We start from the raw sequence: 54971 nt of genomic DNA on the forward strand, positions 1-54971 counted from the left end.
TCACGCACAAACAACGCCTTCGCCTCCGGCATCTGATCAACCATCTTCAATCCGGCATTACGCAACCAGCGCACCGGCAACGGATCCGCCTGGAACAAACGCTCGAAGCCTTCCATCGCCGCCATCAACGCCAGATTGTGCGGCATGCGCCGACGCTCGTAACGGCTCAGCACCTTCACGTCCGCCAAGCGTTCGCCACGTTCAGCCGCTTGCAATAGCACTTCGGCGAGCACGGCGGCATCGAGAAAACCGAGGTTCACGCCCTGCCCGGCCAACGGGTGAATGGTGTGCGCCGCGTCGCCGATCAGCGCGAGGCCTTCGGCGACATAACGCTTCGCATGGCGCTGACGCAACGGCACGCAAAGACGCGGGTCCGCGCTGAGTACTGTCCCCAAACGCCCCTCAAAGGCCCGTTCCAGTTCGCGGCAGAAACCTTCGTCATCCAGCGCCATCAAGCGTTCGGCTTCGCTCGGCGTGGTCGACCAGACAATCGAGCACCAATCCTGTTGACCGTCCCGCTCCAGCGGCAGGAACGCCAGCGGACCATGATCGGTAAACCGCTGCCAGGCCGTCATTTGGTGAGGTTGTGAGCTGCGTACGCTGGTGACGATGGCGTGGTGCAGATAATCCCACTCGCGCGTGGCCACACCGGTCAGACGCCGCACCGACGAGTTGGCACCGTCCGCCGCAATCACCAACGGCGCCCGCAACGTGCGGCCATCGGCCAGGGTCAGCAGCCAGTCGTCGCCGGAGCGGCGCATCTGCTCCAGACGCGCATTGGCCAGCATCCCCAGGTCGCAGTCGTGCAAGCGGTCGAGCAAGGCGTCTTGAACCACACGGTTCTCGACGATATGACCCAGGACATCGGCGTGCACACTGGGCGCGCGGAAGTGGATCTGCCCGGTGCCGCTGCCGTCCCAGACGTGCATGTCCGTGTAGGGGCTGCTTCGCCGGCTGGCGATGCCATCCCAGGCCCCCAGTCGCTCGAGAATCCGCTGGCTGGCGGCCGACAAGGCGCTCACGCGCGGTTCGAACGGCGCCTGCGCGTCAAAGGGTTTGACGCTCATCGGGCTGCCGTCCAGCAGCAGGACTTCCAGCCCGCTGTCCTGCAACGCCAGCGCCAAGGCGCTGCCGACCATTCCGGCCCCGACAATCAGCAGATCTGCGCGCATGTCCATGCTTTAAGCCTGTCTCGCTTGCGGCTTGAGCCGCACGTAAAGGGTTTTCTGGACCCGCGCCACCAAGGTGCCCGCGCCGTCGTGGATATCGACCTGCAGTTGCGGCAGGTATTTTTCGCCGTTCGCCGTTTGCTGGCGGATCTCTTCCAGCAAGGTTTCGTCGACCCTGAAGTTAGCGAACACCGGGCCTTTGCCCGGCGAGATGAAATCGATGTCCGCCGCTTTGTCCCAAACGATGTAGTGGCGCCCGAGATTTTCCATCAGCATCAGCATGTAGAACGGGTCGACCATCGAATACAGACTGCCACCGAACTGAGTGCCGACGTAATTGCGGTTGTACCAGCTCAATCCCATGGACACCTTGATGTCCCGAAAATCATCGCTGATGTGCTGCACACGAACCCCCGCGCCAAGATACGGCGGGTAGAAGGTCATGAACCAACGCATCAATCGTGCTTTGCCGAACGTGCTCGACAGCCATTTAAACATCGGGGCGTGTACCCAGACCCATGGCCTGTCGGGCGAACCAGCGCTTGGCCGGCGGCAGCAGATCGAGGCCGAGCAGACCTATGTTCCGGCCCAGCGAAACCAGCGGTTGGGTGCTGCCGAACAATCGCGTGACCTGATCGGAAAAACCCACGGTCAGGTTTTGATCCATCCGCTGGTGCTCGCGGTAAGCCTGCAAGGTCGCAAAGTCGCCGGGCGCTTTCTCGCTCGCCAGCAGCGCATCCGCCAACGCCTGCGCATCACGCAGGGACAGGTTGAAACCCTGGCCGGCAATCGGGTGCAAGCTGTGGGCGGCGTTGCCGAGAATTGCCAGATGCGGTCGCACCTGCTCTTCGGCTTCAATCAGCGTGAGGGGATAAAGATGCCGCGCGCCGACCTGTTTCAAGGTGCCGAGGCGATAACCGAACACGCCCTGCAATTCACTGAGGAAACTGCGTTCATCGAGGGCCGCAAGCCGTTGCGCGTCCATACCCAAACGGGTCCAGACCAGAGCGCAGCGGTTTTCCGGTAGCGGCAACAACGCCATTGGGCCGTCGTCGGTAAAACGTTCGAAAGCCATGCCGTTATGCGCTTCGCTCGGGGTGATGTTGGCGATCAGCGCACTCTGGTTGTACGGGCGTTTTTTGATGCCGATCCCCAACTGCTCGCGCAGGCCGGAGCGGCCGCCATCAGCCAGCACTGCGAGATCGCATTCCAGGACGGTTTCATCATTGAGCGTCAGGCGATAGCCGTCGGTCAGCGGTTCCAGGCGCGTGACTTCCGCCGGGCAGCGCCAGGTGACCACATCCTTGTCCAGACCCTGCCAGAGGCATTGGCCAAGCCATGCGTTTTCCACCACATAGCCCAGCGCCGGCACGCCCTCCTCCATCGCCGACAGCCGCGCGGTGGAAAAACGACCACGGTCGGAGACGTGGATCTGCTTGATCGGCTCGGCGCGACGGGAGATTTCCTGCCAGACACCCAACCGTTGATAAATCTGTTTGGCGCCGTAGGACAGCGCGGAAGAACGGGCGTCGTAGCTCGGCTGATAGGCGTCGCCGGGGGCAAACGGCTCGATCAGCACGATCTTCCAGCCGCGCGCCTTGGCCCCGGCCTGTAGCGCCAATGCCAGGCTCGCACCGACAAGACCGCCACCGATAATTGCCAGATTGACTCGACTCATGCCGCTTGTGTCCGTGCTTGAGCCATCAAGGCCTCGATCTCGGCGACCGTTTTCGGTACGCCGCTGGTCAGGATTTCACAGCCGGTTTTGGTCACCACTACGTCGTCCTCGATGCGCACGCCGATGCCGCGCCATTTCTTCGCTACGTTCTGGTTGTCCGGGGCAATGTAGATGCCCGGTTCCACGGTCAGCGCCATGCCGACTTCCAGCACGCGCCATTCGCCGCCGACCTTGTACTCGCCGACGTCATGCACATCCATGCCGAGCCAGTGGCCGGCGCGGTGCATGTAAAACGCCTTGTAGGCTTCGCTGGCGATCAGTTCGTCGACATCGCCCTGCAGAATGCCCAACTTTATCAGACCGGTGGTAATCACCCGGACCGTGGCTTCGTGCGCCTGATTCCAATGCTTGTTCGGGGCGATTTCGGCGAATGCCGCTTCTTGCGAAGCCAGCACCAGTTCGTAGATCGCCTTCTGTTCCGCGGAATACTTGCCGTTGACCGGCCAGGTGCGCGTGATGTCGCTGGCGTAGCAGTCTATCTCGCAACCGGCGTCGATCAGCACCAGATCGCCATCCTTGAGTACCGCGTCATTCTGCTGGTAATGCAGAATGCAGCTGTTGCGCCCCGCCGCGACGATCGAACCATAAGCCGGCATCTTCGCCCCACCCTTGCGAAACTCGTAATCGAGCTCGGCTTCAAGGCTGAACTCATGCAACCCGGCCCGACTGGCTTGCATCGCACGGATATGCGCCTGAGCAGAAATCCGCGCGGCTTCGCGCATCACCTTCACTTCTGCCGCCGATTTATACAGGCGCATGTCGTGCAGCAGATGATCCAGCGCAACGAATTCGTTCGGCGGCTGGGCACCGAGGTGCGCCTTGGAACGAATCACGTTGATCCAGTCCATCAGGTGGCGGTCGAATTCCGCGTTGCTGCCCATGGCCGAATACACCCGGTCGCGGCCTTCAATCAGACCCGGCAGGATGTCGTCGATGTCAGTGATCGGGAAAGCGTCGTCGGCGCCGAAGTCGCGGATCGCGCCTTCCTGGCCGGCGCGAAGACCGTCCCAGAGCTCTCGCTCGGCGTTGCGTTCACGGCAGAACAGCAGGTATTCGCCATGTAAACGCCCCGGCATCAGTACAAGGACGGCTTGAGGCTCGGGAAAACCGCTGAGGTACTGGAAGTCGCTGTCTTGGCGGTAAATGTGCTCGACGTCGCGATTGCGGATGGCTACCGCGGCGGCGGGCAAAATGGCGATGCTGTTGGGTTCCATCTGCGCCATCAAGGCCTTGCGGCGACGGCTGTATTCCGATTTCGGGATATGAATCATGGGCAGATGGCTTTTCCTGGCTCGCTATTAATGCAACGACGGTTTGGCGGCAGCCGGCACGTCCGGCTTTTTGGTTTCGGAAAACAGCAGCAACGGCGCGACACGCAGGTACTCCATGACTTCCATGTAGTCGCTTTCGCCGTCGTCGGATTCTTCCAGCGCGTCTTGCACCTGAGCGATGGCCGCCAGATCCTGCAAAACTTCGGTGGCCTCGGTGCTCAGCATGCTGCTGTCACGGCAGTTCAGGCCGAACCCGCTGAGGAAGCCCTGGCACCATTGGCCCAGTGCGGCGGCACGGTCAGCCAGCGGTTCGTCGTCCGTCGGCAGCAGCAGAACGACGGTCACGTCGTCGCCAGTGAGCTCGCCCTTGACCATCTGTTGCAGGCCGATCAAGGCATTGCGAACGTTGTCTTGCGGCTCGCCTTCGAGCAGCTCGGCGGCATCAACCAGCCAGCCTTCGGCATCGAAGCCGGCACCGGCGCAACTGCGACCGAGCAGCAGGCCATGCAGTTCGGCAGGCGAGACGTTGTGACCGCTGGAAGTCAGCAGGGCGGCGAAGGCTTGGTACGGGGAATTCTGAATGGGCATGGGCAGCTAGGCGCCAGACGGCGCTATGTCTAGAATGAAGGCCTGTATCCTACATCGACTACCCCTGTAGGAGCGAGCTTGCTCGCGATGGTCGCCAACGATAACGCTGGGCCGCTGATACCCCGCGGCGTTCTCGGGTGCATCGCGAGCAAGCTCGCTCCTACAGTCCAACACCATCAGACATTTCAGTGGACATAATGGAAGACACCGACCTGCAAGCGCTGATGGCCAGACTCGAACTGCTAATTAATCGGGTCGAGCAACTTAAGAGTCAAAACGGACTCCTATTAGCTCAGGAAAAGACCTGGCGCGAGGAACGCGCTCACCTCATTGAAAAAAACGAAATCGCCCGGCGTAAGGTCGAGTCGATGATTTCGCGCCTCAAGGCCCTGGAGCAAGACTCATGAGTTCAAGCAATAGCGTTACCGTGCAGATCCTCGACAAAGAATATTCGATCATCTGCCCCCAGGAAGAGCGTAGCAATCTGGTGAGCGCTGCCCGTTACCTGGACGGCAAGATGCGCGAAATCCGCAGCAGCGGCAAAGTCATTGGTGCCGACCGCATCGCCGTGATGGCCGCGCTGAACATCACGCACGACCTTCTGCACAAGGAAGAACGCCCGGATGTGCAGGCCAGCGGCTCGACCCGCGAGCAGGTACGCGACCTGCTGGACCGCGTCGATCTGGTGCTTGCCACCGACCCGGACGTCACCAAGGGCTGATTCGCCGGACCGCTTGAGTTATACTCGCAGCACTCCCTGGGGTGCTTGCCAGTTGACCACGTCCCTGAGCCGATTCGCACTACCCTGGAGGCTGCACGTTGGGCTGGTGTGCATGTCCGCTAGACGGAAAGCCTTAAAGCCTACTGCATCTTCCACCTTGAACTTTCGGGTTCAAGGGCTAAGTCAGCAGCGGTTCATCCGGGGAGCCTGATTCCAGTCCGATGCCGGTTCAAATACCGACATCGGCTTTTTTACGGGTACGCTTTGTGTACCTGCCCTTCTGAAGCCCGAGTCCATGACCGAACCTGCGCTGCTGCCCCGCCCGCAACTTCGACGCATGCTGCGCAAGGCCCGCCGCGCACTGACACCCAGTCAGCAGCGCCAGGCCGCTCGCGGGCTGTACAAACAATTGGCCCAGCAGCCGTTGTTTCGACGCGCAAAACATATCTCTCTTTACCTGCCCACCGACGGTGAAATCGACCCGCGCCTGTTGCTGCGCGCCGCGCAACGTCGCGGCAAGGCGACGTACTTGCCGGTGCTCAGCGCCTGGCCACGGACCAAAATGGTGTTTCAGCGCATTCGCCCCGGCGAAAAACTCAAACCCAATCGTTTTCGTATTCTCGAACCCAGGCACAACCTCGCCCGACAACGCAAAGTCTGGGCGCTCGATCTGGTGCTGTTGCCCTTGGTGGGATTCGACGATGTCGGCGGCCGACTCGGCATGGGCGGTGGTTTCTATGACCGGAGCCTGGCGTACCTGGCGCGACGGAAAAACTGGCGCAAGCCGACCCTGTTGGGGCTGGCCCATGAATGTCAGAAGGTCGAACGATTGGCTCAAGCGAGCTGGGATGTGCCGTTGCAAGGAACGGTGACGGACAAGGCCTGGTATTACGCAGGCTAGACGCCACTGGAATCAGCGGCGTCGAAAAGACAGATTCAGCGCTTGAAGGCCGGCGGCTGTTGTTGCTGCGCGATTTCAATCGGCGCATCGGTCTTGTTGTTCCACAGGCTTTGGGCATAGCCAGTGGTCACGACGCCAAGGCCGAACAAAATAACCAATATCCATAGTAAATCCGGTTTGCGTTTCATCGATTGCCCCCCAAAGGCACATCATCACGATGACAGCAGCGGTTTCCGTTGTAGGTGTAGGCCGTGCAGCAGCGTCAAGCTGAGAAGGCCGGCATTTTGCGGCAACGTGAACAGACACGCAAACGCTGGCGTCAACCGACTGTCGGTTTGTCATAAAATTACCCGACCACTTGCCCACCTGATTCGCAAGGAGCAAAAACCATGGCCTATTGGCTGATGAAATCCGAGCCCGACGAGCTCTCGATCAAAGGTTTGGAGAAGCTTGGCAAAGCGCGCTGGGACGGGGTTCGCAACTACCAGGCGCGGAATTTTCTAAGGGCGATGGCGGTCGGTGACGAGTTCTTCTTCTATCACTCAAGCTGCCCGGAGCCCGGGATTGCCGGCATTGGGAAGATCGTCGAAGCGGCCTATCCGGACCCGACCGCACTGGAGACGGAGAGTCATTACTACGATCCAAAAGCCAGCGCCGAGAAAAACGCCTGGAGCGCGATTGATGTCGCGCATGTCGAGACGTTTTCAAAGGTGTTGAAGCTGGATTATCTGAAGCAGCAGACGGCGCTGGCGGAGATGCCGCTGGTGCAGAAAGGCTCCCGGCTGTCGGTGATGCCGGTTACCGCGGAGCAATGGGCAGCGGTGATTGCGTTACGGCACTGAGCCATGCGGTGACTGCAAGAATGCTTTCGCGAGAAAGCCCGCTCCCACATTAGACCGCGATCAAATGTGGGAGCGGGCTTGCTCGCGAAGAGGCCCGCCCGGACAACGAGGAACTTACTGAATGATCAGGTTGTTGAACAACAGATCCTCAACCACCGGCTTGCCGGTTTCATCGTTCATGATTTGCTGAGTCTGTTTCAAGGCTTCCTGACGTAGCTTTTCCTTTCCCTCGATGCTGTTCATCGCCTCGGTGGTTTGCTGGGTGAACAACGCCACCAGTTGATTGCGAATCAACGGCTCATTCGCCTTCACCAGTTTGGCCGCCTCATCACCGGTGACCCGCAGCGCCACGTCAGCCTTGAAGACCTTCAACTTCTGCGTGCCATCCAACCCGTAGTTACCCACGAATGGAGGGCTTAGGGTGAGGTAGCTGACTTTCGGGGCCTCACCTTCTTTGGCTTCTTCAGCCACTGCTGCCACAGGCAGAGACAGGGCCAGCAACAACATGATCCACGCTTTCACAATTCGCTCCTTATCCGGTTTGCGGCCTAGCATAACGACCCGCCGCGCAAGCACAAGCTTATGGCTGACTATCAGGGCGGGGCATGCTCGTTGACCCGTCGACTCACACACCTACACTTATCGGCCATCACTCCCAAAGGAATAGCCCTGATGAAAGCCGTGCTGTGCAAAGCCTTCGGCCCTGCCGAATCGCTGGTGCTGGAAGACGTCGCCAGTCCTGTCGCGAAGAAGAATGAAATCCTGCTGGACGTGCACGCCGCCGGGGTGAACTTCCCGGACACGCTGATCATTGAGGGCAAATACCAGTTCAAGCCGCCCTTCCCGTTTTCCCCGGGTGGTGAAGCGGCCGGCGTCGTCAGCGCTGTGGGTGAAAAGGTCAGCCACCTGAAGGTCGGTGATCGGGTCATGGCCCTGACCGGCTGGGGCAGTTTTGCCGAACAGGTCGCCGTTCCGGGTTACAACGTGCTGCCGATCCCGCCCTCCATGGACTTCAACACCGCCGCCGCTTTCAGCATGACTTATGGCACGTCCATGCACGCGCTCAAGCAACGGGGCAACCTGCAACCGGGTGAAACCCTGTTGGTGCTTGGCGCCTCCGGCGGTGTCGGCCTGGCCGCCGTGGAAATCGGCAAAGCCATGGGCGCCCGCGTGATCGCCGCCGCCAGCAGCGCCGAAAAACTCGCCGTGGCCAAAGCTGCCGGCGCCGATGAACTGATCAACTACAGCGAAACCAGTCTCAAGGACGAAATCAAACGCCTGACCGACGGCCAAGGCGCGGACGTGATCTACGACCCGGTCGGCGGCGACCTGTTTGACCAGGCCATCCGCGCCATCGCCTGGAATGGCCGGTTGCTGGTGGTTGGTTTTGCCAGCGGACGCATTCCCGAACTTCCAGCGAATCTCGCATTGCTTAAAGGTGCAGCTGTGGTCGGCGTGTTCTGGGGTTCGTTTGCCCAGCGCCAGCCTCAGGAAAATGCGGCAAACTTCCAGCAGCTGTTTGGCTGGTTCGCCGAAGGCAAATTAAAACCGTTAGTGTCGCAGGTGTATTCGCTGAGCAACGCGGCACAGGCGATCAATGATCTTGGCCAGCGCAAGGCGGTTGGAAAAGTAGTGGTGCAGGTTCGCTGAATCTCCGCAGGACGCAAAAAGGCCAGAACAACTGATGAAGTTGTTCTGGCTTTTTCGAATGCGTGACAGGAAGACAGACAGCCCTCCATACTTTTCGTTAAAGCAACTCGCGAATTTCCTCAGGAAGAAAATGCACATACCGCGTCGCCTGATGCGTATTACAACGTCGAACAATTGAAGGCACGCTCTTGTTCAGTTTGGCGATGAGTGCCAGACGCTTCTCATTCGGCAGTTGCGTTGGCGAAAGTGAGTGGGTCAGATAGCTGCGGGTCCAATTGAAAACGGGCAAATCCACCCACGAATAATGCGCAATCTGCAACGCTGACTTGGCGACGTCACCACACTTCAACTCTTTCAATTGTTCATTGGCATGGATGGGCAGTTTGTCGTCCAACCTGAAAACCATCGGCGCGACCACCTGGATGTCCGCAGGCCGCTCGCGGGAAATCTCCCATGGTTTGTATCGCCATTGGCTCACTGCGGTTCGGGAGGCTTCGACAAGTTCGGGGTGAGCGTCCTTTGAAGCTTCTACTTTGCTGACCGATCCGTCGGCGTGGGCGGTAAAGCTGACGCGCAGCATGCCCGTTACACCCTCTCGGTAAAGTGCCACTGGATAGATCGGCTTGGGATTGTTTTCCGGAATCAGAAACACCTCTCCGGCCCTGACTTCGATAGACAAAACCAAAAAAAGCACACAAACAATCCACCGCATAACCCCACCCCTCCGCGACTGAAAAGCCAGACCTGGCAACAGCGCAAAGGTTAAAGCTCGATCACTTTTTACATAACGCCACGACTTCCCCTTTAGATGCAGGACGTTTCCCAAAGCCGCGCCCTACTCAGGACAGAACCGCGTCATAAAGGATCGTCAGGCAACAATTCCCACACCGCCCTTCGTTTGTACCTGAGCGACATGTTCATAAAGGAACTTCCGTGGCAACCGTGGCCTGACCGGCATGGTGTTCATGGCCTTGGTGACCGTGGCGACGCTGGTGTATTGGCTCAACCCGGCGGGCAACCCGACTGTCGACATGGCGTTCCTCGCACCAACCTTGTGGCACAAGCAGATCGCCAGTCAGACCCGCGAAGCAATCGCCTGATCGGCCTTTGATTTGCATCGTTTGAGTCGCGCCTCCAGATTCCGGTCTGGCATGGCGTGGCTACGCAGGGCGTTGGCGGTCTGCTCGACATAATCGCGAGTGGTGCCGTAACGCCCGCAAGCGTTTTCGAACACGTGGCTCAGCACGTGATCCGGCAAGTTGCCAGCATAGCTGGGCAAGTGTCGCTCCAATACGAATCCCAACGCCTGAACCTGGCTGCCATCTTCGAGACGGCAGTTGAGCCAGTGTGGGCGATAAGACGGGAATGGCATTTCGCGTTGCCACAGTGCGTAGAGAGACGCTTCGAGTTGTTCTTCCGACAAACGATAAGCGAAGCCGCTGCAGGAACCTCCGCGATCCAGACCAAACACCAGCCCCGGCACTTCCGGCGTGCCGCGATGTTCGTGGGACCACAAATACAATCCGCGATGGTAGCCATGCACTCGGCCGCGAACCCGTTCCACCGCCGGGCATTCAGGACGCCAGATCAGTGAGCCATACGCGAACAGCCAGACTGGCCCACCCTTGTGGCGCGCCATGGTCGATTGCATCGAGCTGAGCAATTGTTCGTGCGTAAGCTGCGGCCCCAGATCGAGCCGCGGAGGGTAAGCCAGATTCAAAAAAGCAGATTCAATGGCGCTCATGGCGAATAGCGTCAGCTCCCCGCAGGTAGTGAATTACTTAATAGAACGCACCGCTGTAACAATAAGGCACATATGTTTTAAGGCAATTTGAGTGCTATGGCACAGTTTTAGATAATTGCCCGGATACATATAACCTAGCGGAATTTATAAAATTCTATAAATACCGATCAGCTATATAGAGAGTTATATATAAGGAACTGTAGGAGCGAGCTTGCTCGCGATGGGCGTCAACGATAACGCGGGCTGCCTGAGTGCCCGAGGTTTCTGGGCCTCCATCGCGAGCAAGCTCGCTCCTACAGGGGGCAGCGTCATCATCTAGGCGCGTACGCAAACACATCCGCGCGCATCTGATGAGCATCCATACCGGCTTCGACCAACGCATCCAACGTGCCGTAGACCATCGCCGGAGAACCGCTGGCATACACATGCAAGGCTTTCAGATCCGTGAAATCCTCACTCACCGCCTCGTGCAACATGCCGCGTCGCCCCTGCCAGCCACACTGATCGCTGACGACTTTATGCAGAAACAGATTGGGCAGTTTCAGCCATTCATCCCAATGCTCGATTTCATAAAAGTCTTCAGGACGACGCACGCCCCAGTACAGATGCACCGGATGCTTGAAGCCCGAAGCCCGGCAATGTTCGATCAGGCTGTGGATCTGGCCCATGCCCGTACCCGCAGCGATCAACACCAACGGCCCGTCCGGCAATTCCGCCAGGTGGGTATCGCCAAACGGCAGTTCGACCCGCACCATCGGATTGCGCTTAAGTTGATCGATCAGGCTTAGCGCACTGCTTTCGCGCGCCAGTACATGAATTTGCAGATCACGCCCCGCATGCGGTGCCGAGGCCAGGGAGAAGGCAGATTTCTCGCCGTTTTCACGCTCGATCATCAGGTACTGACCGGCGTGATAGCGCGGTGGCTTGCCCGCCGGCGCTCGCAGGCTCACGCGCCAGGTATCGCCGCCGACGTCCCTGCACTCAATGACCTGACACGACACACTGCGCACCGGCAATTCTCCCAGCGCAAGCACGCCATCCCACAGCACGATGCAGTCTTCCAGCGGCTCTGCTATGCAAGTGTAGAACTCGCCATGGTCACGCACATGGCCGGCCTGCTCGACCCGTCCTTCCACCAGCAGCGCGGCGCACACGTGGCAATTGCCATTGCGGCAGCTTTGCGGGCATTCATAGCCCAGGCGCCGTGCGCCATCGAGAATCCGCTCGCCGGGCAGAATCTCAAGCACTGCTCCGGACGGCTGCAAGGTTACACGCATCAATCTATTCCTAACTGATTCCAGATGGCATCGATCCGTTGGGTCACGGCATCATCCTTGACGATCACCCGGCCCCACTCGCGCGTGGTTTCGCCGGGCCATTTATGCGTGGCGTCGAGCCCCATTTTCGAACCCAGGCCCGAGACCGGCGAGGCGAAATCGAGGTAATCGATCGGCGTGTTGTCGATCATCACCGTGTCGCGCTTGGGGTCCATGCGCGTGGTGATGGCCCAGACCACGTCGTTCCAGTCCCGGGCGTTGATATCGTCGTCAGTGACAATAACGAACTTGGTGTACATGAACTGTCGCAAAAACGACCAGACACCGAGCATTACCCGCTTGGCGTGGCCCGGATACGACTTCTTCATGGTCACGATGGCCATGCGGTACGAGCAACCTTCGGGTGGCAGGTAGAAGTCGGTGATCTCCGGAAACTGCTTCTGCAGGATCGGCACAAACACTTCGTTCAGCGCGACGCCGAGAATCGCCGGCTCATCCGGTGGGCGGCCGGTGTAGGTGCTGTGGTAGATCGGTTTGATCCGATGGGTAATTCGCTCGACGGTAAATACCGGGAAGCTGTCGACTTCGTTGTAGTAACCAGTGTGGTCGCCGTACGGACCTTCGTCGGCCATTTCGCCCGGATGGATCACTCCTTCGAGGATGATTTCGGCGGTGGCCGGCACTTGCAGGTCGTTGCCTCGGCACTTCACCAGTTCGGTGCGGTTACCGCGCAGCAGGCCGGCGAACGCATATTCGGAGAGGCTGTCCGGCACCGGCGTCACGGCACCAAGAATGGTCGCCGGGTCAGCGCCGAGCGCCACGGACACCGGGAACGGCTGGCCGGGATGCTTTTCGCACCATTCGCGGAAATCCAGCGCACCGCCGCGATGACTCAGCCAGCGCATGATGACCTTGTTGCGGCCGATTACTTGCTGACGGTAGATGCCGAGGTTCTGGCGGTCCTTGTTCGGACCTTTGGTCACGGTCAGCCCCCAAGTGATCAGCGGGCCGACATCGCCGGGCCAGCAGGTCTGCACCGGCAGCATCGCAAGGTCGACGTCGTCGCCTTCGATGACCACTTCCTGGCAGACCGCGTCTTTGACGACCTTGGGCGCCATGGCGATGATCTTGCGGAAGATCGGCAGCTTGGACCAGGCGTCCTTCAATCCTTTCGGTGGCTCGGGCTCCTTGAGGAACGCCAGCAGCTTGCCGATCTCACGCAGTTCGCTGACCGCTTCTGCGCCCATGCCCATGGCGACCCGCTCTGGAGTGCCGAAGAGGTTGCCGAGCACCGGGATGTCGTAGCCGGTCGGCTTTTCGAACAACAACGCCGGGCCTTTGGCCCGTAGCGTGCGGTCGCAGACTTCCGTCATCTCCAGCACTGGAGAGACGGGAATCTGGATACGTTTCAACTCTCCGCGCTGCTCAAGCTGCTGCACGAAATCCCGAAGGTCCTTGAATTTCATTGAAGATGCCACCCCGAAAATAGGCGTACATCCTACCTGCTCTGACGCGCGAACAGCAGCCCGTCCGCGCGCCCAGCGATCAATTGTGGGTTGTACTCAGCAGTAGCGGAGTAAACAAAGGGCTCAGCCGGGCGCTGCCGGCATCCGATAGATGCCCCTCGTCCCTGTACTGCGAACGCCCATTGACCTCGATGTGGCAGACCTGCTCCCCACACATCAGCGGCGTCGGATCTATCACATGCACGCCAAGGTCGGCGGCACTCATCGAGTCAAACAGATCGTCGAGAAAACGCTCACGTTCCAGGTGCTCCTGGAGCGGACGACCCTGCCCCTCAGTCGACCGCCCGATCCGGGCGAGGCTCGTCAACCGGGCGACGGAGCCCTTGCGCTGCTGCGGCACTTCCTTGAACAACCAGACTTGCGCACCCGCCTCCCTGATCGCCGCCACCCGCGCCTTCAGCGCAGCAGCCATGCGCGCTTCGGCCTGGGGCGTATCGTCATGCTGTTTGAGCAACACGGTTTTATCGCCGTCCTCGCGACCGTAGACGTAAAGGGTCCAGTTGCCTGCCAGCACCACATCTTTGATCTGCAAGCGGCGAACCTGCTCCATAGTCTGCTGGTTGAAGTCTTTGCATCGCTGGCGCGGGTCTTCGCTAAGAATCGGCGGGCAGGCACTCATGCTGTAAAGCCACACCGGGCGCCCCTCGCGGTTGGCGCTGTTTTCCACCGCCGGCATCAGCGCCGCGGCGTGGCTGTCTCCCCAGACCATTCGGGTCGGTGGAACCTCCCGGTTTCGACCCAGCAGACAGGCCTTGTCGATTTTTTTGTCTGAAGTCACCAACATGCATTTCATCTGCCCGGCGCGCCATTCCCGAGCCTGGGCATATTCGTGCGCTTTGCCGGTGAGGCGTTGAGGGAAGCCATCCGAAGAACGCACGATCGAACCCGTCACCGCCAGGACGCCCATCGCCAGCAAGCCAGCCGCCAACACGGGTTTGCGCCCAGCCAGCAGACGTTTTTCACGAAACGGAAGCTCGACTAAGCGCCAGCTCAACCATGCCAGGCCCAGCGCCAGCAGCATCCAGCCAGCCGCTTCCCAGGGCTGGATGCCGTCGATGGAAATGGCGTTGGCATAGACGTAGACCGGCCAGTGCCACAAATACAACGAATAGGAGAGCAAGCCGATCCAAACCAGCGCTCGCACACTCAGCAAATGCCCGACCCAGGTCGAGCCCTGCGCCCCGGACCAGATCAGCGCGGTGGCACCCAGCACCGGCAGCGCAGCCGCCCAGCCCGGGAACACCGTAGCCCTGTCAAAGGTGAACACCGCCACCAGAACAGCCGCTAACCCCGCCATCGCTACCATCTGATAAAGCCACGGCTTCACGGCGTGTTTCGGTGCCGGCACGACGGCGAGCATCGCACCGCACAACAACTCCCAGGCGCGTGTCGGCAGCGAGAAGAAAGCGAAGTCCGGTTTGCGCTCGACATAGGCAATATTCAGCCCGAACGATATCAACAGCACGGCAAACAGCACCCAGCGCCAATGCCGGACATACCGCATCAACACCACCATCAACAGCGGAAAGAAGATGTAGTACTGCTCTTCTACGGCCAGGGACCAGGTATGAAGCAACGGTTTCAGCTCCGAAGCAGGCTGAAAGTAACCGTCTTCGCGCATGAACAGAATGTTCGATATGAATAGCGACTGATAACGGACCGTCCTACCCAGCTCGGAGAAATCCTTGTCCGTCAGCAGCAACCAGCCCAGCGCCAGCGTCGCCAAGATCACCACGCTCAAGGCCGGAATGATCCGACGTGCACGCCGAGCCCAGAAATCGACGAAGCTGAAACGCTGCGCGCTGATCTCGCGGAACAGAATGCTGGTGATCAGGAATCCGGAAATGACGAAGAAAACATCGACACCGACGAAACCACCGCTGAACGTGCTGAAGCCAAAGTGAAACAGCACGACTGGAATTACGGCGAGAGCCCGCAATCCGTCGATGTCACGGCGATTGCCAAATGTGTGCATAGGGTACCTTGTCGCTTCGGATACAAACCGGCGCCAGTCTACAACAACGTATTCATCCCGATACAAAATGTCAGGGCGCAAAAAAAGAGCGCCCGTTCCGGGGCGCCCATTTTTTGCAGCGGACTGCGTGTTACTTGCGTTTCATCGACAGGAAGAACTCGTCGTTGGTCTTGGTCGTTTTCAGCTTGTCGACCAGGAACTCGATGGCGGCGATTTCATCCATTGGGTGCAGCAGCTTGCGCAGGATCCACATGCGCTGCAACTCGTCGTCGGCGGTCAGCAACTCTTCGCGGCGGGTGCCGGAACGGTTGATGTTGATGGCCGGGAACACGCGTTTTTCAGCGATACGACGATCCAGAGGCAGTTCCATGTTGCCCGTGCCTTTGAATTCTTCGTAGATCACTTCGTCCATCTTCGAGCCGGTTTCAACCAGCGCGGTGGCGATGATGGTCAGCGAACCGCCTTCTTCGATGTTCCGTGCGGCGCCGAAGAAACGTTTCGGTTTCTCCAGGGCGTGGGCATCGACACCACCGGTGAGCACTTTGCCAGAGCTCGGGATCACGGTGTTGTAGGCGCGAGCCAGACGAGTGATGGAGTCGAGCAGGATCACCACGTCTTTCTTGTGTTCGACCAGGCGTTTGGCCTTCTCGATTACCATTTCGGCAACCTGCACGTGGCGGGTCGGCGGCTCGTCGAACGTCGAGGCAACCACTTCGCCGCGAACGGTTCGCTGCATTTCGGTCACTTCTTCCGGACGCTCGTCGATCAGCAATACGATCAGATGAACTTCAGGGTTGTTACGCGCGATGTTGGCAGCAATGTTCTGCAACATGATCGTCTTACCGGCTTTCGGCGGTGCAACGATCAGACCGCGCTGGCCTTTACCGATCGGGGCGCACAGGTCGATGACTCGACCGGTCAGGTCTTCGGTGGAACCGTTGCCGGCTTCCATCTTCATGCGCACAGTCGGGAACAGCGGGGTCAGGTTCTCGAAGAGAATCTTGTTTTTCGCGTTCTCGGGACGATCGTAGTTGATCGTGTCAACCTTGAGCAGCGCGAAATAACGCTCGCCTTCCTTGGGAGGGCGGATCTTGCCAACGATGGTGTCACCGGTGCGCAAGTTGAAGCGGCGGATCTGGCTCGGCGAGACGTAGATATCGTCCGGACCGGCGAGATAGGAAGCATCAGCGGAGCGCAGGAAGCCGAAGCCGTCCTGGAGAATCTCCAGCACGCCATCACCGGAGATTTCCTCGCCGCTTTTAGCGTGCTTTTTGAGCAGGGAGAAAATCACGTCCTGCTTGCGCGAACGGGCCATATTTTCTATGCCCATCTGTTCGGCCAATTCGAGCAGTTCGGTAATCGGCTTTTGCTTGAGTTCAGTCAGATTCATATAGGAATGACGTAATCATTTATGGAGGGGGGAAATTAAGCTTTTGGCTTAATGAGGCCGCGCCGCAGAGAAGGCGACAGGATCGCGTACTTATTCGAAAAGGAGTGCGTCGGCGACGGCTAGCAGGGGGCAGTGGAGAAACCACTGCGGGGCCGAATGTACCACCTGAGTTTCGGAGCGTCTAGCCCTCAATAACGAAAAAGCCCCGCAATCTGCGGGGCCTTTTTTGGACACTTTACAGCGACGCTTAGATGTTGGCGTCGAGGAAAGCCGCCAGTTGCGACTTCGACAGTGCGCCGACCTTGGTCGCTTCAACGTTGCCGTTCTTGAACAGCATCAGGGTCGGGATACCACGCACGCCATGCTTGGCCGGGGTTTCCTGGTTTTCGTCGATGTTCAGTTTGGCAACGGTCAGCTTGCCTTTGTAGGTTTCAGCAATCTCGTCCAGAACAGGAGCGATCATTTTGCAAGGGCCGCACCATTCAGCCCAGTAGTCGACCAGTACAGCGCCTTCGGCCTTGAGTACGTCGGCCTCGAAGCTAGCGTCGCTAACGTGTTTGATAAGATCGCTGCTCATGGAAGTCTCCAGGTTGTAAGCAAAAAAACGTGGCCCATCATAGCCGCCCTTCCTTCGTTCAGGAAGGTGCAGATGATTGAGTCTCGCTATGGTGGTGCATGAGTTTGGGTATAGCTCAATTCAAGTCTCGCAGGGCTACCGTTCGTAAAATGCACCATGCGGGTGCGCGCCGTCGTCGGCGGTTTCGGGCTCAAACAGTGCACACGCCCCACAAATCCAGTGCCCTACCCGGCAAATAGCTTCTTGGCATGGCCCGTGCTCTGTCGATCCGCAGAAATCATTCCTCGTCGATCCGGAGATTTGCCATGCCCGCTCCCACAGTGGTCCGGTGTTCACAGATCAACTGTGGGAGCGGGCTTGCTCGCGAAGGGGCCATATGCCGCGCCGCAAAATGTCCCCGCGCCAAAAGATCGCAGCCCTCTGAAGCTCCTGCGCGTTGGCGTCAGCCTTTGATCGTGGCACGATGTCGAGGTTATCGACCGAGACCCCCTGACCATGCCGCAATCCCAAGCCAAGAATCTGTCCCTGATCGCCGCAATCGACCTGGGCTCCAACAGCTTTCATATGGTCGTGGCCAAGGCCCAGAACGGCGAAATCCGTATTCTCGAGCGTCTCGGGGAGAAGGTTCAGCTGGCCGCTGGCATCGACGACGAGCGCCACCTCAACGAAGAATCCATGCAGCGCGGGCTCGATTGTCTGAAGCGCTTTGCCCAACTGATCAACGGTATGCCGCCCGGCGCCGTGCGAATCGTGGGCACCAACGCCCTGCGCGAAGCCCGCAACCGCGCCGAATTCATCCACCGCGCCGAAGAAATTCTCGGCCACCCGGTGGAAGTGATCTCCGGTCGTGAAGAAGCGCGCCTGATCTACCTCGGCGTGTCTCACACCCTCGCCGACACCCCGGGCAAGCGCCTGGTGGCCGACATCGGCGGCGGCAGTACCGAATTCATCATCGGCCAGCGCTTTGAACCGCTGCTGCGCGAAAGCCTGCAAATGGGCTGCGTCAGTTTCACCCAGCGCTATTTCAAGGACGGCAAGATCACCCCGGCCCGCTACGCCCAGGCGTACACGGCAGCACGGCTGGAGATCATGAGCATCGAACACGCCCTGCACCGCCTGACCTGGGATGAAGCCATCGGCTCCTCGGGCACCATCCGCGCCATCGGCCTGGCGCTGAAGGCCGGCGGTCACGGCACTGGCGAGGTCAACGCCCTGGGCCTTGCCTGGCTCAAGCGCAAGCTGATCAAACTCGGCGACGTCGAGAAAATCGACTTCGAGGGCATCAAGCCTGATCGCCGGGCGATTTTCCCGGCCGGCCTGGCGATTCTCGAAGCGATCTTCGATGCCCTCGAACTGCAACGCATGGACCACTGTGAAGGCGCCCTGCGCGAAGGTGTGCTCTATGACCTGCTGGGCCGCCATCATCACGAAGACGTCCGCGAGCGCACCCTGAGTTCGCTGATGGAGCGTTATCACGTCGATCTGGAACAAGCGGCACGGGTCGAGCGCAAAGCACTGCATGCCTTCGATCAGGTGGCCGAGGATTGGGACCTGGATGACGGCGTCTGGCGCGAACTGCTGGGCTGGGCCGCCAAGGTTCATGAAGTAGGCCTGGACATCGCCCACTATCAGTATCACAAACACGGCTCCTACCTGATCGAGCATTCGGACCTGGCCGGGTTCTCCCGCGAAGACCAACTGATGCTCGCGCTACTGGTGCGTGGTCACCGTCGCAATATTCCCCGCGACCGGTTTGCCGATTTCGGCGACGACGGCATCAAGCTGATTCGCCTGTGCGTGCTGCTGCGCTTTGCGATCCTGTTCCATCACATCCGCGGCACCCAGGAAATGCCTCAGGTGGTACTGCACGCCAACGGTGACAGCCTGGATGTAATGTTCCCGGAACACTGGCTGGACGAAAACCAGCTGACCCAGGCCGACTTCGCCCTGGAAGCGGAATGGCTGACTCGGGTTGGATTTACCCTGAACGTCCGCTAAACCCTGTGGCTAGGGAGCTTGCTCCCGCTAGGCCGCGAAGTGGCCCCAGAAGAAGGCCTGCTGCGCAGTCCAGCGGGAGCAAGCTCCCTCGCCACAGGTTACTCAGGCGGGATAAAAAAATGGCGATCCGCAGGGATCGCCATTTTTTTTATGCCACGCGAGTGTTAACGCACAGCCAGAATCGGACTGCCCAACCGCTCCAGCAACGTTGCCTGCGCACTGCGCGGGTTTTGGTTGCCAGTCGGCGTGTTGCGGATGTAACGACCGTCCGCCTGCAGACTCCAGCTGTGAGTATTGTCGGTCAGGTACAGCTCCAGCTCCTTCTTGACCCGCATGATCAGCTTCTTGCCTTCCACCGGGAAGCAAGTCTCGACGCGCTTGTCGAGGTTTCGCTCCATCCAGTCGGCACTGGACAGGAACATCTGCTCATCACCGCCGTTGAGGAAGTAGAAGACCCGGGTGTGTTCCAGGAAGCGACCGATGATCGAGCGCACGTGGATGTTGTGCGAAACACCGGCGATACCCGGACGCAGGCAGCACATGCCACGCACCACCAGATCGATGCGCACGCCGGACTGGCTGGCCTTGTACAGCGCACGGATGACCTTCGGATCGGTCAACGAGTTGAACTTGGCAATGATGTGCGCCGGCTTGCCGTCGAGGGCGAATTGCGTCTCCCGGGCAATCATGTCGAGCATGCCCTTCTTCAACGTGAACGGCGCGTGCAGCAGCTTCTTCATGCGCAGGGTTTTACCCATGCCGATCAACTGGCTGAACAGTTTGCCGACGTCTTCGCACAAGGCGTCGTCCGAGGTCAGCAGGCTGTAGTCGGTGTACAGACGGGCGTTGGCCGCGTGGTAGTTACCCGTACCCAAGTGGGCGTAACGGACAATCTCGCCAGCCTCGCGACGCAGGATCAGCATCATCTTGGCGTGGGTCTTGAAGCCGACCACACCGTAAATCACCACCGCACCGGCCGCTTGCAGACGGCTGGCCAGTTGCAGGTTGGACTCTTCATCAAACCGCGCGCGCAATTCGATCACCGCGGTGACTTCCTTGCCGTTGCGCGCGGCATCGACCAGCGCATCAACGATTTCCGAGTTGGCGCCGGAACGGTACAGCGTCTGACGAACCGCCAATACATGCGGATCCTTTGCAGCCTGGCGCAGCAGGTCGACCACCGGAGTGAACGACTCGAACGGGTGCAGCAGCAGGATGTCCTGCTTGCTGATCACGCTGAAAATGTTCTCGCTGTTCTGCAGCAGTTTCGGGATCTGCGGCGTGAACGGCAGGTATTGCAGCTCGCGCTGACTGTCGAGGCCGGTGATGCTGAACAGGCGGGTCAGGTTGACCGGACCGTTGACCTGGTACAGCTCGGTTTCGTGCAGGTTGAACTGCTTGAGCAAGTAGTCGGACAGCTGTTTCGGGCAGGTATCGGCGACTTCCAGACGCACCGCGTCACCGTAGCGACGGGAGAACAACTCGCCGCGCAGGGCGCGAGCCAGGTCTTCTACATCTTCGGTGTCGACGGACAGGTCGGCGTTTCGGGTCAGTCGGAACTGGTAGCAGCCCTTGACCTTCATGCCCTGGAACAGGTCATCGGCGTGCGCGTGGATCATCGAGGACAGGAATACATAGTTGTCGCCAGGGCCGCCGACTTCTTCCGGCACCTTGATGACTCGCGGCAACAGACGCGGAGCCGGGATGATCGCCAGACCGGAATCGCGACCAAAGGCGTCGATGCCTTCGAGCTCGACGATGAAGTTCAGACTCTTGTTCACCAGCAACGGGAACGGGTGCGTCGGGTCGAGGCCGATCGGGGTGATGATCGGCGCGATCTCGTCGCGGAAATAACGGCGGACCCAAGTCTTGAGCTTGGTGGTCCAGTAACGGCGACGGATGAAGCGAACCTGATGTTTCTCCAGCTCCGGCAACAGAATGTCATTAAGGATCGCGTACTGGCGATCAACGTGACCGTGCACCAGTTCGCTGATCCGGGCCAGGGCCTGATGCGGTTGCAGACCATCGGCACCCGCCTGTTCACGGGCAAAGGTGATCTGCTTCTTGAGGCCGGCCACGCGAATCTCGAAGAACTCGTCCAGGTTGCTGGAGAAAATCAGCAGAAACTTCAGCCGTTCCAGCAACGGGTAGGACTCGTCCAGTGCCTGTTCCAGCACACGGATGTTGAACTGCAGTTGCGAGAGCTCGCGATGGATGTACAGACTGCTGTCATCCAGGCCGGGAATGGTAATCGCTGGCGCCGCGGACGCGGTTTCGGCCACCACCGCGGGCGGAGCAGGCTCCAGCTCCACCGGGGTTTCGGCGATTTGCTCGACCACAGGTTGAGCCTCTTTGACGGCAACTTCAGTGAGTCCTTCGGTATTCATGGAATGTTCCTGGGAGGGCTATTGTTGCTCTCGTAACAGTTGAGCAGCACGAACGGCAAAGTAAGTCAGGATGCCATCAGCGCCTGCACGTTTAAAAGCGGTCAGGGATTCGAGGATAACCCCTTCGCTCAACCAGCCATTCTGGATCGCCGCCATGTGCATGGCGTATTCCCCGCTGACCTGATAAACAAAGGTCGGTACTTTGAATTCTTCTTTGACCCGGTAAAGGATGTCCAGATACGGCATGCCTGGCTTGACCATGACCATGTCCGCGCCTTCTGACAAGTCCGCCGCCACTTCGTGCAGGGCTTCATTGCTGTTGGCCGGGTCCATCTGATAGGAGGCCTTGTTGGCTTTGCCCAGGTTCAGCGCCGAACCCACCGCATCGCGGAACGGCCCGTAATAGGCGCTGGCGTACTTCGCCGAGTAGGCCATGATCCGAACGTTGACGTGATCGGCCAGTTCAAGGGCTTCGCGGATTGCCTGGATGCGACCGTCCATCATGTCCGACGGGGCCACCACCTGAGCGCCGGCTTCGGCGTGGGACAGGGCTTGCTTGACCAGCGCATCGACGGTGATGTCGTTCTGCACATAGCCTTTTTCGTCGAGAATACCGTCCTGACCGTGGGTGGTGAACGGGTCCAGCGCGACGTCGGTGATCACGCCCAGTTCAGGGAACTGCGCACGCAGGGCGCGGGTGGCGCGCTGGGCAATGCCGTCGGGATTCCAGGCTTCGGCGGCGTCCAGCGATTTGAGTTCGGGCGGTGTGACCGGGAACAGCGCTACGGCCGGAATCCCCAGCTCGACCCACTTGGCCGCTTCTTCCAGCAACAGATCGATGGTCAGGCGTTCAACGCCGGGCATCGAGGCCACCGCTTCACGGCGGTTTTCACCGTCCAGCACGAACACCGGCAGGATCAGGTCATCGACGGTCAGGACGTTTTCACGAACCAGTCGACGCGAGAAATCATCACGTCGATTACGACGCAGGCGGGTTCCAGGAAACAAACGGTTGGCGGGGGTAAAGCTCACGGCAGACTCCTGAGCCCGCGCTGGCGGGCGAGCGTGACAGTTATAAGCGGCCATTATGACCGTGGTATTACAATTATGTGCACCCCGCGACACGTAGTCGCATTCCATTGTCCTTGTAGGAAATGTTCACGTCGAGACACATTTGGACACTTTCATGAATGTGCCCGAAGGGTTAGGCTGCGCGTTCATTTCGCCAGCACCCAGACAATGCTCCAACAATTTCTGCATGACTTCGGCTACTTTGCCCTGTTTCTCGGCACGTTCTTCGAAGGCGAAACCATTCTGGTGCTCGCGGGCTTCCTCGCGTTCCGTGGATACATGGACATCAACATGGTGGTGGTCGTGGCGTTTTGCGGCAGTTATGCCGGCGACCAGCTGTGGTACTTCCTGGGACGCAAGCACGGCCGCAAGTTGCTGGCGCGCAAGCCTCGCTGGCAGATGATGGGCGACCGGGCACTGGAACACATTCGCCGACACCCGGACATCTGGGTGCTGAGCTTCCGTTTTGTCTACGGTTTGCGCACGGTGATGCCGGTGGCGATCGGCCTTTCAGGTTATCCGCCAGGACGTTATTTGTTGCTCAACGGGATTGGTGCCGCGATCTGGGCGACCGCACTGGCCGCCGCCGCCTATCACTTCGGCGCGGTGCTCGAAGGCATGATGGGTAGCATCAAGAAGTACGAGCTATGGGTGCTTGGCGCCCTTCTGGTGCTGGGGGTGGTGCTGTGGCTGCGCCGGCGTTTCAAGAATGCGCGCCTGGCGAAGCAGGTCTACGCCGACGAGCAGGCCTTGAAAGCCGAACAGGCCAAGGCCGCCGAGGTCAAGACGCCCACCGAGTGAAACGGTTTCTGCAACAGTAGAGACCGATCCCGCTGAGCAGGCTGTAACTCAGCAGGCCGACCCAGCCCGCCGCGCTGGCCGGCCACAGCCCGAGCATCGGCGCCAGCCACACCAATGGCACATTCGATGCCAGCCGCAGCAGCTCCAGCTTCAGCGCCCACGGGCGATTCTCCAGGGCCACGCCCAACGTAAACAAACCCAATGCCACAGCACTCCAACCGAGCACCAACGCGGCGGTCGGCAGATGCGGCTCGAAGTTCATCAAGTAGCTGCCCAGCGCGATGTAGACGCAGAACTGCAACACGACGTAAATCTGCTGACGCCCGTCCAGCGGTACTTCGAATTTGCGGAACTGGCTCAGGTCCGGCTTGTTCATCGGGTACTTCGCCGCCACGTCGGCCGGCCGCCAACCGGTGCGCATGAACCAGATCCGCAGCTTGTCCCACGTGCTTTCAGCCCGTCGCGCGTCATCCCAGAGCTGCGCGTAAAACTGCACGTTTGCCCACAACGGATTCCAGCTCGCCAGCGGCGTGGTCACACCAAAAATCACCGGTTCGTTGTCGTCCTCTTCCTGGAACGAGCCAAATAGACGGTCCCAAATAATGAACACCCCGCCGTAGTTGCGATCCATGTAGAGAGCGTTCTGTGCATGGTGGGCCCGATGATTGGATGGCGTGACGAAGAACCACTCGAACCAGCCAAGCTTGGGAATGTGCCGCGTATGCACCCAGAATTGATACAGCAGGTTAAGCGCCGCGACGCTGATGAACACCAGCAGCGGCACGCCGAGCACCGCCATCGGCAGGTAGAAAATCCAGCTCAGCAGAAACCCGGTACTGGTTTGGCGCAACGCCGTGGAGAGGTTGTAATCCTCGCTCTGGTGATGCACCGAATGTGCGGCCCAGAGGATGTTGCGTTCGTGGCCCATGCGATGCAGCCAGTAGTAACAAAAGTCGTAGAGGACAAAGGCGAACACCCAGACCCAAACGCTGTCAGCCGAGAGCTCCAACAGCGCCAGATGCTTGAGGGCAAACGCATAGGTCACCAGCCCCACGCCCTTGGTCAGCAGGCCGGTAGTGGTCGACAACACGCCGGTACTGATGCTGTTGATCGCGTCGGCCACCCGATAGTTGCTCACCCCGCGCCAACGGTCGGCCAGCAGTTCGACGGCAATCAGCACAAAGAAGAACGGCACCGCATACAGAATGAAGTCCATGACGCGCCCTAATCGGAATCTTGAGGACAGATGCTAGGTGTAGCCGCGAATTAACCCTATGGCAACGAGTGACAAATTAGTGGACATTTAACGCCATGAATCTGGAGAAAAACCCATGAGCAAAAAAATTGCAGTGATCCTTTCCGGCTGTGGCGTCTACGACGGCGCCGAGATCCACGAAAGTGTGATCACCCTGCTGCGCCTCGACCAGCGTGGCGCTCAGGTGCAGTGCTTTGCCCCCAACATCGCGCAGTTGCATGTGATCAACCACCTGACCGGTGAAGAGATGTCCGAGTCACGCAATGTGCTGGTGGAATCGGCGCGGATCGCTCGGGGCAACATCAAGGACATTCGCGAGGCCGACGTCGAAGACTTCGACGCACTGATCGTGCCGGGTGGTTTTGGGGCGGCGAAGAACCTGTCGAACTTCGCCATCGAAGGCGCCGGCTGCACGGTCCAGCCGGAAGTCCTGGCGTTGGCTGAGGCGTTTGCCGAAGCGGGTAAACCGGTCGGGCTGATCTGCATCTCGCCGGCGCTGGCCGCGAAGATCTATGGGCCGGGTGTCAAGTGCACCATCGGCAACGATGCCGAAACCGCAGCGGCCATGAACAAAATGGGCGCGACCCATGCGGACTGCGAGGTAACTGACATCGTTGAGGACAAGGCGCGCAAGTTGGTGAGCACCCCGGCGTACATGCTGGCGCAATCGATCAGCGAAGCCGCGTCAGGCATCAACAAACTGGTCGACCGCGTGCTCGAACTCACCCATGAAAACGACGCCTGACACGGATCACTGTAGGAGCGAGCTTGTTCGCGAAGGTCGTAAACGATGACGCGTCAAGTCTGACTCCCCGCGTCATTCTCGGGTTTCTCGCGAGCAAGCTCGCTCCTACAGTTTGCGCGTCAGCCGCGTAAGAATCCGGTCCAGCGCATTGGCAAACGCCTGCTTCTCACGCTCGCCAAACGGCGCCGGCCCGCCGCTCATTTGCCCCTGATCACGCAAGTCGGTGAACAGGTTACGCACCGCCAGCCGGTCACCCATGTTCTGCGCGTCGAACTCCTTTCCTCGGGGGTCCAGTGCTGCCACGCCCTTCTTCACCAAACGGTCAGCCAGCGGCACGTCGCTGCAAATCACCAGTTCACCCGGCACTGCGTGTTCCACCAGATAATCGTCAGCCGCATCCGGGCCACTCGGCACCACGATCAGCTTTACCAGCGCCAGCCCGGGCTTGATCTGCGGCTGCCCCGCCACCAGCACCACTTCGAACTGGCGTTTGAGGGCGAACTTCACCACCAGGTCCTTGGCCGCCCGCGGGCAGGCGTCGGCATCGATCCAGACACGCATAATTTTTTCTCCGTTAAAAGCTTCGCGGGCAAGCCCGCTCCCACAGGTTCAGCGATAACCTTGTGGGAGCGGGCTTGCCGGCGAATATGAGCGCAGCGAATGCTTTAAGAAACTTGCACCCGCCGCTTCTCCGCCATCCAGCTGCGCCCATACAACACAGTAATCGCAATGATCGCCACCGCCTGAGCACTCAGCGAATACGCATCAGCGTGGATACCCAGCCAATCGAACTCAAAGAACGGCACCGGCCGCGTGCCGAAGATACCGGCTTCCTGCAATGCCTTCACGCCATGACCGGCAAACACCACCGACAGCGCGCACAACAAGCCGGCGTTGATACTGAAGAACAACGACAGCGGCAGCTTCGCCGAGCCACGCAGGATCACCCACGCCAGACCCACCAACAGCACCAGCGCCGTGGCACCACCGGCGAGCACAGCGTTGTGACCCGCAGGCCCGGCCTGTAGCCACAGGGTCTCGTAGAACAGAATCACTTCAAACAGCTCGCGATACACCGAGAAAAACGCCAGCGTCGCAAAGCCAAAACGCCCACCGCCGCCCACCAGGCTGCTCTTGATGTAATCCTGCCAGGCCGCTGCGTGGCGACGGTCGTGCATCCACACGCCGAGCCACAAGACCATGACGGCGGCGAACAATGCTGTTGCGCCTTCGAGCAATTCACGCTGCGAACCGCTGACATCGATCACGTAGGCCGCCAGCGCCCATGTTGCCAGACCGGCCACCAGCGCCAGCCCCCAACCGACGTTGACGCTGCGCACCGCCGATTGCTGGCCGGTATTGCGCAGGAACGCGAGGATCGCCGCCAGCACCAGGATCGCTTCCAGACCTTCGCGCAGCAGAATCAGCAGACCGGAGATGTAGCTCAGTGACCAGCTCAGACCGTCACTGCCAAGCAGGCCGGCAGACTCCTTCAGCTTGGCTTTGGCGACATCCAGCCGTTTCTGAACCTCGGCCACCGGCAAACCGTCCTGCAACGACTGACGGTAAGCCATCAGGGATTTTTCAGTGTCTTTGCGCACGTTGGCGTCGACGTTATCCAGAGAGCTTTCGACCAGTTCGAAGCCTTCAAGGTAGGCCGCTACCGACAGGTCATACGCCTGATCGTGATCGCCGGCGCGATAGGCCGCGACGCTCTTGTCCAGGGTTGCAGCGGTGTAGTCGAGGAGTTGCGCGGGACCACGCTTGACCTGCGGCGGTTGCGCGCGCCGGGCGCGGAAGGTTGCTGCCGCCTGCGGGCCTTCGGCGGCCAGCACTTCGGCCGGGGTCTGACGAGCGAGGTCGGCGATGTTGTAGGTTTTCTCGGATTTTGCCGCGGCCGGATCGGCGCTGAAGCTGGCGATGTAAGTGGCCAGATCCCAACGCTGACGGTCGTCCAACTGATCGGCGAAGGCCGGCATGTCGGTGCCTTCGACCCCCAGCCCCAGCGTGCTGTAGATCGCGAAAAGGCTCAAGTGATCGAGGCGCGCGGCGTCTCGCAGATTGGCCGGCGGCGGCGTCAGACCGACACCGGCCGGGCCATCACCGGCACCAGCATCGCCATGGCAGACCGAACAATGCTGGGCGTACAACGGCGCACCGCGAGTCGGATCCGGCGTGATGATCGGCGCCTGGCTGACTTCATAGGCCACGGCCAGCTTCGCGCCGAGTTGGCGTGCCTGACGGGCGACATCCGAACCGTCCTGACGCGCAGCGATAGCGTCACGCAACGTGCTGACGCCTTGCTCCAACCCGGCTTTTTCCGGTTTCTCCGGCATCGCCGCGATCAAGCCCTGCAGCACCTTGATGAATTCCAGCTGTTCACGGTATTCAGACGCGTCGACGACCTTGCCCCCTTGCACTGTCTGCGGGTAGTCCGCGCCAACGTAATCAAGCAAATGCAGCGCTTGCGGCGCGCCTTCCACAGTGTCGGCCAGCAAATTGGAACTGCACAAGGCAAACAGTGTCAACACCAGCCAGGCCAGTAAACGGGACGGGGCAGTCATGAATGAATCTCAATTGGAAATAAGAAGTAACACATTGTTCACTTCGAATGAGTTTCACTCAAGCTTTGTTGTATGAAACGCGCTTCGCTCGCCGATTTTGCGCTTTCGCCGGATGATGGCACCCTCAAGAAAAACGCAATTAAAAAGCCATTACACTGCCACTATCCCTGTTTATAATGCCGCGCCTGCCATTGAGCGACATGGCATTGAAGCTCCTCCGTTCAGGAGGAATTGGCAGGACGACAGTCTGCGCCGATAGGTCTTAACAGCCCGACCAGCAAGCGCGGCTGCTTACACTCAGGGAAGAAGTATCTATGGCCTCCCGCGCCTTAACCTTGATCGCGCTCAGCGCTGTCACTTTGCTCTCCGGCTGTTCGGCATTCCGCAACTACGACTCGGAACTCGCACAAACCAATCAGCAGCTGGCTTCCGGCAATGTCGACGCCGCGCTGACCCTGCTGGAAAAGAACAACACCGGAGAAGACAAAGACCTGCTCTATTACTTCGAGAAGGGTGAACTGCTGCGCGCCAAGGGCGACCTGTCCGGCAGTCAGAACGCCTGGAGCAGCGCCGATGCGGTGGTCGGCAAGTGGGAAGACGCGGTCAAACTGGATACCGGCAAGTACCTCGCTCAGTTCGGCAGTTTCCTGGTGAACGACAAGGTCCGTCGCTACGAAGGCTACGACTACGAAAAAGTCATGCTGACCACGCAGATGGCTCTGAACCTGCTGGCCGTCAACGATTTCGACGGCGCACGCACCGCGATCAAGAAAACCCACGAACGTGAAGCGGTGATCGCTGACCTGCGCGATAAGGAATACCTCAAGAGCGAAGAGGAAGCCGAGAAAGAAGGCATCAAGACCGAATACAAAGACCTGCAGGGTTACCCGGTCGCCAGCCTCGATGCGCCAGAAGTCGTCGGCCTGAAAAACAGCTACCAGAGTGCGTTCAGCCATTACCTGGCCGGCTTCGCCTACGAAGCCCTGGGTGAAAAAGACCTGGCCGCGCCAGGTTATCGCAAAGCGGCCGAACTGCGCCCGAACACCCCGCTGCTGGAACAGGCGCTGAAGGACCTCGACAAGAAAAGTGCCAAGGACGAGGACAGCGATATCCTGATCGTCGTGCAAAGCGGCCTGGCACCTGCCCGGGATTCGATCCGCGTGCCCCTGCCTCTGCCTATCAGCGGCAATGTGGTGATCACCCCGCTGTCGTTCCCGATCATCAAGCCGGATACCTCCACCGCCACGCTCGCCCAGATCGGCGTGGACGGTCAGCAGCTCAACCTGACGCAACTCAACAGCATTACCGCCATGTCCCGCCGCGCGCTGCGTGACGACATGCCGGGGATCATTGTGCGCACCACCGTTCGCGCAGTGACCCGTGGCGTGGCGCAGAAGAAGATCAATGAAACCAATCCGCTCGCGGGCCTGGCGGTCGGTATCACTTCAGCCGTGCTCGAAGGTGCCGATACCCGTACGTGGCGCACCCTGCCGGACAACACCCAGGTGGTGCGCCTGCGCCTGAAGAAAGGCGAGCACCAGGTCACGCTGCCAAGTGCGGTCGGTGGTTCGGTGGTCAAGATCACCGTGGATCAACGCTATCAGGTCATCAGCCTGCGTACCGTGGGCAACCAGGTATTTGCCAGCGGCCTGGCGGCTCACGTCATCCCGAGCGCCAGCCCGACGGCCGTGGCCAGCCTCAAACAACCTTAAGAACGGAGTCTTTGCATGCGCTTCAAACTCATTGCTGTCGTCGTCCTGGCCTTGCTGGCCGGTTGCGCCACACCGCCCCCACCGGAGCCAGGCAGCGCCGCCAGCAAAGTCGTGGCCATGGGCAAGCTGAAGAACATCGTGGTAGGCGCCATGCGCGTCGCCCGGGAAAACGGTTTCATGACGGTCAATGTGCAGCTGAGCAACACCAGCTTCAACAACAAGACTTTCTACTACCGCTTTGCCTGGCTCGGCCCTGAAGGCTTCCCGATTGCCGAGGAAGAAACCTGGAAAAGCCAGATGATGTACGGCGAGCAGACCCGTTTCATTCAGGCCATCGCGCCAACCGCCAAGGCCGTGGATTTCCGCCTCGAAATCAAAACGCCTTAACACCCTATTCGTTCAGTTTTAGAGAGCATTCCCATGTTTGCACGCTTTACCTTCATCGCCGTTATCGCCCTTCTGGCCAGCGGTTGCGCCAATACTTCGCCAACCCTGGGCAGTAAAAACATCAGCTACGGCGACACCAAGGCCGTGGAAACCGTCACCAACGAGTTCGGCTCCACCGACTTGCAGATGATTGCCGAGTCCATGACCCGCTCCCTCGCCCAATCCGGCATTCTGCAAGGCCGTCCGGTGGTCCAGGTCTACGACGTGAAGAACAAGACCAGCGAGTACATCGATACCCGCGAAATCACCACCAGCATCAAGACCCAATTGATGAAGTCCGGCACCGCCCGCTTCGCCAGCGACAACACCGCGATGCAGAGCCAGGTCGATCAGCTCAAGCTGCAAAACCAGAGCGGCCTTTACAAGAAAGCCACCGTGGCCAAGACCGGCAACATGATCGCCGCCAAATACCGCCTTGAAGGTTCGATCAGCTCGATCGTCAAGCGCAGCAGCGACTACAAGGACGTCTTCTACAAATTCAGCCTGCAATTGATCGACGTTGAAAGCGGTCTGGCCGAGTGGATGGACGAGAAAGAGATCCGCAAGACCACGGAGCGTTAATCAATGCGCGCATGGATTGGCATGATGGCCCTGGCTTGCGCGTTCAGCGTGCAAGCGGCCCCGAAAGTCGCGGTGACAGACTTGGCGTATCAGGAGCGAGTGGAGCAATACATCCACATCGTTTCCGCCAAGAACAATTATCGCGAGGGTTACTACAGCGCCAGTGGTTCCTCGAGCTACAACGAAATCGAGGCCACTTACAGCTACATCGAGCAAGGTGAGTTGCGTAAATTCACCGGCGACATCAAGGGCGAGATACTGCGCACCGGAATGTTTCAGTTGGTGCAAGGCACGCCGTACACCGCCTCGTCCAAAGGTGACGTCTATGACGTGATCAAGCGGATCAAAGCGGGCAACTTCAAGGGTGCCGACTACGTACTGTTCGGTACCGTGTCGGACATTGATTTCACGCGCGACGTGACCGAGCTGGCCAACACCGACAGCCATTCGGCAGTGCTGGGCCTGACCCTGGTGGCGGACTTCAGCCTGATCAACACCCGGACTTACGAAATCACCTCGGCGTTCACGGCGATGGGCGAAGGTCAGGACACCAAACTGGTGAATGGCCGGGACATCAAGGTTTCGTTGAACCGGCCACGGGTGGTTCGTGACGTGTCCAAGGCGCTGGGCGAAGACGTGGCCGCGCAGTTGAGCCAGCAGCTGAGTGGCGCTGGTTATGAGCAGCCGGGGCAAGCTCCGCTGCGCAACAACCTGCCACGGGATACGGCGCCGGTGATTCTGCACTGACCCAAGAGTTTGCTCTAACCCTATGGTGAACTGCTGTTGTGGTGAGGGGATTTATCCCCGTTGGACTGCGTAGCAGTCCCATCTTCTGGGGCCGTTTCGCGACCCAACGGGGATAAATCCCCTCGCCACAAAGGCCCTCTCCACGAGGGCATCCGCATCACAAATGAAAAATGGCGACCTCGTGAGGTCGCCTTTTTTGTGCCTGACCGGTTTACACCGCAGCTTTACGCAACGTCGCCATGAACGCCGCGGCGCCAATGAACAATCCGGCAAAGGTTCGGTTCATGCGTTTTTGCTGCTTGGGCGTGCGCAACAAACGCAGCACCTTGGACGCCAACCCGGTGTAACCGGCCATGACAATCAGATCAACGCAGACCATGGTCACGCCGATGATCAGGTACTGAGCCAGCAGCGGCGCATGGGGGTCGATGAATTGCGGCAATACCGCGAGCATGAACACCAGCGCCTTGGGGTTGCTGATATTGACCAGGAAACCGCGGAACACCAGGGCCATCGGCTTGCCGATCTGACGTACGGCCGCGTCGTCGCTCATGTCGCTTGGCAACGCACGCCATTGCCTGATCGCGAGGTAAACCAGATACGCCACGCCGAACCATTTGATCGCATAAAAAGCGGTGGCCGACGCCGTGAGGATCGCGCCAACACCGGCACCGACAATCGCGATCTGCACTGCCAGGCCCAGTTGCAGGCCCAGGGCATTCCAGTAACCGCGCCAGAAACCGTATTGCAGACCGCTGGACATCGACGCAATGGCGCCGGCACCGGGAGACAGGCTGATCACCCAGCAGGCGGCAAAAAACGCCAGCCATGTTTGAAGCTCCATCGCACACCTCGATTCAGACTCGTGTCAGACGTCTAAGCTAATGCGGCTTGGGGGCGATGACCATCGATTTTTTTGCAGGATGTTGGGGCTGCCGACAAGTGTTTACGGCTTGAGGGCTCATCGTCTGAAAGTCCGCTATCGCGAGCAAGCTCGCTCCCACAGGGATCTGGGCTGATCACAAATCTGCAATCCAACCCAAAAACCTGTGGGAGCGAGCTTGCTCGCGATAGCGGACTTTCAGGCAATAGAAGGTTTACTTTTCAAACCCGCCGGACGGGAACATATCCGTGCCGCGCCAGCGTCGAACCGACCGCTGGAAGAACAGGCTGTTAGGCACCTGCACCATGGCGCTGCCCGTACCCAACTCTTCAGCTTCAACCAACGTGGTGTAAAGCAGATTGATCGCCACCACCCGGCCTTTGACGCCAGGCTTGTCAGTGGTATCCACCAACTCGACGACGTCGCCAATGCGGAACGGGCCGACGGTAAAGATCAGAATTGCGCAGAGCAGATTGGAGAGCACGCTCCACATGGCGAAAAACGCCACCGCGGCCACCGCAACGAAACCGGACAACGCCGTCCAGAGCACCGTGGCCGAAACGCCCAGGCGTTCCAGCACGAAAATCAGCGCACTGCCCATGATCAGCCAGCGCAGACCGCCACGCAGCGGCATCAGCAGTTGTGGTGGAAACGGGTAGCGCTCGCCCAGGCGAGTCAGGCATCTGGCAACGAAGCGTTGTGTGAAATAACCCGCCAGCAAGATCAGCAGGATTTGCACGACGAGCCAGATGGGTTCCACCCACACAGGTGACAGCGACAACTTGAACGCCTCCATCAGGACAGCGCCTCCAGCTCCGCCTGCATGCTTTCAAGCAATTCCAGTGCTTCCATCCAGGCTTCTTCCAGCTCGGCTTCACGCACCTTCAGCCTGGCCTGTTCGGCCAGCAGATCACGCAGATCGTTCTTGCGCGCCGGTTCGTAAATGTCGCTGTCACCAAGGCTGGTATCGATTTTCGCCAGTTTCTCATGCAGCTTGCCCAGCTCGGCTTCGAGCTTGTCGGCCTCGCGCTTGTGCGGCGCCAGTTGCTGACGCAACGCGGCGGCGGCCTGCCGCTGGGCCTTTTTGTCGGTCTTGTCCGGATTGACCGGCGTATTGCTGACCGGGGCATTGCGCTGACGATAGTCGACCAGCCAACGGGCGTAGTCTTCCAGGTCACCGTCAAACTCCTCGACCTTGCCGTCCGCCACCAGATAGAAATTGTCAGTGGTGCTTTTGAGCAAATGGCGATCGTGAGAGACCACCAGCACCGCACCACTGAACTCCTGCAGGGCCATGGTCAGCGCCAGGCGCATTTCCAGGTCGAGGTGGTTGGTCGGTTCGTCGAGCAGCAGCAGGTTCGGCCGCTCCCAGGCGATCAACGCCAGGGCCAGGCGAGCCTTCTCACCGCCAGAGAAATTCAGCACTGGCTCATCGATGCGAGCGCCGCGGAAGTCGAAGCCGCCGAGGAAGTCGCGCAGGGTCTGTTCGCGCTCGGTCGGCGCCAGGCGCTGCAAGTGCAGCAACGGGCTGGCCTTCGAGTCCAGGGAATCCAGCTGATGCTGGGCGAAGTAACCGACGACGGTGTTTTCACCACGGGTCAGTCGACCGGCCAGCGGTGAAAGTTCACCGGCGAGGTTTTTGATCAGGGTCGATTTGCCGGCACCGTTGGGGCCGAGCAAACCGATGCGCGCGCCGGGCGTCAGTTGCAGCTTGACCTTCTCCAGCACGGTTTTGTCGCCGTAGCCCAAACGGGCATCCGACAGGTCGATTAACGGGCTGGAAATCTTCGTCGATTCGCGGAAGACGAAGTCGAACGGCGAATCGACGTGTGCTGCGGACAACTCTTCCATCCGCTCCAGCGCCTTGATCCGGCTCTGGGCCTGACGGGCCTTGGTGGCCTGGGCCTTGAAGCGGGCGATGTAGCTCTCCATGTGCGCACGTTGCACCTGCTGCTTCTCGTAGGCTTGCTGTTGCTGGGCCAGACGTTCGGCACGGGCGCGTTCGAAAGCGCTGTAACCACCGCGATACAGGGTGATCTTGCGTTGATCGACGTGGGCCACGTGATCGACTACGGCATCGAGGAAATCCCGGTCGTGGGAAATCAGCAGCAAGGTGCCGGGGTAACTTTTGAGCCACTCTTCGAGCCAGATGATGGCGTCGAGGTCCAAGTGGTTGGTCGGTTCGTCGAGCAGCAACAGGTCCGATGGACACATCAACGCCTGGGCCAGGTTCAGACGCATCCGCCAGCCGCCGGAGAAATCGCCTACCTGGCGATCCATCTGCTCGTTGGTGAACCCGAGGCCGGCCAACAACTTGCGGGCGCGGGCATCGGCGGTGTAACCGTCGGCGCTGTCGAGCTCCGAGTGCAGGCGGGCCTGAGCGGCGCCGTCATGGGCCGCTTCGGCGGCGGCGAGGTCGCGTTGCACCTCACGCAGGCGCAGGTCGCCATCGAGCACGTAGTCGACCGCCAAGCGTTCGAGCGTCTCGATTTCCTGACGCATGTGAGCGATGCGCCAGTCGGCCGGCAGGAAGCAGTCACCCGAGTCCGGGTGCAGCTCGCCCCGGATCAAGGCGAACAGGCTCGATTTGCCGGCGCCGTTGGCACCGATGAGGCCGGCTTTGTGGCCGGCGTGCAGGGTCAGCTCGGCGTCTTCTAGCAGACGTTGCGGGCCACGCTGTAAAGTCAGGTTCTGAAGTCGAATCATAATGGCGGCGGAGTCTACCAGCTTCGCTCGCAACTGGCGCGAGTAGCACTATGTCCTCTGACCTGTGGAGCTTTTCCGTAATCACTTACTCCCGTCGCGGCGTTGAACGCGCGTGCCTGCACTTGCAGTCGACGGGTGTAAACGTGTGCCTGCTGCTGTGCGGGCTGTGGCTGGCAGAACGTGGCGTTACCTGCAACGAACAACGTTTGCAGCAGCTTCGCGATGTAGCCGGACCTTGGGACGCGGATGTCGTGCAACCGTTGCGCGCCTTGCGCCTGCAATGGAAAGCCGCCGCTAGCGAGGATGCCGATCTGAATAGTTTGCGCGAACACGTGAAGACACTGGAAATGGAAGCCGAACGGCATCTGTTAATGCGACTGGAGCGATCGGCACAGAGCTGGCCGCAAGATGAAACAACCGATTTAACGGCCTGGCTGGAGGGCGTGGCGGCCGGTGCCGCCCACCTGGACCGCGACGCGCTGCATCAGCTGCGCGTCGCGGCAACCGGCACTTAGGAAGCGCTGGTTGGGGTGGAGCTGGAGCTCGACGGTGCAATCGGCGTTGGCGCCGTGGTGGCTGTCGAGGTGGAGGCTGCTGGTGCAGGAGCGGCCGAAGCGGATGGCGCTGGCGTCGCTGGCTTGGCAACAGCGGCCGGTTTTTTCACGGCTGGTTTTGCGGCTGGCCTGGCGGCTGGTTTTGCAGCCGGTTTGGCAGCAGCAGGTTTGGTTGCAGCGGTTTTGGCGGCGGCTGGCCTGGCAGCGGTTTTTGCCGCAACCGGTTTTGCCGCAGGCTTGGCAGCAGTTTTCGCAGCGGCGGTTTTAGCTGCTGGTTTTGCGGCCGGTTTGGCAGTTGCAGTTTTCGCCGCAGCCGGTTTGGCAGCAGCAGTTCTTGCAGCCGGTTTAGCGGCCGCAGTTTTGGCAGCGGCTGGCTTGGCGGCAGGTTTGGCAGCTGCAGTTTTCGCAGCCGGTTTTGCAGCGCTGGCAGCGACTGGTTTTTTCACCGCCGGTTTTGCTGCTGGCTTGGCTGCAGCTTTCACCGGAGCCTTGGCGGCAGGTTTGGCAGCGGCTTTCCTGGCAGGGGCCGCAGCAGGCTTGGCCGAACGCAGGGACAACGCCTTGCCGACAGCCTCTTGTACACGACCGACGCCCTGGGCCAGTTTCAGGCTTTCTTGAGCATCGCGCTTGAGTTGCAGAATGTAGGAGCGGGTCTCGGACTGACGATCCTTGAGGGCATCGAGCACGTCTTCGAGTTGCTTCACTCCATCCTTCGCCTTGGCTTGTGCCTTGGCTTTGCCGGCCGCCGCAGCGTCCTGCAATTTGGTGCGGGATTTATGCAATTTCTCCTGCGCTTTTCCGCGCTGCTTTTCCAGTTTGGCGAGCAGTTTTTCAGCATCAGCCAAGGCTTGGGAACAAGCGGTTTCCAAATGCTCGAGCAGGCTGCCCGAGAGTTGTTGGAGTAAGTGCAACGGGGTATTTACAGGCTTCTTGGTGGCCGACATGGTTTACCTCCTGGCTGACGTGGGTGCGGCTCATAGTAGCCCTCTGCTGATACCGCCGCTAGGGCATGTTGACAGTATCGAAAGCGCTGCGTTGCAACGGATCGAAAATCTTCCGGGCTTGCGCAAAACAAGTTCACTGTCGTACGCGTTCACACTGGCATAATCTGCGGCATCTCAGGTCGGAGAGTGCCGATGTCGCGCTACCTTTTTTTATTGCTGTGCGTGTTTTTTTCCGTGGCCCAGGCCGCCGAAAAAACCAACGAAAATGAAGCTCACGATCTCGCGTACAGCTTGGGCGCAAGCCTCGGTGAACGTTTGCGTCAGGAGGTTCCCGGCCTGCAACTTCAGGCACTGGTCGAAGGTTTGCAGCAAGCCTATCGAGGCAAACCCCTCGCTCTGAAAGATGAACAGATCGAACAGATTCTCACCGAGCATGAAGCACAGGTTGCCTTGCAACAGAGCACGCCGCAGAGCGAAATCGCCCTCGAAAAAGAGCAACGTTTTCTCGCGCAAGAAAAAGCCAAACCCGGTGTTCGTGAATTGGCCGATGGTGTATTGCTGACGGAGCTGGCGCCGGGTACCGGTGCGAAAGCCGGCCCGAATGGCAAAGTCCAGGTCCTGTACATCGGTCGCCTCCCTGACGGCACCGTGTTCGATCAGAACAGCCAGCCGCAGTGGTTCAGTCTCGACAGTGTGATCAGCGGGTGGCGCAGCGCCCTGCAAAACATGCCGGTCGGTGCGAAATGGCGACTGGTTATTCCATCGGCCCAAGCCTACGGCGCCGACGGTGCCGGCGACTTGATCGAGCCGTTCACGCCGCTGGTATTCGAAGTCGAATTGCGCGGCGTCACCGGCTGAACAGCACAAACGAAAAACGGCGCGCATAGCGCACCGTTTTTTTGAGGGTGTTGCCGGAAGAGCTTCAGGCTTGAACCGAATCCTCTTCCTTGTGAGCGGTGTGCAGCACTTCGATCAGGCAGTCTTCCAGTTCGAAGCGTTCGTGCAACAGGCCGCCCAGTTCCTTGAATTTCTCTGCCACGCACTTGCCGGCATCGCACAGGTCATTGAACGCGAGCAGCTTCTCGGTGATGACGTCGATCCGCGGGTAGATCGTCTCGGCCAACTCAAGGCCGCGGGTGTCGCCAAACGCTTTGGCTTCGCCCGTCAGCTGTTCGTAGATCTCGAAGTGCCCGGCAGACACGTAATCGACCAGCACGCCGCAGAACTCCTGCAATGGCTTGCGATTCTCGCCCAGAGCCTCAGGCTTGGCGCCGAGAGCATCATAGGCCCGAACCAGTTCGTGACGCTCCTGCAACCAGCGATCGATCAGCAGATGCACTCCACCCCAGCGTTCCTGAGCATTCTGACAACTTTCGAGCATGGTGATCTCTCTTCCCTTGTGGGTCATGCTGCCCTACACCTGTCGCACACTTGAAGATCAAGGATCGGCCAGGCAGAGCGTCATTCGAGCAACATAATTCCAATGACACGTGCGGGCCAGATTATGCCCGCGCGACTGTGGCTTCAAGGTACGCAGGAGATAAAGTTCATACAAGTGTTTAATCGCCCACCAGCGCGGGGTGCGACGACTCACCGCTGAGCGGTCGATGGCAGGCGATGCGGACAAGGCGCAGCAACTGGTAAATACTCAGAATCGTCATGGCGACAAAGAACAGCAAACTCCACTCCGGGAGGCTCAGGTCGAACAGCGTCCAGGAAATCTGTGCACAGTCGGCCGTGCCGTTGAACATTTGCTGCACAACGTAAACCCAGGGGTTGCTTGCGAACAGACCGGCCAGATCGGGTGAACACGTGGACAGCTGTTGCAGCGGATCGCCTTGCAATAGTACCTGGCGCCATGCGGTCACTGTTCCTGCCAGACTGCACAGCAAAGCCAGCAGCCAATACAGGAAAGATCCAAAACGGGCGGGCCCATGCACCGAAGCCATCAGGCAGACGCCCGTGAGCATCGCCAGACAAATCCGCTGCAACAGGCACATGCCGCACGGCTGGAGGCCGACCGCATATTCCAGGTAGTAGGAAACGCCCAAGGCCAGGGCGCCGGCAACGAAAACCATGAAAAACAAGGAGCGTGAGCAGGCCAGCGACATGGCTTTTCCGTACCAATAGAGACAAGTGGTTACGGTAGAGGAAAGCGCGCCAGCCTTACAAGACAGGGCAGCAGAGAGACTTCAACAGAAGTGTAGGGAATTCCCGACAGCATCTGGAGGATCAGACGTAGTCCTCTGTAGGAATCTGCCTTCGAAGCATTACGAAGGTAAGAAAACGTCGTTGGAACACGTATCTTGTGGCAAGGGAGCAAGCCCCCTCGCCACACGATCAGGCGTGAACCGGAACTGGCAACGGCGCAGCCAGCAGGCGTTCATCCAAGAGGCCAAGGCCTTCCTGAAACAGCTGATTGCTGCGCTCGGTGTCACCCAATTGCGCCAGTAATCGCGCCAGCTCCGCACAGGCCTCCGGGTTGCGCTGCACGCGCAGGCTACTTTCCAGATAGTCACGAGCCTTGCCCCACAGACTGTTTTGCAAACACAGGCGACCCAGGGTCAGCAACAGGCTCGGGTCCGCCGGATGATTCTTCAGCCAGCCCTCGGCAGCCTGCAGCTGACGTGCCGGATCACTGCCGCGAACCAGTCCGTAAAGGCGCGCCAGATGGCTGTCGTAGTTGCGCTTCAGCGCCGTTCGCAGCACCTCTTCGGCCTCGACCTGGGCCCCGATCTGCCGAAGTTGCTCGGCATACGCCAACACCAGTTGCGGCTCCTGGCGCTGTGCCGAGGTGAGTTGCTGCCAGGCGCGGTTGAGCGATTGCAAGCCGACGGTTCCGTCTTCTTCCTGCCGCGCTGCCAGGGACAGGTTTTCCCCCCAGGCCCGGCGCTCCAGTTCGGCCAGCTCGGCGGGTGGCAGGACCTTGTCCTTGCGCAGCTCCGGCAGCAGGCGAATCACGGCCGACCAGTCACCGCGCTGTTGATGCAAGCGCTGCAACTGGCGCAAGGTCTGGACGTGATGAGGGTGACGCTCATGCATGGCCTGCAAGGTCACCAGGGCGCCCTCGGTGTCACCGCGGTCAGTCTGCAATTGAGCGTGGCTCAAGGCTATCGCCAACTCGGCCTGGGGCTGGCGTTCCAGCGCACGCTCGAGCAGGCTGTCACTTTCCTCGTAGTGACCTTGTTCGTTCGCGGCGCGGGCAGCGCCGAGGTAATAAAGCAGTGGCTGGCGCTCGGCTTCCGCGGCGCGATGCAAATGACGCTGCGCGCTGGCCCAACGGCCTTCGGCCAGGTCCATCTGACCGTGTTCGATCGCCACTTGCACCCGACGACTGCGATTGCGCCGCGACCAGGGATTGACCACGCCACTCGAGGTCGTGACCAATTCGACCAATGCCTTGATGCCCCAGAAAACCAGCCACAACACCAACACCAACGCCAAGGTCGCCCACAGGCTCGATTCGAAACGGAAGCTCTTGTAAGCGATCAGCACGTAGCCGGAATGCTCGGCAATCGCCAATCCCAAAGCGGCGGCAGCGGCAATGACCAGAAACACGATCACATAGAGACGCTTCATGGCGTGGCCTCCTGCAGGGTGTTTGCGGCAGGCTTGGCCATGGGTTTCATCGAGTCCTCGGCATTGACATTACGTCGCTCGAGATAGCCCTGAACCGCGCTGAGCGTGCCGGTCAGATCCGGCGTGACAACTGTGACCGGCTGCTTGCTCAGCTCGCCCACCTGCTCAAGCATCACTTTGCTCTGCGGGTTGTCCGGGTTGAAGTTGCCTTTGAGCACGTCCCGCGCCTCGTCCAGCGCCTGGGTGTAAACCGCGGCCTGACCGTTGAGTGCCGCCCACTGCGCCTGTTCCAGCGCCAGGCTCAGGGCCAGACGCACCTGACTCAGGCTCTGCCCTGCCAGCAGCGGACGCACATTTTTATCGGCATTGAAATCGATGCGGATGTAACGCGAGATCTGATCCCACCACTGCGCCCAACGACTGGCGCCGTCACCATCGGCGGTCAAACCCAGCAGGGATTCGCCGCGATCTTTGTACTCGGGTGCCAGCTCGGTGAGGTTGATCACCTGATCTCGCAACGCCCCCAGTCGCAGGAAAAGACCGGTGCGATCCGGCTGTTCAGTGCTACGCAAGGCGACGAGGGTTTTCGCCACTTGCTCGCGAGCGGCGAAGGAACCCGGATCGTTCTGTTCACGAAGAATTTCGTCGGCGCCCTGCACCAGGGCCTGAGCGCTGCTGATGTCCTGCAACGCCGAAAGCCGCAGGCTGGCCAGGCGCAGCAAGTGCTCGGCCTCAGCCAGACGCCAGTCCTTGCGGCTCGCGCCGAGGACAGTTTCCAGACGTTGATTCAATCGCTGCTGATCGCCTTGCAGTTGAATCACCAGGCGGCTGCGAGCGTCTAGCTCCTCGGCGGCAGGCATTTGCTCAAGGCGCGCACTCAGCCGTTGTTCGTTCAGCTTCAGACTTTGTGCCTGATCGTTCAACGCCTGCACCTGACTCAGCTGCTGCTGCGTATTGGCTTGCAGGTGACGCACCTGCCAGACGCCCCAACCGCCCACCGCCACACCGGCGGCGCCCAACAGCAACGCGACTATTGCCAGCCCGTTGCCTCGGCGCTGCTCTGCAGCAGGTGGCGCAGTTTCAACCGGAGCTTCAACCGGCGCATCGAGCACTGGCTGGACGTCATCTTTAGGCAAGGCTGTTTCGTTCACGTATCCATCCTTTGCATCAGAGAACGGGTTCGGGATGCTCCCGTAACGCCGTCAGCAAAGCCGCGGCACTGGCGCCACGACAATCCACAACTGTTTGGGCTCCGGCGGCACGTGCCAGCTCGGCGACCCTGGGGCTTGGAACAAACAACGGCAACTGCGCCAATTGTGCCCAGGTATCGCCGGCCAATTGATGCAGGTGCTCAAAACCCTGTCCACTGCTGACCACCAGCCCGTTCAAGCGTTCCGCCTTGATCCGCTCAGGCAGTGCTGCTGGCGGGTACTGCGGTAGGTCGCGGCGGTATAACTCCAGATACTCGACACTAGCACCAAGCTCGCGCAAACGCTCAGCGAGCAACTCGCGCCCGCCCTCTCCCCGCATGATCAACACCCGTGGATCGGGCCGCGCGACAGCCTCGCGCAACGGCGCCAGTTCCAGCAAGGCTTCGCTGTCATCACCCTCGCCGGGGAAACTCACGTCCAACCCGTGATCATCGAGAATCTGCGCAGTCGCGGCGCCCACGCTGAACCACTTCAGGCGCGGTGGCTGCGGCCAATACTGACTGATCAGATCCACAGCCATTCTGGCGGCCGGCTTGCTGACCACGATCACCGCGCAGTAACGATCCAGCTGCCGGATCACCTCGCGCATTGTGTCAGAGGCAGGAATCGGTTCAATTTCCAAAAGCGGCAAACTGCTGCTGAAAACCCCCGCCTGGGCCAAAACCTCGCTCAGCGCCGCCGCCTCATCCGCGGGACGTGTCAGCAGCAAGCGCCAGCCTGTCACTCGTGACCCGCCTCGCCATAGACCGCCTTCAGAATGTCATTGGCGCCCTGATTCAGAAGGTCTTCGGCCACTCGCACACCAAGGGCTTCGGCATCGCTACGCGGCGCACGGGCTTCGGCGCTGAGCAGCAACCCGCCGCTCGGGTCGCCTACCAGACCGCGCAACCAGATCTGCTCGCCTTCCAGCACGGCGTAGCAGGCGATCGGCACCTGGCAGCCGCCATTCAGATGCTTGTTAAGCGCACGTTCGGCGGTCACGCGGGTGGCGGTGTCCTGATGGTGCAGAGGCGCGAGCAAGGCGTGGATTTCGATGTCGGCCGTTCGGCATTCGATACCGACGGCACCCTGGCCACCGGCCGGCAGACTGTCGTCGACGCTGATGGCCGAGGTGATGCGATCTTCGAAGCCCAGGCGAATCAGGCCGGCAGCCGCGAGGATAATGGCGTCGTATTCGCCGGCATCAAGCTTGGCCAGGCGCGTGTTGACGTTGCCACGCAAGAAGCGGATTTCCAGGTCCGGGCGGCGGGTCAACAACTGGGCCTGACGGCGCAGGCTGGAGGTGCCGACGATACTGCCTTGCGGCAGTTCATCCAGGCTAGCGTAAGTATTGGAGACGAAGGCATCACGCGGGTCTTCTCGCTCGCAGATGCAGAACAGACCGAGGCCTTCGGGGAAGTCCATCGGTACGTCTTTCATGGAATGCACGGCGATGTCGGCTTCGTTCTCCAACAACGCGGTTTCCAGTTCCTTGACGAACAGGCCCTTGCCGCCGATTTTCGACAGCGGTGAGTCCAGCAGCTTGTCGCCGCGACTGACCATGGGTACCAGTGTCACAAGCAAACCCGGATGGGCCGCTTCAAGACGGGCTTTGACGTATTCGGCCTGCCACAGGGCGAGAGCACTTTTGCGGGTGGCGATGCGGATTTCGCGAGAGGACATGGATCAATCCGTACTGAATAGATACGGCGGATAATAACAGCTCAGTCAAACTGACTTTGACTTGTATCAGGTATTGCCTGGCCTCCCTGGCCCCGGATGTCCGGCAATCGGGTGAGCAATTCGCCTGCGGATAGCGAATTAAAGCTGTTGCATCATTTTGCGCACACCCGCCACATGACGCCGACTGACGATCAGGGCGTCGCCGTTCAGGCCTTTGAGGAAGAGCTGAAAATGTCCCAGAGGCGTGCGTTGCAGGCGCTCGATGCGTTCGCGGGCAACCAGGGCGTTGCGGTGGATGCGCACGAATCGGTCGCCGAACTCATCTTCAAGGGCCTTGAGCGGCTCATCCAGCAGCACCTCGCCGCCTTCGTGGCGCAAGGTCACGTATTTGTGGTCGGCAATAAAGTAAACCACCTGACCCAAAGGGATCAGTTCAATACCTTTACGGGTTCGCGCGCTGATATGGCTGCGCGGGCCGCTGCCGGTTTCGGCGGCGGGACGGGTCAAAGCCGCAAGCTGGACCCGATTGGGCCGCTCGGCTTTCTTCAACGATTCATGCAATTGTTCTGTACGCACAGGTTTCACCAGATAGCCTACGGCGCTGGCCTGTAAGGCTTCCACGGCAAATTCATCGGGCCCTGTGCAAAACACCACGGCAGGCGGGGTTTCACGTTCGCATAACCGTGCAGCCACTTGCAGGCCATCGAGGCCCGGCATGTGGATATCGAGCAACACGATATCCGGCTTGTGGCTGTCGATCAGTGCCAACGCTTCTTCGCCGTTCGTGGCGCTCGGCTCCAGGACACTGTATCCCTCGAGTTCGCCGACCATTCGGCTCAGGCGCTCGCGGGCAAGGGGTTCGTCATCAACGATCAGGACATTCATATTGCGCTGGATTCCTGCGTGAGTCTCGCACAAGGATAGCGTAGACAGGTGAAGTGACGTCCGTCACCGCGATCCACGCTAAGACTAGCGCGAGGGCCAAAAAGTGCCGCCAGGCCGACGGCTAAATTTTCATCTGCCGGGCAATTGGCGGCCCAGGCCCGCGTTGGCGAGGCATCGCCGTAGGATTTGCTGATACACAATACGAACACCCCCTCTTCTTATAGTCCGCTGCGACAAGAAGTGCGCTGATCCCTACTGTCCAACTGTAGACGGTTGCCGGGACGTTATTGCTCAATTGAAAAATATCGTTGTGCAATTCATGTCCCGCTGGCTTCGAGCATAGGCCGGGATTTGAGAAAAAAACGTGTCAACCAGTGTCAGCGACAGCATTGGCAACCCTGTTATTATCCGCGACAGCTTTCAACGTCATATTTCTTCAGCCGATACGAGCGAATTCATGAGCACTGACAAGACCAATCAGTCCTGGGGCGGCCGCTTCAGTGAACCCGTCGACGCCTTCGTCGCCCGCTTCACCGCCTCCGTCACCTTCGACCAGCGCCTGTATCGCCACGACATCATGGGCTCGATCGCCCACGCCACCATGCTGGCCAAGGTCGGCGTACTGACCGATGCCGAGCGCGACAGCATCACCGATGGCCTGAAGACCATCCAGGGTGAAATCGAAGCCGGTCAGTTCGACTGGCGCATCGACCTCGAAGACGTGCACATGAACATCGAAGCGCGCCTGACCGACCGCATCGGCGTGACCGGTAAAAAGCTGCACACCGGCCGCAGCCGTAACGACCAGGTCGCCACCGACATCCGTCTGTGGCTGCGTGACGAAATCGACCTGATCCTGGCGGAAATCACACGCCTGCAGAAAGGCTTGCTGGAACAGGCCGAACGTGAAGCCGGCAGCATCATGCCGGGCTTCACCCACCTGCAAACCGCACAGCCGGTGACGTTCGGTCACCACATGCTGGCCTGGTTCGAAATGCTCAGCCGCGACTACGAGCGTCTGGTCGACTGCCGCAAGCGCACCAACCGCATGCCTTTGGGCAGCGCTGCGCTGGCGGGCACCACTTACCCGATAGACCGCGAATACACCGCGCAACTGCTGGGCTTCGACGCCGTGGGCGGCAACTCGCTGGACAACGTGTCCGATCGTGACTTCGCTATCGAGTTCTGCTCGGCCGCGAGCATCGCGATGATGCATTTGTCGCGCTTTTCCGAAGAGCTGGTGCTGTGGACCAGCGCGCAGTTCCAGTTCATCGATCTGCCGGACCGCTTCTGCACAGGCAGCTCGATCATGCCGCAAAAGAAAAACCCTGACGTGCCGGAACTGGTGCGTGGCAAGTCCGGCCGCGTCTTTGGCGCGCTGATGGGCCTGCTGACCCTGATGAAAGGCCAGCCACTGGCCTACAACAAGGACAACCAGGAAGACAAGGAACCGCTGTTCGACGCCGCCGACACACTGCGCGATTCGCTGCGGGCCTTTGCCGACATGATCCCGGCAATCAAACCCAAGCACGCGATGATGCGCGAAGCGGCACTGCGCGGTTTCTCCACCGCCACCGACCTGGCCGACTACCTGGTGCGTCGTGGCCTGCCGTTTCGTGATTGCCATGAAATCGTTGGCCACGCGGTGAAGTACGGTGTGGAAAGCGGCAAGGACCTGGCGGAAATGAGTCTGGAAGAACTGCGCAAGTTCAGCGACCAGATCGATCAGGACGTGTTCGCGGTGCTGACCCTCGAAGGTTCGGTGAACGCCCGCGACCATATCGGCGGGACTGCGCCGGCGCAGGTCAAGCAGGCGGTGGCTCGCGGTCAGGCATTGCTCGCCAACCGTTAAGACTGCAGTAATGATGGAGCTCGATGGCTTGACGGTCATCGAGCTTTTTTATGTCAGCCTGTTGCACGCGCCACTGCCCGCACTCGCTCCAGAAACGCAGGCGCTTCGGCCAGTCTGTCAGCGGCGACTTTTTGCACATTCGGATTATCCTCCAAGCGCCGCAGCAACGCCGAGGCGCCAGGCATGTCGGACAGGAAGTCGATGTTGAACAACCGCTTCCCGACGTCCACCGCCAGATCGACGCTGTAGAGAAAGTACAAATCGGCCAGGGAGAATTGCTCGCCCGCCACGTACGGAGCAAACCGTGCCCGGTGTTTCAAGGCAGTGAATCCTTTGATCAGGTCTCGCTTGGACTTGACCTTCAGCGCTTCGGGTGTCGGCCTGCCACCAAAGAACACTTCGACGTAACAGACTCGCGCTGGCAGTTCGATGTACAGCTCGATTTCCTTGGCCAAGGCTCGAACGCCTGCCCGGGCAAACGGGTCTTTGGGGAGCAGCGAAATGCCTGGCTGGGTGTCTTCGATGAAATCAAGGATCGCGTCCGTCTCGCTCAGGAAACCTTGTTCCGTCTCCAGCACTGGCACTTTTCCGCGCGGGCTCACGGCAAGGATGTCCGGGTTCTGGCATCCATGAAAGGGGACTGTTTCAAACGGCACGCCTTTTTCCAGGAGTGCCAGTTTGACCATGTTGAAATAATTACTGGCCGCAAAGCCAAACAGCTTGAGCATCACCGGTTCTCCTTGACCGTGCAGATTCGGCGCTCAAGGTAAACATTGCTCGATATCCTGTAAGTGTTCGCTTATTACCGTATGCGACTAAAACGACTGAAAGTGCCGCCCGACAAGGATGACGGCCATTTGGGACAAAAGATTACGAAGCTTCTGACACGCAAAATGGCCGTTCCCTTCTTTATCGCTTGGACGCGATCATCGCCATGAACGCTGGCATCGCCGCATCCTTGTCTGCCGCAATCCGCTGCACGTTCGGATTCTGCTCCAGACTCTCCAGCAACACCCTGGCCGCCGGCATGTCCGCCAACAGGTCAATACCAAAAAGCTTCTGCCCCACCGCACAGGCCAGCGGCACGCTGTATAGGAAATACAAATCCGCAATGCTCAGGCTGTCGCCCGCTACATAAGGGGCAAACTTGCCGTGCCGTCCTAGCGAGGCAAAACCCAGCAGCAACTCGGCTTTGGCCTTGTCCTTGATCGCGTCCGGCACCGACATACCGAAAAATGCTTCGCCGTAGCAGGCACGACCCGGCAGCTCGATGTACAGCTCGATTTCCTTGGCCAGCGCGAGGACCTGCGCCCGTTCGAGGGGATCGCCCGGCAGCAGCGGCGTGCCTTTCTGGCTCTGCTCGATGTATTCGAGAATCACACTGGTTTCGTTGATGAAACCCTGCTCCACACCCAGCACCGGCACCTTTCCGCGCGGGCTGATAGCCAGCGCTTCGGGGCTCTGGCCAGCGTAAAACGGCACTTCTTCGAAGGGCAGTCCTTTCTCCAGCAGCGCCAGCTTCACCATGTTGTAGTAGTTGCTGACGGAAAATCCATAAAGCTTGAGCATCACTAAGCCTCCAGGCCGTGCGGGGTTGGCAGTGGTGTTTATAGATCGCCCGGGCATTTCTCGCCAGCAGCATCACAGCGCTGAATGCAGGTAAACTGGCCGCCTTTCCTTGAGGAGCCTGCCATGAGTGAGCCAACCCCCGACAACAACCAAGACGATATCGACGAAGAAGAGTTCGCCGAAAACACCCTGATCGAAGCCATCGAAAACCAGATCGAAAGCGACAATCCGCCTGCCGCCAAGGCGACCTTCAACAAGCTGACCCTGGTCGGTTACGAACGTGAAGAAATCCTCAATCTGATGGCGCACGTTTTGGCGGTGGAAATCGACGCGATCCTCGAAGAAGACCGCGCGTTCAATACCGAGTGGTATGAAACGGCGCTACGTGCGCTGCCAGAGCTGCCACCGGAGAAGAAATAAGTCGTCATTGCCGGATGGGGCTTTTGTGGCGAGGGAGCCCCCTTCATCAGCCAGTCGCACTCCCGCACACAAATTGTCACCCATCATTCCCGCCTTCTCCCAGACCCTGACTACACTGGAACGCACCCCGCTGCCGAGCCACCCGCCGGGGGAATGCACCTCAAGGAAAAAACCCTGTCGCGGGCACTGGACATGCCGCGCGAGTGGGATCACCTTAGGGGCGCTGTCGTCCAATTCCTAGAAAGTCTGGAGTCCTTATGTCGCTTACCCCTGAGTTGGTTGCCGAACTGGAAATCCTCGCACTCTTCAACCTGGACAGCTCCCAGGAAGGTTTGAAAATTCATCAGACCGCTGCCCCGAAAGCCATTGCTGCCGCTCGACGCCTGTACGAAAAAGAACTGATCGACCAGCCCGATGGCGGTTATCTGACAAGTCTGGGGCGTGACGCCGCGCAAAGTGTACAAACTGTCCTTACCATTCTCAGCGTTGAAGAAACCGCATAAGTATCACCGCATCGCCCACGGAAACCCCTGCTACGGGATTTCCGCGGGCACACTTGGCCGCCCCTCGATAGAAATCTGACGCCAAAAACAAAATCCGCTTAAAAGTCCCGCGACCGAGGCGCTAAACTCCTCTTCATTCCGAGACCTCCGACGTCCGAGCCCTGCGAGCCGGTTTGAGCTGACATGACCCGCACCCATGAAATCCGCCCTGATCTGGACGAGGGGATCGACCGCAAGGTTCTCAGCCAGCTGCGCGCACGCTTTTTAAAACTCAACGAGGGCCGCATGGCCCGCGCCATGGATGGGCTGTCGACCCGCCAGCAAGGGGTGTTGACCCTGCTGCCGCTGTTTTTCCACGTCAATCACCCGCTGTTGCCAGGTTACGTTTCGGGTAGCACGCCCGCCGGTTTGTCGAACTTCGAACCCGACGCCAACGCCCTCGCCGAAGCCCAACGCCTGACCCGATCGTTTTCCTATAAGCCGCGCCACGGCAGCAATCCGCCGCGCCCGATTCACGGCCTGTTCCTGATGGGCAGCCTCGGGACCCTCGCTCAGGCAGATCAGAGCGACATGGACGTCTGGGTCTGTCACGCACCGGACTTGAGCGAAAGCGAACTCAACGAGCTGAGTAGAAAGTGCCAGTTGCTTGAAGCCTGGGCCGCGAGCCAGGGCGCCGAGGCGCATTTCTTCCTGATCGACTCGGCCCGTTTCGTACTCGGCGAGCGGGACAATCAGCTGAGCTCCGAAGACTGTGGCACCACCCAGCATTATCTGCTGCTGGACGAGTTCTACCGCACCGCCATCTGGCTAGCCGGACGCACACCGATCTGGTGGCTGGTGCCGGTATACGAAGAGGCCGCATACGACCGCTACACCCACGCGCTACTATCCAAACGCTTCATCCGTGCTGACGAAAGCCTTGACCTGGGGCATCTGGCGTACATCCCTCCCGGCGAATTCATCGGTGCCGGACTTTGGCAGCTGTTCAAGGGCATCGAGTCTCCCTACAAGTCGGTGCTCAAGCTGTTGCTGACCGAGGTCTACGCCAGCGAACACCCCAGGGTTCAGTGCCTGAGCCTACGGTTCAAGCAAGCCGTGTTTGCCAATCGGCTCGACCTCGATGAGCTGGACCCCTACATCATGGTCTACCGGCGCATCGAGGAATACCTCACCGCCCGGGGCGAACCGGAGCGTCTGGAGCTGGTGCGCCGCGCGCTGTACCTGAAGGTCAACCGCAAACTCACCGGCAGCAGCGGTCGCACCCAGAGCTGGCAACGCTCTTTGCTTGAACGCCTGGCCGGCGAATGGCAGTGGGATCATCGTCAACTGGCCTTACTCGACAGCCGCAGTCAGTGGAAAGTCCGTCAGGTCAGCTCTGAGCGCCGGGCGTTGGTCAACGAGCTCAATTACAGCTACCGCTTTCTGACCGAGTTCGCCCGCAGCGAACAGACCGTCAGCCTGATCAACAAACGTGACCTCAATGTGCTGGGACGACGCCTGTACGCGGCGTTCGAGCGCAAGGCGGACAAGGTTGAGTTCATCAACCCCGGCATCGCCCCGGATCTGGCCGAAGACACCCTGACCCTGGTGCACGCGCCGAACAAGAAAGAATCGGGGCAAACCCAGTGGGGCTTGTACAACGGCAGCTTGACCGCCCTTGAGTGGGAGCATTTCGCGCCGATCAAGCGCAGCCGCCAACTGCTGGAACTGCTGACCTGGTGCCATCGCAACGGCGTGATCGACAGCAGCACCCGTCTGGCGCTGCATCCCGGCGAGAGTGACCTGAGCGAGTTCGAACTGTTCAACCTGCTCGGCAGTTTGCAACAGAGCATCGCCCTGCCCCTGCCCACCGTCGCCGAAGAACCGTTGCTGCGCGCCAGCGTGCCGGGCGAAGTGCTGATTCTGGTGAACGTCGGGGTCGATCCACTCAAGCATCACCGCGACCTGAATATCCTGATGACCACCGAACGCACTGATTCACTGAGTTACGCCGGGGTCCGGGAAAACCTGGTGCTGACCCTGGATCAGGTCACGCTCAACAGCTGGAACGAGGTGCTGGTCAATCGCTTCGACGGTCCTCATGCACTGCTCGACTGCCTGCGCGATTACCTCAACAACCTGCCCAACGGCCCGCGGCAACCCAAATTGCGCGTGCGTTGCTTCTGCCATAACCGCGCGCAGTTCATCGCCCAGCGGGTTGAAGAAGTGATCGACACCGCACAGAACCTGCTGCTGAGCAAACTCAACCATCGCTACGTGATTCAGGTCCAGCAGCATTACCACGTGCTGGAACTGGTGCCGGGCCAGGTCAATCACGTCGCCCTCGCCACCCTGCCGGCGCTGTTCGATTATCTGGGCGAAGAGCTGGCGAGCTACAGCCCGCTGCACCTGGACCCTATGGCGCTGGAAGACCACGACCTGGCGCTGATTCTGCCCATGGGCCAGCCAGACTGCATTCAGGTGTTCTACCGGATTCACGACGACAAGGCCGATCTGTACGTGCTGGATGAATTCAATGCCTTGTGGCAGCAGCGTTTGCCCTATCACGACGAACAAAGCCTGCTGGTGCCATTGCAACGTTTCCTGCAATCGATCCAGTACCGGCGCGAAGCCTTGCAGCCGATGGACGCCGCCCAGCCATTGAGCCTGGACACTTTGTATTATCAGTTGCTGCCCTCCGGCCCCGGGCGAGCGCGTCGGGTCGAAGCCCGGACCGCGCCGCAAACCCCGGTCAACAAACCGTTCTACGACGTGCAGGCGATCGTCGGCAAAGCCGCACCAGGTCAGGTGCAGGTCACGTTGTATTGCAATCAGCGGGAATTTTCAGAACTGGAACATGGCGACCAACTGTTCAGTGTGGTCGCCCGGGAAATTGTCGAACAGCGCCGCGAGACCGAACGCTATCGCTGCTACATCACCGACCTGGACCTCTCGGGCCTGCTCGGTGATGGTCAGAGTTCAAGCAATTTGTATCTGCGCTATAAGGTCGATCTGGAGCGCGCATTGAACGACGCGCTCGAGCTGGTCTGAGGGGAGGTTATTCCGGAAAGTCGCCGCCATGGGCGGGCTGCGATTCGACTTCCAGCAGGGTCAGCTGGAGGGTTTTGCCACCCGGTGCGGGCCAATCGATGTGCTGCCCGACTTTAAGGCCGAGCAACGCACTGCCCACTGGCGCCAGAATCGAAATCCTGCCTTCATCGGCGTTGGCGTCCTTGGGGTAAACCAGTGTCAGGTGATAATCCTTGCCACTGCTCTCTTCACGGCAATGCACACGGGAGTTCATGGTCACGACATCGGCGGGCACTTCATCGTGACCGACCAGCGTATCGGCGCGATCCAGTTCGGTTTGCAGCGCGATAACGCCCGGCAGCGTGTCGTCCAGGCTGTCGATCAGGCGTTCCAGACGTTGCACGTCCAGTCGGGTAAGGGTGATGGAAGGTGCGGTCATGATCAGGGCAGACTCCTTTCTTCTGCACGAAAAAAGCAAAACCCCGCCAGAAAAAGGCGGGGTTTTCACGAGCCTCGATGGGTTGAGGCGTTTCTGGACACTATCACAGCTCAAAAAATATACAAGTCAGGGGCGAACACGGCACAGGCAGGTGGAAATTTCAATCTGGCACAGAGATGACTGTGTGGGAGCGGGCTTGCTCGCGAAGGCGGTGCGACAGTCAACATTGATATCAACTGATCCACCGCCTTCGCGAGCAAGCCCGCTCCCACAGGGTTGCGCGTCAGGCCAAGGATTTTCGCTGGATGGCCTGGGCGCAGATGACCCGTCGGCGATCGTCGTCGGCCGAACGCCATTCGCGGATGTCTTCGACGTGGCGAAAACACCCCAGACAGACCTTCTGTTCATCCAGCCGACACACGCCGCTGCACGGCGAAGGTACCGCTGGGCTGACGTTGCTGTAGAGCGGTTTGGGCGGACGAACGGGGGCAGGCCGGGTCACGATCTCACAGGCCTTCGAAATCGAATTTGACGCCGGCCTGTTGATCGACGATGCGCTCAAGCATCTCGCCGAGCTGCTCTTCGCTCTTGTCGCACATCCAGCGCTCGCTCTCTTCGTCGTAGTCGAAGTGGAAGCCACCCGACACCGCCGCCAGCCACAACTGACGCAGGGGTTCCTGACGACTGAAGATCAACTGGCTGCCGTTTTCGAACTTGACGGTGAGCACACCGGCCGAGCTCTCCAGGTCGATATCCAGGTCGCTCTCGTCGAAAATATCCTCCAGCGATTGCTGGGTGGCATCGACCAGATCGTGGAAACGGGCTTCGGTCAAACTCATTACGGCAACCTCAAAAAGTGTCTGTTCACGCTCAAGCGCCGCAAGATACGGGCGAGCCCCGGTGATTGCAAAGGATAACGACCAAGGGCCGAATTAGGTACATCAAACGCGGTCCTTGTGTCTGGCTAGCAAGCATCAGGCAAAGCCCCGCCGGACGGGAGCCCCGTCGCATAGGCAATCCGCCGGGTGGCCGGTATACTCCGGCGCAATTAACGCATTTTCAAGGATTTCGCCATGAAGCGCCTGATCTCTTCCCTTGCTGCGCTCGCTACGCTTGTCGCTTTTGCCAGCCTGATGTCGGCCTGCGGTCAAAAAGGCCCGCTGTACCTGCCCGACGAAAACCAGGACCCTGCCGAACAGGCGCAGTCCTCGCAGAAGCAGCCGTCGAAAGCACACAAGCACGACGTCTACCAATAAGGGAACGCCATGGACGCTTTTAACTACCGTGACGGTGAGCTGTTCGCGGAAGGTGTTGCCCTGTCCGCCATCGCCGAACGCTTTGGCACACCGACCTACGTCTACTCCCGCGCCCACATCGAAACGCAGTACCTGGCGTTCGCCGATGCGCTGGCCGGCATGCCGCACCTGGTCTGCTTCGCGGTCAAGGCCAACTCCAACCTGGGCGTACTGAATGTCCTGGCGCGTCTCGGCGCCGGTTTTGACATCGTCTCCCGTGGCGAGCTGGAACGCGTTCTGGCCGCCGGCGGCAGCCCCGACAAAATCGTGTTCTCTGGCGTCGGCAAGACCCGTGACGACATGCGTCGCGCCCTGGAAGTCGGCGTTCACTGCTTCAATGTCGAATCCACCGACGAGCTGGAGCGTCTGCAAGCGGTCGCCGCCGAGCTGGGCGTTCGCGCGCCAATCTCGCTGCGCGTGAACCCGGACGTCGATGCCGGCACGCACCCGTACATTTCCACCGGTCTCAAAGAAAACAAGTTCGGCATCGCCATCGCCGACGCCGAGGACGTGTACATCCGCGCCGCGCAGTTGCCGAACCTGGAAGTGGTCGGCGTCGATTGCCACATCGGTTCGCAACTGACCACCCTGCCGCCGTTCATTGATGCCCTCGACCGGCTGCTGGGCCTGGTCGACCGTCTCGGCGATTGCGGGATTTACCTTCGCCACATCGATCTCGGTGGTGGCCTGGGCGTGCGTTATCGCGATGAAGAGCCGCCACTGGCTTCCGACTACATCAAAGCCGTGCGCGAGCGTCTCGACGGTCGTGACCTGGCGCTGGTGTTCGAGCCGGGCCGCTTCATCGTCGCCAACGCCGGCGTACTGCTGACCCAGGTCGAGTACCTCAAGCACACCGAACACAAAGACTTCGCCATCGTCGATGCGGCCATGAACGACCTGATCCGCCCGGCGCTGTATCAAGCCTGGATGGACGTCACCGCCGTGCGCCCTCGCGCTACCGCCGCTCGTGCCTACGACATCGTCGGGCCGATCTGCGAGACGGGCGATTTCCTGGCCAAGGATCGTGAGCTGGCGCTGGAAGAAGGCGACCTGCTGGCCGTGCATTCGGCCGGCGCCTACGGGTTTGTCATGAGTTCCAACTACAACACCCGCGGCCGTGCCGCTGAAGTGTTGGTGGACGGTGATCAGGCAGTTGAAGTGCGTCGCCGTGAGACGGTAGCCGAGTTGTTCGCTGGCGAAAGCCTGCTGCCGGAGTAAAACCATGCTGCTGCGTTTTACCAAGATGCACGGCCTGGGCAATGACTTCATGGTCCTCGACCTGGTCAGCCAGCACGCGCACATCCTGCCCAAACACGCCAAGCAATGGGGCGATCGGCACACGGGCATCGGCTTCGACCAGTTGCTGATCGTCGAAGCACCGAGCAACCCGGACGTGGATTTCCGCTATCGGATCTTCAACTCTGACGGCTCCGAAGTGGAACAGTGCGGCAACGGTGCGCGCTGTTTCGCCCGTTTTGTGCTCGACAAGCGCCTGACCGCAAAACGGCAGATTCGCGTTGAAACCAAAAGTGGCATTATCGAGCTGGATATCCGCAGTGATGGCCAGATCAGCGTCAACATGGGCGCACCGCGCCTGGTGCCGGCCGATATTCCGTTCGTCGCCGACGATCAGGCGCTGAGTTACTCGCTCGACGTCGACGGTACTGCCGTGGAATTGGCCGCTGTGTCGATGGGCAACCCGCATGCGGTGTTGCGCGTCACGGATATCAACAACGCACCGGTGCATGAACTGGGGCCGAAAATCGAACATCACCCGCGCTTCCCGGCGCGGGTCAATGTTGG

At 59.9% G+C, this 54971-nt stretch carries 56 protein-coding genes, 1 other RNA gene and 2 pseudogenes (2 of these 59 cut by a window edge); 23 read left to right on the forward strand and 36 right to left on the reverse strand.

Annotation, left to right across the window (positions count from 1 at the left end; genetic code table 11):
- The 5 genes in view from ACYZT9_RS25600 to ACYZT9_RS25620 are tightly spaced (at most 27 nt apart) and all read right to left on the reverse strand, a layout consistent with a single transcriptional unit that may run on beyond the window.
- On the reverse strand, positions 1-1172 hold the 5' portion of the coding sequence (locus tag ACYZT9_RS25600) for a 2-octaprenyl-3-methyl-6-methoxy-1,4-benzoquinol hydroxylase (protein WP_462010287.1). It extends 46 nt beyond the left edge of the window; 1172 of the gene's 1218 nt are visible here — the first part of the coding sequence; the start codon lies at positions 1170-1172; its stop codon lies beyond the left edge, outside the window.
- A gap of 9 nt (positions 1173-1181) precedes the next feature.
- Positions 1182-1667: a DUF4442 domain-containing protein gene (locus ACYZT9_RS25605; protein WP_462007950.1), complete on the reverse strand. Its 486-nt coding sequence runs from the start codon at positions 1665-1667 to the stop codon at positions 1182-1184.
- Positions 1660-2847 (reverse strand): 2-octaprenyl-6-methoxyphenyl hydroxylase, encoded by a 1188-nt coding sequence (ubiH, locus tag ACYZT9_RS25610; RefSeq protein WP_462007951.1) that lies wholly within the window; start codon positions 2845-2847, stop codon positions 1660-1662. The genes ACYZT9_RS25605 and ubiH overlap by 8 nt, the downstream gene beginning before the upstream one ends.
- Positions 2844-4178, reverse strand: a complete 1335-nt coding sequence (pepP, locus tag ACYZT9_RS25615; RefSeq protein WP_462007952.1) for a Xaa-Pro aminopeptidase — start codon at positions 4176-4178, stop codon at positions 2844-2846. The genes ubiH and pepP overlap by 4 nt, the downstream gene beginning before the upstream one ends.
- Before the next feature lie 27 nt (positions 4179-4205).
- Entirely contained in the window at positions 4206-4766 is a 561-nt protein-coding gene (locus tag ACYZT9_RS25620; protein ID WP_462007953.1) for a YecA/YgfB family protein, read from the reverse strand.
- 197 nt (positions 4767-4963) lie between these two features.
- Here ACYZT9_RS25620 and ACYZT9_RS25625 point away from each other — a divergent pair, with 197 nt between their 5' ends.
- The 4 genes from ACYZT9_RS25625 (at position 4964) to ACYZT9_RS25640 (ending at position 6388) form a co-directional block, all read left to right on the forward strand.
- Positions 4964-5173, forward strand: coding sequence for a TIGR02449 family protein (locus ACYZT9_RS25625; protein WP_003213954.1), 210 nt, complete (start codon positions 4964-4966; stop codon positions 5171-5173).
- Complete coding sequence (locus tag ACYZT9_RS25630; protein WP_007942435.1) at positions 5170-5487, forward strand: cell division protein ZapA; 318 nt, start codon at positions 5170-5172, stop codon at positions 5485-5487. Before ACYZT9_RS25625 ends, ACYZT9_RS25630 begins: the two co-directional genes overlap by 4 nt.
- A 30-nt stretch (positions 5488-5517) precedes the next feature.
- A non-coding RNA gene (gene ssrS, locus ACYZT9_RS25635) (6S RNA) lies at positions 5518-5696 on the forward strand.
- A gap of 86 nt (positions 5697-5782) precedes the next feature.
- Entirely contained in the window at positions 5783-6388 is a 606-nt protein-coding gene (locus tag ACYZT9_RS25640) for a 5-formyltetrahydrofolate cyclo-ligase (RefSeq protein WP_253433541.1), read from the forward strand.
- 35 nt (positions 6389-6423) lie between these two features.
- Here ACYZT9_RS25640 and ACYZT9_RS25645 read toward each other — a convergent pair whose 3' ends face one another.
- A complete protein-coding gene (locus ACYZT9_RS25645) occupies positions 6424-6576 on the reverse strand; it encodes a hypothetical protein (RefSeq protein WP_178129386.1) in 153 nt (50 codons plus the stop codon).
- 201 nt (positions 6577-6777) lie between these two features.
- Here ACYZT9_RS25645 and ACYZT9_RS25650 point away from each other — a divergent pair, with 201 nt between their 5' ends.
- Positions 6778-7230 (forward strand): EVE domain-containing protein, encoded by a 453-nt coding sequence (locus ACYZT9_RS25650; protein ID WP_462007954.1) that lies wholly within the window; start codon positions 6778-6780, stop codon positions 7228-7230.
- Positions 7231-7344: 114 nt separating this feature from the next.
- Here the strand turns inward: ACYZT9_RS25650 and ACYZT9_RS25655 are convergent, their stop codons facing one another.
- Positions 7345-7752: a flagellar basal body-associated protein FliL gene (locus ACYZT9_RS25655; RefSeq protein WP_462007955.1), complete on the reverse strand. Its 408-nt coding sequence runs from the start codon at positions 7750-7752 to the stop codon at positions 7345-7347.
- Positions 7753-7902: 150 nt separating this feature from the next.
- On the opposite strand from ACYZT9_RS25655, the gene ACYZT9_RS25660 reads away from it, so the two are divergent.
- Complete coding sequence (locus tag ACYZT9_RS25660; RefSeq protein WP_462007956.1) at positions 7903-8880, forward strand: NADPH:quinone oxidoreductase family protein; 978 nt, start codon at positions 7903-7905, stop codon at positions 8878-8880.
- Between the two features lie 97 nt (positions 8881-8977).
- On the opposite strand, the gene ACYZT9_RS25665 is transcribed toward ACYZT9_RS25660, so the two are convergent.
- A complete protein-coding gene (locus ACYZT9_RS25665) occupies positions 8978-9592 on the reverse strand; it encodes an energy transducer TonB (protein WP_462007957.1) in 615 nt (204 codons plus the stop codon).
- Between the two features lie 217 nt (positions 9593-9809).
- On the opposite strand from ACYZT9_RS25665, the pseudogene ACYZT9_RS25670 reads away from it, so the two are divergent.
- Positions 9810-9980: pseudogene (locus ACYZT9_RS25670) on the forward strand (hypothetical protein); the annotation flags it as partial.
- On the opposite strand, the gene ACYZT9_RS25675 reads toward ACYZT9_RS25670, so the two are convergent.
- From ACYZT9_RS25675 to trxA, 6 genes are all read right to left on the reverse strand, one after another.
- On the reverse strand, positions 9956-10624 hold the full coding sequence (locus ACYZT9_RS25675) for a gamma-glutamylcyclotransferase (protein ID WP_462007958.1): 669 nt from the start codon (positions 10622-10624) through the stop codon (positions 9956-9958). The pseudogene ACYZT9_RS25670 and the gene ACYZT9_RS25675 sit on opposite strands and share 25 nt — an antisense overlap.
- Before the next feature lie 311 nt (positions 10625-10935).
- Positions 10936-11901 (reverse strand): CDP-6-deoxy-delta-3,4-glucoseen reductase, encoded by a 966-nt coding sequence (locus ACYZT9_RS25680; protein WP_462007959.1) that lies wholly within the window; start codon positions 11899-11901, stop codon positions 10936-10938.
- On the reverse strand, positions 11901-13367 hold the full coding sequence (gene ubiD, locus ACYZT9_RS25685; protein WP_462007960.1) for a 4-hydroxy-3-polyprenylbenzoate decarboxylase: 1467 nt from the start codon (positions 13365-13367) through the stop codon (positions 11901-11903). Before ubiD ends, ACYZT9_RS25680 begins: the two co-directional genes overlap by 1 nt.
- Before the next feature lie 79 nt (positions 13368-13446).
- Entirely contained in the window at positions 13447-15402 is a 1956-nt protein-coding gene (locus ACYZT9_RS25690; protein WP_462007961.1) for an acyltransferase family protein, read from the reverse strand.
- 130 nt (positions 15403-15532) lie between these two features.
- A complete protein-coding gene (gene rho / locus ACYZT9_RS25695; protein WP_007942421.1) occupies positions 15533-16792 on the reverse strand; it encodes a transcription termination factor Rho in 1260 nt (419 codons plus the stop codon).
- A gap of 247 nt (positions 16793-17039) precedes the next feature.
- A complete protein-coding gene (trxA, locus tag ACYZT9_RS25700; RefSeq protein ID WP_003206727.1) occupies positions 17040-17369 on the reverse strand; it encodes a thioredoxin TrxA in 330 nt (109 codons plus the stop codon).
- A gap of 495 nt (positions 17370-17864) precedes the next feature.
- Between trxA and ppx the strand changes: the two genes are divergently transcribed.
- Entirely contained in the window at positions 17865-19367 is a 1503-nt protein-coding gene (gene ppx / locus ACYZT9_RS25705; RefSeq protein ID WP_462007962.1) for an exopolyphosphatase, read from the forward strand.
- Positions 19368-19531: 164 nt separating this feature from the next.
- Here the strand turns inward: ppx and ppk1 are convergent, their stop codons facing one another.
- Positions 19532-21754, reverse strand: coding sequence for a polyphosphate kinase 1 (ppk1, locus tag ACYZT9_RS25710; RefSeq protein WP_462007963.1), 2223 nt, complete (start codon positions 21752-21754; stop codon positions 19532-19534).
- Positions 21755-21772: 18 nt separating this feature from the next.
- Positions 21773-22786 carry a porphobilinogen synthase gene (hemB, locus tag ACYZT9_RS25715; RefSeq protein WP_462007964.1) on the reverse strand — a complete coding sequence of 338 codons (1014 nt, stop codon included), beginning with the start codon at positions 22784-22786 and terminating at the stop codon, positions 21773-21775.
- 207 nt (positions 22787-22993) lie between these two features.
- On the opposite strand from hemB, the gene ACYZT9_RS25720 reads away from it, so the two are divergent.
- Entirely contained in the window at positions 22994-23626 is a 633-nt protein-coding gene (locus ACYZT9_RS25720; protein WP_462007965.1) for a DedA family protein, read from the forward strand.
- Here ACYZT9_RS25720 and ACYZT9_RS25725 read toward each other — a convergent pair.
- On the reverse strand, positions 23607-24842 hold the full coding sequence (locus ACYZT9_RS25725; protein ID WP_462007966.1) for a sterol desaturase family protein: 1236 nt from the start codon (positions 24840-24842) through the stop codon (positions 23607-23609). The two genes, ACYZT9_RS25720 and ACYZT9_RS25725, sit on opposite strands and share 20 nt — an antisense overlap.
- Before the next feature lie 115 nt (positions 24843-24957).
- Here ACYZT9_RS25725 and elbB point away from each other — a divergent pair, with 115 nt between their 5' ends.
- The gene (gene elbB / locus ACYZT9_RS25730) at positions 24958-25626 is read left to right on the forward strand and encodes an isoprenoid biosynthesis glyoxalase ElbB (RefSeq protein WP_462007967.1); all 669 of its coding nucleotides are present in this window, start codon (positions 24958-24960) and stop codon (positions 25624-25626) included.
- 105 nt (positions 25627-25731) lie between these two features.
- Here the strand turns inward: elbB and ACYZT9_RS25735 are convergent, their stop codons facing one another.
- Complete coding sequence (locus tag ACYZT9_RS25735) at positions 25732-26187, reverse strand: YaiI/YqxD family protein (protein WP_462007968.1); 456 nt, start codon at positions 26185-26187, stop codon at positions 25732-25734.
- 104 nt (positions 26188-26291) lie between these two features.
- Complete coding sequence (locus tag ACYZT9_RS25740) at positions 26292-28190, reverse strand: FTR1 family protein (protein WP_462007969.1); 1899 nt, start codon at positions 28188-28190, stop codon at positions 26292-26294.
- Positions 28191-28504: 314 nt separating this feature from the next.
- Here ACYZT9_RS25740 and ACYZT9_RS25745 point away from each other — a divergent pair, with 314 nt between their 5' ends.
- The 4 genes from ACYZT9_RS25745 to ACYZT9_RS25760 are packed head-to-tail and all read left to right on the forward strand — an operon-like array spanning position 28505 to position 31657.
- Complete coding sequence (locus ACYZT9_RS25745; RefSeq protein WP_462007970.1) at positions 28505-29902, forward strand: COG3014 family protein; 1398 nt, start codon at positions 28505-28507, stop codon at positions 29900-29902.
- Positions 29903-29917: 15 nt separating this feature from the next.
- On the forward strand, positions 29918-30289 hold the full coding sequence (locus ACYZT9_RS25750) for a YcfL family protein (protein WP_462007971.1): 372 nt from the start codon (positions 29918-29920) through the stop codon (positions 30287-30289).
- A gap of 33 nt (positions 30290-30322) precedes the next feature.
- On the forward strand, positions 30323-30910 hold the full coding sequence (lpoB, locus tag ACYZT9_RS25755) for a penicillin-binding protein activator LpoB (RefSeq protein WP_462007972.1): 588 nt from the start codon (positions 30323-30325) through the stop codon (positions 30908-30910).
- A gap of 3 nt (positions 30911-30913) precedes the next feature.
- Positions 30914-31657 (forward strand): penicillin-binding protein activator LpoB, encoded by a 744-nt coding sequence (locus ACYZT9_RS25760; RefSeq protein WP_462007973.1) that lies wholly within the window; start codon positions 30914-30916, stop codon positions 31655-31657.
- Between the two features lie 211 nt (positions 31658-31868).
- Here the strand turns inward: ACYZT9_RS25760 and rhtB are convergent, their stop codons facing one another.
- The 3 genes from rhtB to ACYZT9_RS25775 form a co-directional block, all read right to left on the reverse strand.
- The gene (gene rhtB, locus ACYZT9_RS25765; protein ID WP_462007974.1) at positions 31869-32501 is read right to left on the reverse strand and encodes a homoserine/homoserine lactone efflux protein; all 633 of its coding nucleotides are present in this window, start codon (positions 32499-32501) and stop codon (positions 31869-31871) included.
- Between the two features lie 253 nt (positions 32502-32754).
- A complete protein-coding gene (locus ACYZT9_RS25770; protein WP_462007975.1) occupies positions 32755-33336 on the reverse strand; it encodes a mechanosensitive ion channel domain-containing protein in 582 nt (193 codons plus the stop codon).
- A complete protein-coding gene (locus ACYZT9_RS25775; RefSeq protein WP_462007976.1) occupies positions 33336-35246 on the reverse strand; it encodes an ATP-binding cassette domain-containing protein in 1911 nt (636 codons plus the stop codon). Before ACYZT9_RS25775 ends, ACYZT9_RS25770 begins: the two co-directional genes overlap by 1 nt.
- A gap of 50 nt (positions 35247-35296) precedes the next feature.
- Between ACYZT9_RS25775 and ACYZT9_RS25780 the strand changes: the two genes are divergently transcribed.
- The gene (locus tag ACYZT9_RS25780) at positions 35297-35761 is read left to right on the forward strand and encodes a TIGR02444 family protein (protein WP_462007977.1); all 465 of its coding nucleotides are present in this window, start codon (positions 35297-35299) and stop codon (positions 35759-35761) included.
- Here ACYZT9_RS25780 and ACYZT9_RS25785 read toward each other — a convergent pair.
- Entirely contained in the window at positions 35758-36744 is a 987-nt protein-coding gene (locus ACYZT9_RS25785; protein WP_462007978.1) for an AlgP family protein, read from the reverse strand. The two genes, ACYZT9_RS25780 and ACYZT9_RS25785, sit on opposite strands and share 4 nt — an antisense overlap.
- A 192-nt stretch (positions 36745-36936) precedes the next feature.
- Here ACYZT9_RS25785 and ACYZT9_RS25790 point away from each other — a divergent pair, with 192 nt between their 5' ends.
- Positions 36937-37602, forward strand: a complete 666-nt coding sequence (locus tag ACYZT9_RS25790; protein WP_462007979.1) for an FKBP-type peptidyl-prolyl cis-trans isomerase — start codon at positions 36937-36939, stop codon at positions 37600-37602.
- 64 nt (positions 37603-37666) lie between these two features.
- Here ACYZT9_RS25790 and ACYZT9_RS25795 read toward each other — a convergent pair whose 3' ends face one another.
- From ACYZT9_RS25795 to ACYZT9_RS25830, 8 genes and pseudogenes are all read right to left on the reverse strand, one after another.
- Positions 37667-38125, reverse strand: a complete 459-nt coding sequence (locus ACYZT9_RS25795) for an Rsd/AlgQ family anti-sigma factor (protein ID WP_007899333.1) — start codon at positions 38123-38125, stop codon at positions 37667-37669.
- A 178-nt stretch (positions 38126-38303) separates the two neighbouring features.
- Positions 38304-38855 (reverse strand): disulfide bond formation protein B, encoded by a 552-nt coding sequence (locus ACYZT9_RS25800; protein WP_462007980.1) that lies wholly within the window; start codon positions 38853-38855, stop codon positions 38304-38306.
- 229 nt (positions 38856-39084) lie between these two features.
- Entirely contained in the window at positions 39085-40323 is a 1239-nt protein-coding gene (locus ACYZT9_RS25805) for a heme biosynthesis HemY N-terminal domain-containing protein (RefSeq protein ID WP_462007981.1), read from the reverse strand.
- Positions 40320-41474 (reverse strand): uroporphyrinogen-III C-methyltransferase, encoded by a 1155-nt coding sequence (locus tag ACYZT9_RS25810; RefSeq protein ID WP_462007982.1) that lies wholly within the window; start codon positions 41472-41474, stop codon positions 40320-40322. The genes ACYZT9_RS25805 and ACYZT9_RS25810 overlap by 4 nt, the downstream gene beginning before the upstream one ends.
- A gap of 16 nt (positions 41475-41490) precedes the next feature.
- Positions 41491-42258, reverse strand: a complete 768-nt coding sequence (locus ACYZT9_RS25815) for a uroporphyrinogen-III synthase (RefSeq protein ID WP_462007983.1) — start codon at positions 42256-42258, stop codon at positions 41491-41493.
- Positions 42255-43196 carry a hydroxymethylbilane synthase gene (hemC, locus tag ACYZT9_RS25820; RefSeq protein ID WP_462007984.1) on the reverse strand — a complete coding sequence of 314 codons (942 nt, stop codon included), beginning with the start codon at positions 43194-43196 and terminating at the stop codon, positions 42255-42257. The genes ACYZT9_RS25815 and hemC overlap by 4 nt, the downstream gene beginning before the upstream one ends.
- 138 nt (positions 43197-43334) lie before the next feature.
- The gene (locus ACYZT9_RS25825) at positions 43335-44081 is read right to left on the reverse strand and encodes a LytR/AlgR family response regulator transcription factor (RefSeq protein ID WP_462007985.1); all 747 of its coding nucleotides are present in this window, start codon (positions 44079-44081) and stop codon (positions 43335-43337) included.
- A pseudogene (locus ACYZT9_RS25830) lies at positions 44078-44194 on the reverse strand (sensor histidine kinase); the annotation flags it as partial. The gene ACYZT9_RS25825 and the pseudogene ACYZT9_RS25830, both read right to left, overlap by 4 nt.
- Positions 44195-44538: 344 nt before the next feature.
- On the opposite strand from ACYZT9_RS25830, the gene argH reads away from it, so the two are divergent.
- Positions 44539-45933, forward strand: a complete 1395-nt coding sequence (gene argH / locus ACYZT9_RS25835) for an argininosuccinate lyase (protein ID WP_462007986.1) — start codon at positions 44539-44541, stop codon at positions 45931-45933.
- A 53-nt stretch (positions 45934-45986) separates the two neighbouring features.
- On the opposite strand, the gene ACYZT9_RS25840 is transcribed toward argH, so the two are convergent.
- Both ACYZT9_RS25840 and ACYZT9_RS25845 read right to left on the reverse strand, forming a co-directional pair.
- The gene (locus ACYZT9_RS25840) at positions 45987-46661 is read right to left on the reverse strand and encodes a glutathione S-transferase family protein (protein WP_462007987.1); all 675 of its coding nucleotides are present in this window, start codon (positions 46659-46661) and stop codon (positions 45987-45989) included.
- Positions 46662-46842: 181 nt separating this feature from the next.
- Positions 46843-47502 carry a glutathione S-transferase family protein gene (locus ACYZT9_RS25845; protein ID WP_462007988.1) on the reverse strand — a complete coding sequence of 220 codons (660 nt, stop codon included), beginning with the start codon at positions 47500-47502 and terminating at the stop codon, positions 46843-46845.
- A gap of 123 nt (positions 47503-47625) precedes the next feature.
- Here ACYZT9_RS25845 and ACYZT9_RS25850 point away from each other — a divergent pair, with 123 nt between their 5' ends.
- From ACYZT9_RS25850 to ACYZT9_RS25860, 3 genes are all read left to right on the forward strand, one after another.
- Positions 47626-47922 (forward strand): hypothetical protein, encoded by a 297-nt coding sequence (locus ACYZT9_RS25850; RefSeq protein WP_282376168.1) that lies wholly within the window; start codon positions 47626-47628, stop codon positions 47920-47922.
- Positions 47923-48179: 257 nt separating this feature from the next.
- Positions 48180-48425 (forward strand): TIGR02647 family protein, encoded by a 246-nt coding sequence (locus ACYZT9_RS25855; RefSeq protein WP_462007989.1) that lies wholly within the window; start codon positions 48180-48182, stop codon positions 48423-48425.
- A gap of 183 nt (positions 48426-48608) precedes the next feature.
- Positions 48609-51455 (forward strand): class I adenylate cyclase, encoded by a 2847-nt coding sequence (locus ACYZT9_RS25860; protein ID WP_462007990.1) that lies wholly within the window; start codon positions 48609-48611, stop codon positions 51453-51455.
- A 7-nt stretch (positions 51456-51462) separates the two neighbouring features.
- Here the strand turns inward: ACYZT9_RS25860 and rnk are convergent, their stop codons facing one another.
- From rnk to cyaY, 3 genes are all read right to left on the reverse strand, one after another.
- The gene (gene rnk / locus ACYZT9_RS25865) at positions 51463-51873 is read right to left on the reverse strand and encodes a nucleoside diphosphate kinase regulator (RefSeq protein WP_462007991.1); all 411 of its coding nucleotides are present in this window, start codon (positions 51871-51873) and stop codon (positions 51463-51465) included.
- Positions 51874-52156: 283 nt separating this feature from the next.
- Positions 52157-52375, reverse strand: coding sequence for a DUF1289 domain-containing protein (locus tag ACYZT9_RS25870; protein WP_462007992.1), 219 nt, complete (start codon positions 52373-52375; stop codon positions 52157-52159).
- Between the two features lie 4 nt (positions 52376-52379).
- A complete protein-coding gene (gene cyaY, locus ACYZT9_RS25875; RefSeq protein ID WP_462007993.1) occupies positions 52380-52712 on the reverse strand; it encodes an iron donor protein CyaY in 333 nt (110 codons plus the stop codon).
- A gap of 234 nt (positions 52713-52946) precedes the next feature.
- On the opposite strand from cyaY, the gene lptM reads away from it, so the two are divergent.
- The 3 genes in view from lptM to dapF are tightly spaced (at most 9 nt apart) and all read left to right on the forward strand, a layout consistent with a single transcriptional unit that may run on beyond the window.
- Positions 52947-53129, forward strand: coding sequence for an LPS translocon maturation chaperone LptM (gene lptM / locus ACYZT9_RS25880; RefSeq protein WP_462007994.1), 183 nt, complete (start codon positions 52947-52949; stop codon positions 53127-53129).
- Positions 53130-53138: 9 nt separating this feature from the next.
- On the forward strand, positions 53139-54386 hold the full coding sequence (lysA, locus tag ACYZT9_RS25885; RefSeq protein WP_462007995.1) for a diaminopimelate decarboxylase: 1248 nt from the start codon (positions 53139-53141) through the stop codon (positions 54384-54386).
- A gap of 4 nt (positions 54387-54390) precedes the next feature.
- Positions 54391-54971, forward strand: the 5' portion of a protein-coding gene (dapF, locus tag ACYZT9_RS25890; RefSeq protein ID WP_462007996.1) for a diaminopimelate epimerase. 250 nt of this gene lie beyond the right edge of the window; the window shows 581 of its 831 coding nt (coding positions 1-581); the start codon lies at positions 54391-54393; the stop codon falls past the right edge of the window.

It is taken from the genome of Pseudomonas sp. ZT5P21 (assembly GCF_054897785.1).

Bases quoted from the DNA above. Each gene is read 5' to 3' on its own strand.
- ACYZT9_RS25720 (WP_462007965.1), top strand. From the start codon at position 22,994: ATGCTCCAACAATTTCTGCATGACTTCGGCTACTTTGCCCTGTTTCTC.
- argH (WP_462007986.1), top strand. From the start codon at position 44,539: ATGAGCACTGACAAGACCAATCAGTCCTGGGGCGGCCGCTTCAGTGAA.
- ACYZT9_RS25775 (WP_462007976.1), bottom strand. From the start codon at position 35,246: ATGATTCGACTTCAGAACCTGACTTTACAGCGTGGCCCGCAACGTCTG.
- lpoB (WP_462007972.1), top strand. From the start codon at position 30,323: ATGTTTGCACGCTTTACCTTCATCGCCGTTATCGCCCTTCTGGCCAGC.
- ubiD (WP_462007960.1), bottom strand. From the start codon at position 13,367: ATGAAATTCAAGGACCTTCGGGATTTCGTGCAGCAGCTTGAGCAGCGC.
- ACYZT9_RS25780 (WP_462007977.1), top strand. From the start codon at position 35,297: ATGTCCTCTGACCTGTGGAGCTTTTCCGTAATCACTTACTCCCGTCGC.
- ACYZT9_RS25665 (WP_462007957.1), bottom strand. From the start codon at position 9,592: ATGCGGTGGATTGTTTGTGTGCTTTTTTTGGTTTTGTCTATCGAAGTC.
- cyaY (WP_462007993.1), bottom strand. From the start codon at position 52,712: ATGAGTTTGACCGAAGCCCGTTTCCACGATCTGGTCGATGCCACCCAG.
- ACYZT9_RS25650 (WP_462007954.1), top strand. From the start codon at position 6,778: ATGGCCTATTGGCTGATGAAATCCGAGCCCGACGAGCTCTCGATCAAA.
- ACYZT9_RS25625 (WP_003213954.1), top strand. From the start codon at position 4,964: ATGGAAGACACCGACCTGCAAGCGCTGATGGCCAGACTCGAACTGCTA.
- ACYZT9_RS25800 (WP_462007980.1), bottom strand. From the start codon at position 38,855: ATGTCGCTGGCCTGCTCACGCTCCTTGTTTTTCATGGTTTTCGTTGCC.
- elbB (WP_462007967.1), top strand. From the start codon at position 24,958: ATGAGCAAAAAAATTGCAGTGATCCTTTCCGGCTGTGGCGTCTACGAC.
- hemC (WP_462007984.1), bottom strand. From the start codon at position 43,196: ATGTCCTCTCGCGAAATCCGCATCGCCACCCGCAAAAGTGCTCTCGCC.
- ACYZT9_RS25860 (WP_462007990.1), top strand. From the start codon at position 48,609: ATGACCCGCACCCATGAAATCCGCCCTGATCTGGACGAGGGGATCGAC.
- lysA (WP_462007995.1), top strand. From the start codon at position 53,139: ATGGACGCTTTTAACTACCGTGACGGTGAGCTGTTCGCGGAAGGTGTT.
- ACYZT9_RS25825 (WP_462007985.1), bottom strand. From the start codon at position 44,081: ATGAATGTCCTGATCGTTGATGACGAACCCCTTGCCCGCGAGCGCCTG.
- ACYZT9_RS25740 (WP_462007969.1), bottom strand. From the start codon at position 28,190: ATGACTGCCCCGTCCCGTTTACTGGCCTGGCTGGTGTTGACACTGTTT.
- ACYZT9_RS25790 (WP_462007979.1), top strand. From the start codon at position 36,937: ATGTCGCGCTACCTTTTTTTATTGCTGTGCGTGTTTTTTTCCGTGGCC.
- ACYZT9_RS25620 (WP_462007953.1), bottom strand. From the start codon at position 4,766: ATGCCCATTCAGAATTCCCCGTACCAAGCCTTCGCCGCCCTGCTGACT.
- ACYZT9_RS25640 (WP_253433541.1), top strand. From the start codon at position 5,783: ATGACCGAACCTGCGCTGCTGCCCCGCCCGCAACTTCGACGCATGCTG.
- ACYZT9_RS25760 (WP_462007973.1), top strand. From the start codon at position 30,914: ATGCGCGCATGGATTGGCATGATGGCCCTGGCTTGCGCGTTCAGCGTG.
- ACYZT9_RS25770 (WP_462007975.1), bottom strand. From the start codon at position 33,336: ATGGAGGCGTTCAAGTTGTCGCTGTCACCTGTGTGGGTGGAACCCATC.
- ACYZT9_RS25675 (WP_462007958.1), bottom strand. From the start codon at position 10,624: ATGAGCGCCATTGAATCTGCTTTTTTGAATCTGGCTTACCCTCCGCGG.
- ACYZT9_RS25660 (WP_462007956.1), top strand. From the start codon at position 7,903: ATGAAAGCCGTGCTGTGCAAAGCCTTCGGCCCTGCCGAATCGCTGGTG.
- ACYZT9_RS25725 (WP_462007966.1), bottom strand. From the start codon at position 24,842: ATGGACTTCATTCTGTATGCGGTGCCGTTCTTCTTTGTGCTGATTGCC.
- ACYZT9_RS25805 (WP_462007981.1), bottom strand. From the start codon at position 40,323: ATGAAGCGTCTCTATGTGATCGTGTTTCTGGTCATTGCCGCTGCCGCC.
- ppk1 (WP_462007963.1), bottom strand. From the start codon at position 21,754: ATGAATACCGAAGGACTCACTGAAGTTGCCGTCAAAGAGGCTCAACCT.
- ACYZT9_RS25605 (WP_462007950.1), bottom strand. From the start codon at position 1,667: ATGTTTAAATGGCTGTCGAGCACGTTCGGCAAAGCACGATTGATGCGT.
- rnk (WP_462007991.1), bottom strand. From the start codon at position 51,873: ATGACCGCACCTTCCATCACCCTTACCCGACTGGACGTGCAACGTCTG.
- ppx (WP_462007962.1), top strand. From the start codon at position 17,865: ATGCCGCAATCCCAAGCCAAGAATCTGTCCCTGATCGCCGCAATCGAC.
- ACYZT9_RS25795 (WP_007899333.1), bottom strand. From the start codon at position 38,125: ATGCTCGAAAGTTGTCAGAATGCTCAGGAACGCTGGGGTGGAGTGCAT.
- pepP (WP_462007952.1), bottom strand. From the start codon at position 4,178: ATGATTCATATCCCGAAATCGGAATACAGCCGTCGCCGCAAGGCCTTG.
- ACYZT9_RS25855 (WP_462007989.1), top strand. From the start codon at position 48,180: ATGTCGCTTACCCCTGAGTTGGTTGCCGAACTGGAAATCCTCGCACTC.
- ACYZT9_RS25840 (WP_462007987.1), bottom strand. From the start codon at position 46,661: ATGCTCAAGCTGTTTGGCTTTGCGGCCAGTAATTATTTCAACATGGTC.
- rhtB (WP_462007974.1), bottom strand. From the start codon at position 32,501: ATGGAGCTTCAAACATGGCTGGCGTTTTTTGCCGCCTGCTGGGTGATC.
- ACYZT9_RS25785 (WP_462007978.1), bottom strand. From the start codon at position 36,744: ATGTCGGCCACCAAGAAGCCTGTAAATACCCCGTTGCACTTACTCCAA.
- ACYZT9_RS25750 (WP_462007971.1), top strand. From the start codon at position 29,918: ATGCGCTTCAAACTCATTGCTGTCGTCGTCCTGGCCTTGCTGGCCGGT.
- ACYZT9_RS25690 (WP_462007961.1), bottom strand. From the start codon at position 15,402: ATGCACACATTTGGCAATCGCCGTGACATCGACGGATTGCGGGCTCTC.
- ACYZT9_RS25645 (WP_178129386.1), bottom strand. From the start codon at position 6,576: ATGAAACGCAAACCGGATTTACTATGGATATTGGTTATTTTGTTCGGC.
- lptM (WP_462007994.1), top strand. From the start codon at position 52,947: ATGAAGCGCCTGATCTCTTCCCTTGCTGCGCTCGCTACGCTTGTCGCT.
- ubiH (WP_462007951.1), bottom strand. From the start codon at position 2,847: ATGAGTCGAGTCAATCTGGCAATTATCGGTGGCGGTCTTGTCGGTGCG.
- ACYZT9_RS25845 (WP_462007988.1), bottom strand. From the start codon at position 47,502: ATGCTCAAGCTTTATGGATTTTCCGTCAGCAACTACTACAACATGGTG.
- ACYZT9_RS25630 (WP_007942435.1), top strand. From the start codon at position 5,170: ATGAGTTCAAGCAATAGCGTTACCGTGCAGATCCTCGACAAAGAATAT.
- ACYZT9_RS25745 (WP_462007970.1), top strand. From the start codon at position 28,505: ATGGCCTCCCGCGCCTTAACCTTGATCGCGCTCAGCGCTGTCACTTTG.
- rho (WP_007942421.1), bottom strand. From the start codon at position 16,792: ATGAATCTGACTGAACTCAAGCAAAAGCCGATTACCGAACTGCTCGAA.
- ACYZT9_RS25680 (WP_462007959.1), bottom strand. From the start codon at position 11,901: ATGCGTGTAACCTTGCAGCCGTCCGGAGCAGTGCTTGAGATTCTGCCC.
- ACYZT9_RS25850 (WP_282376168.1), top strand. From the start codon at position 47,626: ATGAGTGAGCCAACCCCCGACAACAACCAAGACGATATCGACGAAGAA.
- ACYZT9_RS25735 (WP_462007968.1), bottom strand. From the start codon at position 26,187: ATGCGTGTCTGGATCGATGCCGACGCCTGCCCGCGGGCGGCCAAGGAC.
- trxA (WP_003206727.1), bottom strand. From the start codon at position 17,369: ATGAGCAGCGATCTTATCAAACACGTTAGCGACGCTAGCTTCGAGGCC.